General features: G+C 68.1%; 55 protein-coding genes and 4 tRNA genes (2 of these 59 only partly in view). All 59 read right to left on the minus strand.

Annotated elements, in window-relative coordinates; translation table 11 throughout:
- Positions 1-994: the 5' portion of a Sapep family Mn(2+)-dependent dipeptidase gene (locus FS885_RS00280; protein WP_144742963.1), read on the minus strand. 416 nt of this gene lie to the left of the window's left edge; 994 of the gene's 1410 nt are visible here — the first part of the coding sequence; it begins with the start codon at positions 992-994; the stop codon falls past the left edge of the window.
- Positions 995-1232: 238 nt separating this feature from the next.
- Entirely contained in the window at positions 1233-2366 is a 1134-nt protein-coding gene (locus FS885_RS00285) for a C40 family peptidase (RefSeq protein WP_144742964.1), read from the minus strand.
- A gap of 176 nt (positions 2367-2542) precedes the next feature.
- The gene (locus FS885_RS00290; RefSeq protein WP_144742965.1) at positions 2543-3076 is read right to left on the minus strand and encodes an adenine phosphoribosyltransferase; all 534 of its coding nucleotides are present in this window, start codon (positions 3074-3076) and stop codon (positions 2543-2545) included.
- Between the two features lie 11 nt (positions 3077-3087).
- Positions 3088-3960, minus strand: a complete 873-nt coding sequence (gene ftsR / locus FS885_RS00295; protein ID WP_144743211.1) for a transcriptional regulator FtsR — start codon at positions 3958-3960, stop codon at positions 3088-3090.
- Positions 3961-3962: 2 nt separating this feature from the next.
- A complete protein-coding gene (locus FS885_RS00300; protein ID WP_144742966.1) occupies positions 3963-4370 on the minus strand; it encodes an FHA domain-containing protein in 408 nt (135 codons plus the stop codon).
- An 84-nt stretch (positions 4371-4454) separates the two neighbouring features.
- On the minus strand, positions 4455-5180 hold the full coding sequence (locus FS885_RS00305) for a CDP-alcohol phosphatidyltransferase family protein (protein WP_144742967.1): 726 nt from the start codon (positions 5178-5180) through the stop codon (positions 4455-4457).
- Positions 5181-5306: 126 nt separating this feature from the next.
- Positions 5307-5383, minus strand: a tRNA-Pro gene (locus FS885_RS00310).
- A 69-nt stretch (positions 5384-5452) separates the two neighbouring features.
- On the minus strand, positions 5453-6691 hold the full coding sequence (gene coaBC / locus FS885_RS00315; protein WP_144742968.1) for a bifunctional phosphopantothenoylcysteine decarboxylase/phosphopantothenate--cysteine ligase CoaBC: 1239 nt from the start codon (positions 6689-6691) through the stop codon (positions 5453-5455).
- A gap of 2 nt (positions 6692-6693) precedes the next feature.
- A complete protein-coding gene (locus FS885_RS00320; protein ID WP_144742969.1) occupies positions 6694-7404 on the minus strand; it encodes a zinc ribbon domain-containing protein in 711 nt (236 codons plus the stop codon).
- Complete coding sequence (locus FS885_RS00325; RefSeq protein WP_144742970.1) at positions 7405-8208, minus strand: Nif3-like dinuclear metal center hexameric protein; 804 nt, start codon at positions 8206-8208, stop codon at positions 7405-7407.
- On the minus strand, positions 8205-9386 hold the full coding sequence (locus FS885_RS00330; protein WP_144742971.1) for a cysteine desulfurase family protein: 1182 nt from the start codon (positions 9384-9386) through the stop codon (positions 8205-8207). Before FS885_RS00330 ends, FS885_RS00325 begins: the two co-directional genes overlap by 4 nt.
- A complete protein-coding gene (rpe, locus tag FS885_RS00335; protein WP_144742972.1) occupies positions 9383-10066 on the minus strand; it encodes a ribulose-phosphate 3-epimerase in 684 nt (227 codons plus the stop codon). Before rpe ends, FS885_RS00330 begins: the two co-directional genes overlap by 4 nt.
- Before the next feature lie 14 nt (positions 10067-10080).
- Entirely contained in the window at positions 10081-11097 is a 1017-nt protein-coding gene (locus FS885_RS00340; RefSeq protein ID WP_144742973.1) for an NAD(P)H-dependent glycerol-3-phosphate dehydrogenase, read from the minus strand.
- Positions 11098-11760 carry a glycerol-3-phosphate 1-O-acyltransferase PlsY gene (gene plsY, locus FS885_RS00345; protein ID WP_144742974.1) on the minus strand — a complete coding sequence of 221 codons (663 nt, stop codon included), beginning with the start codon at positions 11758-11760 and terminating at the stop codon, positions 11098-11100.
- A gap of 1 nt (position 11761) precedes the next feature.
- Positions 11762-13096: a ribosome biogenesis GTPase Der gene (gene der / locus FS885_RS00350; protein ID WP_144742975.1), complete on the minus strand. Its 1335-nt coding sequence runs from the start codon at positions 13094-13096 to the stop codon at positions 11762-11764.
- A 22-nt stretch (positions 13097-13118) separates the two neighbouring features.
- Entirely contained in the window at positions 13119-14534 is a 1416-nt protein-coding gene (locus FS885_RS00355) for a DUF512 domain-containing protein (RefSeq protein WP_144742976.1), read from the minus strand.
- A complete protein-coding gene (gene ispH, locus FS885_RS00360; protein WP_144742977.1) occupies positions 14531-15376 on the minus strand; it encodes a 4-hydroxy-3-methylbut-2-enyl diphosphate reductase in 846 nt (281 codons plus the stop codon). The genes FS885_RS00355 and ispH overlap by 4 nt, the downstream gene beginning before the upstream one ends.
- 4 nt (positions 15377-15380) lie before the next feature.
- Complete coding sequence (locus FS885_RS00365) at positions 15381-16106, minus strand: lysophospholipid acyltransferase family protein (protein ID WP_144742978.1); 726 nt, start codon at positions 16104-16106, stop codon at positions 15381-15383.
- Positions 16103-16789 (minus strand): (d)CMP kinase, encoded by a 687-nt coding sequence (gene cmk, locus FS885_RS00370; RefSeq protein WP_144742979.1) that lies wholly within the window; start codon positions 16787-16789, stop codon positions 16103-16105. The genes FS885_RS00365 and cmk overlap by 4 nt, the downstream gene beginning before the upstream one ends.
- Entirely contained in the window at positions 16786-17655 is an 870-nt protein-coding gene (locus tag FS885_RS00375; RefSeq protein WP_246060660.1) for a pseudouridine synthase, read from the minus strand. The genes cmk and FS885_RS00375 overlap by 4 nt, the downstream gene beginning before the upstream one ends.
- The gene (gene scpB / locus FS885_RS00380) at positions 17648-18358 is read right to left on the minus strand and encodes an SMC-Scp complex subunit ScpB (protein WP_144742981.1); all 711 of its coding nucleotides are present in this window, start codon (positions 18356-18358) and stop codon (positions 17648-17650) included. Before scpB ends, FS885_RS00375 begins: the two co-directional genes overlap by 8 nt.
- A 46-nt stretch (positions 18359-18404) precedes the next feature.
- Positions 18405-19214, minus strand: a complete 810-nt coding sequence (locus tag FS885_RS00385; RefSeq protein ID WP_144742982.1) for a segregation and condensation protein A — start codon at positions 19212-19214, stop codon at positions 18405-18407.
- 71 nt (positions 19215-19285) lie between these two features.
- A complete protein-coding gene (locus FS885_RS00390; protein ID WP_144742983.1) occupies positions 19286-19957 on the minus strand; it encodes a site-2 protease family protein in 672 nt (223 codons plus the stop codon).
- A gap of 8 nt (positions 19958-19965) precedes the next feature.
- Positions 19966-20262, minus strand: a complete 297-nt coding sequence (locus tag FS885_RS00395; RefSeq protein ID WP_144742984.1) for a hypothetical protein — start codon at positions 20260-20262, stop codon at positions 19966-19968.
- The gene (locus FS885_RS00400) at positions 20255-22282 is read right to left on the minus strand and encodes an ABC-F family ATP-binding cassette domain-containing protein (RefSeq protein WP_144742985.1); all 2028 of its coding nucleotides are present in this window, start codon (positions 22280-22282) and stop codon (positions 20255-20257) included. The genes FS885_RS00395 and FS885_RS00400 overlap by 8 nt, the downstream gene beginning before the upstream one ends.
- Positions 22283-22378: 96 nt before the next feature.
- Positions 22379-22453: transfer RNA gene (locus tag FS885_RS00405), tRNA-Val, on the minus strand.
- Between the two features lie 115 nt (positions 22454-22568).
- The gene (locus FS885_RS00410; protein WP_144742986.1) at positions 22569-23816 is read right to left on the minus strand and encodes a type II toxin-antitoxin system HipA family toxin; all 1248 of its coding nucleotides are present in this window, start codon (positions 23814-23816) and stop codon (positions 22569-22571) included.
- Positions 23813-24118, minus strand: a complete 306-nt coding sequence (locus FS885_RS00415) for a helix-turn-helix domain-containing protein (protein WP_144742987.1) — start codon at positions 24116-24118, stop codon at positions 23813-23815. The genes FS885_RS00410 and FS885_RS00415 overlap by 4 nt, the downstream gene beginning before the upstream one ends.
- Positions 24119-24211: 93 nt before the next feature.
- Positions 24212-26104 carry an Ig-like domain-containing protein gene (locus FS885_RS00420; RefSeq protein WP_144742988.1) on the minus strand — a complete coding sequence of 631 codons (1893 nt, stop codon included), beginning with the start codon at positions 26102-26104 and terminating at the stop codon, positions 24212-24214.
- A gap of 163 nt (positions 26105-26267) precedes the next feature.
- Complete coding sequence (locus FS885_RS00425) at positions 26268-27476, minus strand: helix-turn-helix domain-containing protein (RefSeq protein ID WP_144742989.1); 1209 nt, start codon at positions 27474-27476, stop codon at positions 26268-26270.
- A gap of 114 nt (positions 27477-27590) precedes the next feature.
- Positions 27591-27666: transfer RNA gene (locus tag FS885_RS00430), tRNA-Ile, on the minus strand.
- Between the two features lie 49 nt (positions 27667-27715).
- Positions 27716-27788 (minus strand) — tRNA-Ala (locus FS885_RS00435).
- Positions 27789-28275: 487 nt separating this feature from the next.
- Positions 28276-29979 (minus strand): proline--tRNA ligase, encoded by a 1704-nt coding sequence (locus FS885_RS00440; protein WP_144743212.1) that lies wholly within the window; start codon positions 29977-29979, stop codon positions 28276-28278.
- Positions 29980-30094: 115 nt separating this feature from the next.
- Positions 30095-31177 carry a flavodoxin-dependent (E)-4-hydroxy-3-methylbut-2-enyl-diphosphate synthase gene (ispG, locus tag FS885_RS00445; protein ID WP_144742990.1) on the minus strand — a complete coding sequence of 361 codons (1083 nt, stop codon included), beginning with the start codon at positions 31175-31177 and terminating at the stop codon, positions 30095-30097.
- A gap of 13 nt (positions 31178-31190) precedes the next feature.
- Complete coding sequence (locus FS885_RS00450) at positions 31191-32552, minus strand: M50 family metallopeptidase (protein ID WP_144742991.1); 1362 nt, start codon at positions 32550-32552, stop codon at positions 31191-31193.
- Between the two features lie 67 nt (positions 32553-32619).
- Positions 32620-33780 carry a 1-deoxy-D-xylulose-5-phosphate reductoisomerase gene (gene dxr, locus FS885_RS00455; protein ID WP_144742992.1) on the minus strand — a complete coding sequence of 387 codons (1161 nt, stop codon included), beginning with the start codon at positions 33778-33780 and terminating at the stop codon, positions 32620-32622.
- Positions 33777-34682, minus strand: coding sequence for a phosphatidate cytidylyltransferase (locus FS885_RS00460; RefSeq protein ID WP_144742993.1), 906 nt, complete (start codon positions 34680-34682; stop codon positions 33777-33779). The genes dxr and FS885_RS00460 overlap by 4 nt, the downstream gene beginning before the upstream one ends.
- Entirely contained in the window at positions 34683-35489 is an 807-nt protein-coding gene (locus FS885_RS00465; protein WP_144742994.1) for an undecaprenyl pyrophosphate synthase, read from the minus strand. It lies immediately after the preceding gene.
- 1 nt (position 35490) lies between these two features.
- Complete coding sequence (gene frr, locus FS885_RS00470; protein WP_425458918.1) at positions 35491-36003, minus strand: ribosome recycling factor; 513 nt, start codon at positions 36001-36003, stop codon at positions 35491-35493.
- A 23-nt stretch (positions 36004-36026) separates the two neighbouring features.
- Positions 36027-36746 (minus strand): UMP kinase, encoded by a 720-nt coding sequence (pyrH, locus tag FS885_RS00475; RefSeq protein ID WP_144742996.1) that lies wholly within the window; start codon positions 36744-36746, stop codon positions 36027-36029.
- A 181-nt stretch (positions 36747-36927) separates the two neighbouring features.
- Positions 36928-38088 (minus strand): N-acetylglucosamine-6-phosphate deacetylase, encoded by a 1161-nt coding sequence (gene nagA, locus FS885_RS00480; RefSeq protein WP_144742997.1) that lies wholly within the window; start codon positions 38086-38088, stop codon positions 36928-36930.
- A gap of 72 nt (positions 38089-38160) precedes the next feature.
- Positions 38161-39033, minus strand: a complete 873-nt coding sequence (tsf, locus tag FS885_RS00485) for a translation elongation factor Ts (RefSeq protein WP_144742998.1) — start codon at positions 39031-39033, stop codon at positions 38161-38163.
- Positions 39034-39110: 77 nt separating this feature from the next.
- The gene (rpsB, locus tag FS885_RS00490; RefSeq protein WP_144742999.1) at positions 39111-39899 is read right to left on the minus strand and encodes a 30S ribosomal protein S2; all 789 of its coding nucleotides are present in this window, start codon (positions 39897-39899) and stop codon (positions 39111-39113) included.
- A 288-nt stretch (positions 39900-40187) separates the two neighbouring features.
- Positions 40188-41123 (minus strand): tyrosine recombinase XerC, encoded by a 936-nt coding sequence (locus FS885_RS00495; RefSeq protein ID WP_144743000.1) that lies wholly within the window; start codon positions 41121-41123, stop codon positions 40188-40190.
- Positions 41116-42459 carry a methylenetetrahydrofolate--tRNA-(uracil(54)-C(5))-methyltransferase (FADH(2)-oxidizing) TrmFO gene (trmFO, locus tag FS885_RS00500; RefSeq protein WP_144743001.1) on the minus strand — a complete coding sequence of 448 codons (1344 nt, stop codon included), beginning with the start codon at positions 42457-42459 and terminating at the stop codon, positions 41116-41118. The genes FS885_RS00495 and trmFO overlap by 8 nt, the downstream gene beginning before the upstream one ends.
- Before the next feature lie 12 nt (positions 42460-42471).
- Positions 42472-43416 (minus strand): DNA-processing protein DprA, encoded by a 945-nt coding sequence (locus FS885_RS00505; RefSeq protein ID WP_144743002.1) that lies wholly within the window; start codon positions 43414-43416, stop codon positions 42472-42474.
- Positions 43413-44921, minus strand: coding sequence for a YifB family Mg chelatase-like AAA ATPase (locus tag FS885_RS00510; protein ID WP_186365726.1), 1509 nt, complete (start codon positions 44919-44921; stop codon positions 43413-43415). Before FS885_RS00510 ends, FS885_RS00505 begins: the two co-directional genes overlap by 4 nt.
- Positions 44921-45376: a YraN family protein gene (locus tag FS885_RS00515; protein ID WP_144743004.1), complete on the minus strand. Its 456-nt coding sequence runs from the start codon at positions 45374-45376 to the stop codon at positions 44921-44923. The genes FS885_RS00510 and FS885_RS00515 overlap by 1 nt, the downstream gene beginning before the upstream one ends.
- Positions 45377-45539: 163 nt before the next feature.
- Positions 45540-46328 (minus strand): ribonuclease HII, encoded by a 789-nt coding sequence (locus FS885_RS00520; RefSeq protein WP_144743005.1) that lies wholly within the window; start codon positions 46326-46328, stop codon positions 45540-45542.
- 66 nt (positions 46329-46394) lie between these two features.
- Positions 46395-46736: a 50S ribosomal protein L19 gene (rplS, locus tag FS885_RS00525; protein WP_102372096.1), complete on the minus strand. Its 342-nt coding sequence runs from the start codon at positions 46734-46736 to the stop codon at positions 46395-46397.
- Between the two features lie 490 nt (positions 46737-47226).
- Complete coding sequence (gene ppdK / locus FS885_RS00530) at positions 47227-49971, minus strand: pyruvate, phosphate dikinase (RefSeq protein WP_144743006.1); 2745 nt, start codon at positions 49969-49971, stop codon at positions 47227-47229.
- A gap of 268 nt (positions 49972-50239) precedes the next feature.
- Entirely contained in the window at positions 50240-51085 is an 846-nt protein-coding gene (locus tag FS885_RS00535) for a pyruvate, water dikinase regulatory protein (RefSeq protein WP_144743007.1), read from the minus strand.
- A gap of 109 nt (positions 51086-51194) precedes the next feature.
- The gene (gene glyS / locus FS885_RS00540; protein ID WP_144743008.1) at positions 51195-53291 is read right to left on the minus strand and encodes a glycine--tRNA ligase subunit beta; all 2097 of its coding nucleotides are present in this window, start codon (positions 53289-53291) and stop codon (positions 51195-51197) included.
- A 1-nt stretch (position 53292) separates the two neighbouring features.
- Positions 53293-54201 carry a glycine--tRNA ligase subunit alpha gene (locus FS885_RS00545; protein WP_144743009.1) on the minus strand — a complete coding sequence of 303 codons (909 nt, stop codon included), beginning with the start codon at positions 54199-54201 and terminating at the stop codon, positions 53293-53295.
- Positions 54202-54294: 93 nt separating this feature from the next.
- A complete protein-coding gene (lepB, locus tag FS885_RS00550; protein ID WP_144743010.1) occupies positions 54295-54855 on the minus strand; it encodes a signal peptidase I in 561 nt (186 codons plus the stop codon).
- Between the two features lie 9 nt (positions 54856-54864).
- A complete protein-coding gene (gene trmD, locus FS885_RS00555) occupies positions 54865-55626 on the minus strand; it encodes a tRNA (guanosine(37)-N1)-methyltransferase TrmD (protein ID WP_144743011.1) in 762 nt (253 codons plus the stop codon).
- The gene (locus tag FS885_RS00560; protein WP_342777719.1) at positions 55627-56079 is read right to left on the minus strand and encodes a ribosome maturation factor RimM; all 453 of its coding nucleotides are present in this window, start codon (positions 56077-56079) and stop codon (positions 55627-55629) included. It abuts the gene before it with no gap.
- Between the two features lie 100 nt (positions 56080-56179).
- Entirely contained in the window at positions 56180-56464 is a 285-nt protein-coding gene (locus FS885_RS00565; protein ID WP_144743013.1) for a KH domain-containing protein, read from the minus strand.
- Positions 56465-56469: 5 nt separating this feature from the next.
- Positions 56470-56708 carry the 3' portion of a 30S ribosomal protein S16 gene (gene rpsP, locus FS885_RS00570; protein ID WP_144743014.1) on the minus strand. Its footprint extends 109 nt past the window's final position, so 239 of the gene's 348 nt are visible here — the last part of the coding sequence; its start codon lies beyond the right edge, outside the window — the gene reads right to left on this strand; the stop codon is at positions 56470-56472.

Genomic DNA, 56708 nt, shown 5'->3' on the forward strand with positions numbered 1-56708 from the left:
CCTTCCAGCAGGTGCCGCCGATGATGGTGAGCGGCCCGAAGATCTCGTCCTCGGCCTTGACGCCCACGGCCTCGCCCGTGTAGTCATCGATGAGGGTCTTCTGGAGGTCCAGGAACCGGCGCTCGGAATCGGACACGAGGTCGTTGTCGAGCATGTAGTCGACGAGCATGCCGATGGCGTTCATCGTGCCCTCGGGCTTGGCGGCATGCCCGCCCTTGCCCTTGGCGGTGATGCGGACACAGCCGTCGCCCTCATCGGAGAGCGTGATGCCGTCGCGCGCGGGAAGCGCGGCCAGGTCGGCCTTCACGACGACGTGCGCATCCGAGGGGATGGCGTTCGGCGCCTCGCCGGCGTTCCAGGAGACGATCTTGCCGTCGGTGATGGGGCCGGAGGTGAAGATGCCCTCGTAGATGCCCTTCTCGCCTGCGGAGACCGGGAACTCGGCGTCAGGACTCAGGATGAACGCCGGCTGCTCGAAGTGCTCGTTGTAGTAGTACACGTCCTGGAAGCCGGTCTCCTCGTTGCACCCCAGGATAAGGCGGAGCGTATAGGGGAACTGGTAGCCCGCATCGTGCCAGTACTTCGCGGCGTAGGCGGAGACAACGAAGGGGCCCTTGTCATCGAGGGTGCCGCGGCCGATGAGGTAGCCCTCGCGGCGCGTCATCTTGTGCGGGTCCTGGGACCAGCCGGGGCCGCAGGGCACAGTGTCGAGATGCCCGATGATGGCGATCTTCTTCTCGTCGTTGTCGCCGACGTAGTCGGCGGTGCCGACGTAGCCCTCATGGTTCTCGGCCTTCATGCCCATGCGCTCGCACATGCTAAGACCGGCCTCGAGCGCCTCGGCGGGCCCGGGACCGTAGGGCTTGCCCTCGGTCGCGTGGTCGAGGTCCTCCTGGCTCGGGATGTTGACGAGCGTCTCGATGTCGGCGATGACATCCTCCCAGTGGTCCTCGACCCACTGGTCGATCTGCTCCAGGGTCTTCGCGTCTGCCATGGTGTTCCTTTCCTCGAAGGTGCACTTCCCTACTGGATAGTACTACCCAGTTTATGCAGAGGAAACCCGGGCTCATGCAGACGGCCATCCACGGTTGAAAACCGACCGTTTAGCGAACGTGATTAGTTTATTCAGGTAATCGTGGTCTACGCAGCGTGTTTGTCTATCTGCACGGGATAGGAATACAAAAATGGAGCCCATTTACCATGGGCTCCACAACGAACTACTATGCAGAAGATCAGATATTGCCGCCGCCGTAGGGGGTGCCGCATTCATAGACGCCACCGTAGCCGGCGGGTCGACCCTGGCGCCAGGCGCCGAAGACTTGGCCGTTGCCGACGTAGAACGCGACATGGCCGCTATAGAAGACGAGGTCACCGTACTGGAGCTCACTCACGTTCGTCGTCCAGCGCCCATGGCTCCTGATGTAGGAGGCCTGAGCGCCAGCGGTACGCGGCAAGTCGGTGACGCCGATCTGCCGGTAGGCCCAGTAGACAAGACCGGAGCAGTCAAACCCGGCAGACGGGCTCGAGCCGCCGTAGACGTAGGGCTTCCCCTCCTGGCCGAGAGCGTATGCGAGCGCGCTGCCCCCGACGTTCGAGGTGCCGGAGGAACCCTGGTTCTGGTTGTCGTCGGCGGGCTGCTGCGGCGTGGAGGGAGCGCTGGGGGTCTCCTCCTCTTCCTCCTCCTCGTGCTGCGCGTTGCCGTTCTCGACGATCTGGTCGCGCAGGGAGTTCTCGTCCTCGGCGTCCTCGGCGGACTGGATGCCCGCGGCGAGCGCGGCGTTCTGCGCGGCCTCGGCCTCAAGCTGCGCGCGCACCTCGGCGGAGAGCGAGTTCACGAGCGCCTGCGCCGAGCTCTGGTTGTCGGCTGCCGCGTCGACCTGGCCCTGCAGGTCGTCGATCATCTGCTGCTCGTCGGTCTGCTGTTCGATGAGCTGGTCCTGGAGCGTGCGGACGTCCTCGATCGCCTCGGCCTGGGCCTCGGAGACCTTGTCCATGTAGAAGACGCGCGAGATGAGGTCGTCGAAGTCGTTGGAACCCAGGATGACCTCGAGGATCTGGTCGCCGCCGTTCTTGTAGTCGTTGGCGACGTTCTCGGCGAGGATGGCCTGGGCCTGCTCGAGTTCGATCTGGGTCTCCTCGATCTCGCCCTTGGTCACCTCGAGGTCGTTGGACGCGTTCTGGAGCGCATCCTGGAGGCTCTGGTACTCCTGACCGAGCCGCTCGAGCTCAGCCTTGGCTTCGGCGAGCTCGGACTCGAGATCGGCATATGCGGGAACGGCCGGGACGGCCGCGAGAACGATCGAACCGGAAAGAGCTGCCACGAGCGAGAACCGTGCGCACGCGCGTCCGAATTCCCTGATCTGCATGGAAGAACCTCCAAACGGTCTGAACAAACAGTAGCCATTATAGACGCTCGGCCCTAACGCCCTGCCCCCGCGACGCCGATTCGGGCGAACCTTCAGAAGCCGTCCATCAGCCTTTCATAAGAAGGGCGGTCCCGGATGCCCGGAACCGCCCGAATGCGCATGGCTGTGCGGTGCGCTTACGCGACCTGGATAAGGCTGAAGACGTCGTGGTCACCCTGCGCGGCGAGCTTCTTGCGCGGCTCCAGGAACGCGAGCTCCATGATGCAGCCAAAGCCCACGAGCGTCGCGCCCATCTGCTCGACGAGCGAGCCCGTGGCGGCGATGGTGCCGCCGGTTGCGATGAGGTCGTCGATTACGATGACGCGGTCGCCGGGCTCGAGCGCATCGGCGTGGATCTCGAGCGTGTCGCTGCCGTACTCGAGGTCGTAGCTGATCGAGACGGTCTCGCGCGGGAGCTTGCCGGGCTTGCGGGCAGGGATGAAGCCGGCGCCGAGCTCCAGGGCGACCGGGACGCCCACCATGAAGCCGCGGGCCTCGGGCCCGATGACCTTGGTGATGCCCTGGCCGCGGAAATGCCCCGCGATGGTGTCGATGGCCGCGCGCATGGCATGTGCGTCGGCGAAGAGCGGCGTGATGTCCTTGAAGACCACACCCGGCTCCGGATAGTCCGGGATGTCGGCTATGTAAGAGCTGAAATCGATATCGGCCATAGGTCCCTCCCCTAGTTCCGGCCGGTCCTTCTGGTGGCTCGTCGCGCCGCAGCGGGCGCGTTGCCCGAGGGCTTCTGGGCGGGCTCGTCGTCCCCATCGCGGCGTGCGCGCTCGCGCTCTGCCTCGGCACGGGTGATCTCGTCGTCGATCGAGTCGACGTCGGCGTCCTTCACGACGGCGTTCAGCGACTCGAAGACGCGGTTCTTGAGAAGCGCCGTGTGCACGCCGTCGGTGAGGTCGTGCAGCTTGTTGAAGGCGCGCTCGAGCTTGGCGTTGCGGTCCTCGTCGCTGTCGTCCATGCCGAGCATGCCGACGAGCACCTGCTCGAACATGGTGGACTCGCGGTTCGCGGAGAGCGCGTACTGGCGGAGGTTGCGCGGCTCGATATGGAAGCGAGAGAGCTCGGAGCAGTAGCGGATGATCTCGAACTCGCTGCCGTCCACGAGCTCGCGGTTCTTGGGGCTCTTGATGATGTGGACGAGGTCGTTCTGGGCGAGCTGCCGCACGAACGAGATGCTCACGCCCAGAAGGTCCGGGATGTCCTCGAGCGGATGGAGCTTCTGCTTGGTCTCCTTGGGCTGCGTCTTCATGGGTACGTCGGAGAGCAGGCCAACCTCGTAGGCGAGCGTGCGCAGGTCGTCGGCGCCCTCCAGGCGCTGCTTGATGACGTTCAGCGGCATGTAGCGGGTCTTCTGCAGGTGCAGGATGACCTCGAGGCGCTCCACGTCATCCATCGAGTACTGACGATAGCCCTTGGGCGTGCGGTGGGGCGTGATGAGCCCCTCGTCCTCGAGGAAGCGGATCTTCGAGTTGGATAGATCGGGATACGTGCCGCGGAGAAGGTTGACGACCTGGCCGATACTCAGATAGCTGCGCTCGGCCAAGCTCACTCACCAGTCTCTATGCGCTCCGGCTGGCTCTCATGGTAGACGAGCGTGAACGTGCCGATCTGCACCGACGAGCCGTCGTGCAGGGGCGCTGAGTTGACGATGGCGCCGTCGACCCAGGTGCCGTTGAGCGAGCCGAGGTCCTCGATGACGACGTTGGCCCCGTCGCGCAGGATCTTGGCGTGCGCGCGCGAGACGGTCATGTCGTTCAGGAAGATCGTGTTCGCCGGGTCGCGGCCGATCGTGGTCTCGGCACCGTCGATCTGGAAGGTGTTGCCCGTCTGGGGCCCCTTGATGATCGAGAGCACCGGGTTGGAGATGCGCGCGCTCTTCATGAGGTCGGGCGCCGTCGCGTCATCGGACGGCATACGGAACACGCGCGTGGAATCGATCGTCGGGTCGGACATGGGAACCCCAATCAGTCATACGTAAAGGCAGCGCCCGGGGACGCTTCTGTGGCCTATTCTACCGCAGGAACGAAAAGCGTGCGTCTAGAGCGCCGCGGCATCGTCACAATCCACGATTTCGGGGTTGAGGAAGTCCTCATCCTCCTCCTCGGGATGCTCGATGGCCCGCTTGCCCGCCCGGTAGCCCTTGACCGTGTAGACGACCGCGGTGATGAGCGAGAACACTACGCCGAGGTACACGAGCAGGATCCCCATGGGCACCGTGCGGCCGTCGAGCCCCGGGAAGGGCTCGCAGACCTCGCCGAGCCAGCCCAGGCCGTGCATGGTGGGAAGGCCGAGCAGCATGAACGAGAACCCGGTCATGAGCAGCGCCGTGGCGGCCTTGCCGGTGAGCACGACGTCGATCGGCCGCTTGTGGTAGCGGCGCACGATGGAGTTGCCGATGGCGAGGTAGACGTCGCGGCAGATGATGACCACGCAGACCCACACGGGCAGCTCGGCGCGAGCGACGAGCCCGATCACGCCGGTGAAGAGCAGGGCGCGGTCGACCACCGGGTCCATCATCTTGCCGAGCCAGCTCACGGTGTGCGTACGGCGCGCGATCTGGCCGTCGAGCCAGTCGGTGCTCGCCGCGACGGCGTAGATGACGAGAGCGACATAGCGGTTGACGTCGGCGACGAACAGGTACAGGAAGACGAACGTCAGCACGAGGCGCAGGACCGTGATGAAGTTCGATATGGTGAAGATTTGGTTCGAGGGGTAATCGGGGGTGCCGATGAGGTCTTTGGTCACCCTCTTCTTACGTCTCACGATGCAAACCTACGCTTCCTAACGAGTACACGCACGTTCTGCATGATACCCATCATCGGGAAGTCTAGCCAACGGCCGGACCAGATATGAAAAAAGGCACCGGTGTAACCGGTGCCCAGGCTGCTCTGGTCGGGACGACTGGATTCGAACCAGCGACCCCTTGACCCCCAGTCAAGTGCGCTACCAAGCTGCGCCACGTCCCGAAGCAATGCCGTCTCATCTGACAGCAAAAGATACTTTACTCAACTCTTCCGCGTTGCGCAAGGCCCAATCTAGAAAAAGCTGACGTCCGCTGTCACGGCCGCGGTGACGGGGCCGCGGAGGGCCTTCGCGCGCAGCAGGATCTCGCGGGCGAGCTCGCCCTTGGTGAGCAGCGGCAGCTCCTCGACGCCTCCGGCGGTGACCCACCAGGCCTTGTCCGTGTCGCTCCCGAAGCCCGAGTCGGCGCGCGAGACGTCGTTCGCCACGATGGCGTCGCATCCCTTGCGCGCGAGCTTCGCCTGCGCGTAGGCCACGGCCTCGTCCGTCTCGGCGGCGAACCCCACCACGACGCGCTCCCCCTTCGCGGCCGCGAGGTCGGCGAGGATATCGGCGGTCTGGGTGAGCTCGAGCGTATCGAGGACATCGATGCCCTTCTTGAGCTTGCGCTCGGCGGGGTGCGCCGGCGTGTAGTCCGCGACAGCGGCGGCGCAGACGGCCATGGTCGCGCCCTCGAAGGCGGCGAGCGCGGCGTCGTGCATCTCGCGCGCCGTCTCGACGCGCACCACGGCCATGCCGGCGGGAGCGCTCGCCTCAACAGGGCCGAGCACGAGCGTGACCTCGGCACCCATGCGCCGGGCGGCACGCGCGAGCGCGCACCCCATCTTGCCTGAGGAGCGGTTGGCGATGTAGCGCACGCTGTCGATGGGCTCGTGGGTGGGACCCGCCGTGATGACGATATGCTCGCCCGTGAGCTCATCGGTCGACTCAAGCACGTCGAGCGCCCGGGCGGCGATGTCCTCCGGGTCCGCGAGGCGCCCCTCGGCGACGTCACCGCAGGCGAGGTAGCCCACGCCGGGGGCGACGACCTCGACGCCGCGGCGCACGAGCACGGCGAGGTTCTCCTGGGTGGCCGCCGCGCGCCACATGTTCACGTTCATCGCGGGCGCGACGAGGATGGGCGCCGTCGTGGCGAGGAGCGTCGTCGAGAGCAGGTCGTCGGCGATGCCGTGGGCCATCTTGGCGATGACGTTCGCCGTCGCGGGCGCCACGAGCACGATATCGGCCTCCTGCGCGAGCGAGATGTGGTGGATGGGGTCGCTCGGGTCGTCGAAGAGGCCCACCGCCACGGGCTCGTGCGTGAGCGCCCGGAACGTGAGCGGGTCGACGAAGTGCGTCGCGTGCTCGCTCATGAGCACCTTCACGCGCAGCCCCGCCTTCTGGAGGAGCCGCACGAGCTCGCAGGACTTGTACGCCGCGATGCAGCCCGTCACGCAGACGAGCGCCGTGCGGCTCGCGGTTGGCTCCCCCATCGTCAGTCCTCCTCGAGGATCAGGATGCGGTGGCAGTAGGGGCACTCGGTGATGGCGCCCGCGCCCTTGAGGTCGTTCATCGAGGACTCGGTGAGCGTCATGCGGCAGATCGAGGGGATCGAGCCCGCGAGCCGCTCGACCGCGAGGCCCTTGTGGCGCTCGAAGGCGCGCTCGTAGCGCTCCTTAAGATCTTGGGACAGCTCGGCCATGAGCTTCTGGCGCAGGCCCTCGCAGCGCTCGATATCGGCTTGGATGCCCGCGGCGTGGTCGCGCGCGGCCTGCGCGTCGGCGAGAATCGCCTTCTCGAGCCGCGCGATGAACGAGGTGCCCTTGGCCTCGCGCTCCGATACCTGGGCGAGCTCGGTCTGGTAGTCGTTGCGCTCGAAGGCGATCTTGTCGAGCTCCTTGGCGAGCTGCGAGAGCTCGTACTCGAGGTCCTGCACGTCGGCGTAGTCCTTCGCGGACGCGGCGTGCTCCTGCGCCGCCTCGATGTCCTTGAGGCAGAGCGACTCCTCCTCGTCGAGCTCGCCGAGGTAGGTCTCGAGGTCCTTACGGCGGCCCGTCACGCGGCGGAGCTCCTCCTTCGCCGCGGCGAGCGACTTGCGCTTCTGCGCGAGCGCCTTGATCTCGGGCAGGTCGGCGAGCTCGGAGCGGTGGCGCACGAGCTCAAGGTCGGTCTCCTGCAGTTTGAGCAGCATCTGTCCTTCGCCCATTCAGCGAACTCCTTCCATAGCGGTCCACCACGCACGGGGCGGATCGAATATCTCCACATCGGTCGCGGGGCCCGCAGCCGCGCGCACGGCGTCGGCGAGCACGCCGCAGAAGGGCCGCTCCGAGGCATCGTGGCCCAGGAGCACGACGCCCACGTCGCGCCCCGCGAGGTCCTGGCAGACATGATAGCCCGCCTCGCCGCATATGACGGCATCGGCGCCGGCGGCGCGCGCCTGCTCACCGAAACCCCCGAGCGAGCCGCCGAGCACGGCGAGGCGGCGGACGGGCATCCCGGGCTCGCCCCATACGCGCGGCTCGGTCGAGAAGGCCCGCGCGGAGGCCGCCGCAAGCTCGCCGAGGGTGGTCTCAAGCGGGGCGGAGAGCATGCCGTACCCGATGGCCTCGGCATCGTCCGGGCACTCGATCGAGCCCGTGGCGACGGTGCCGGTGAGGCGGGCCATGACCTCGCGTACCTCAAGCGATCGGTCGAGATTCGTGTGGAGGGAGATCACGCTCACGCCGTGCCTAACGGCGCTGAAGACCGCCTCGGAGGCGACGGGGTGCTCGCCCGCCGCGGGCACGAAGGCGCCTGGCGCCTTGAGGTAGACGGGATGGTGCGTGACGAGCACATTGGCGCCGGAGCGGGCCGTGGCCTCGATCGAGGCGGGCGTCACGTCGAGCGCGACGAGCACGCCCCGCACCTCGTCGGCGGGGTCGCCCACGGAAAGGCCCACATGGTCCCAGTCCTCGGCATGCTCGGCAGGAAAGCGCGCGAGCAGCGCGTCCAGAAGCTCGCGGACCGTCATGATTCCCTCCCCTCGACGAGCTCGATCAGTGCGCGCGCGAAGCGCTTGAGGTCGCCTGCGTCGACGCGGTCGTCGAAGGAGATGCGCAGCGACCCGCCCGCCTCGGCATCGGAGAGCCCCATGGCGGTGAGTACGTGGCTCGCCTTGGTGGAGCCGCTCGAGCAGGCGGAGCCGGCCGAGACGCAGAACCCCCGGCTGTCGAGCCTCAAAATGAGGTCCTCGGACTCCATCCCGTCGACGTAGACGGAGACGATCCCCGGCAGGCGCTCGACCGCGCCGGGGTCCCCCATCGTCGCATGGATGCGGCCGCAGGCGAGAAGCTCGCGGTAGAGCCCGTCTGCGAGCGCCTGGAGCCGCGCGCGCTCGCCCGCGACCCCGGGATGCAAGGCGCGCGCGACCGCGGCCTGCGCGAGGGCGCTGCGCACGTCCTGCGTGCCGGGGCGGCGGCCAGCCTCCTGCCCGCCCCCGTGCGAGACGGCGGCAAACGGCGTGCCCTGCCTGAGGTAGAGGGCGCTCGAGGCGACGGGCCCGCCGACCTTGTGGCCGGCGAGCGAGAGCGCGTCGACGCCGAGCTCGTCGACGTCGAAGGGGATGTGCAGATAGCCCTGGATGGCGTCGGTATGGAAGCAGGCGCCGGCCGCATGCGCAACGCGGGCTAGCTCGGGGAGGGGCTGCACGACCCCCGTCTCGTTATTGGCGAGCATGATGGAGACGAGTGCGACGTCGTCACCGAGCAGCGGCTCGAGCGCGGAGGGCAGGACTTTGCCCTGGCGGTCGGGCTTGACGGTATCGACGCTGAACCCGCGCCGCCTGAGCTCAGCCGCGTTGTCCAGGATCGAATCGTGCTCGATGGCGCTCACGACCACGCGGCAGCGCCCGTGGTCGCGCAGGCGCGCCCCCTCGGCGATGCCCAGAAGCGCGCGGACGTTAGCCTCGGTCCCGCCGGCGGTGAGCACCACCTCGTGCGGGCGCACGCGCCGACCGAGCGAGGCCGCGAGCGCGCGACGCGCCCCCTCGAGTTCGCGCGCGGCGCGGCGACCGAGCGAGTGCAGCGAGTTGGGGTTCGCGCCGGCGATGTCGGATGCGTCGTAGGCGGCCATGGCCCCGAGCGCCTCGGGACGAAGCGGCGTCGAGGCGGCGTAATCGAGGTTCACGGGCACCGGGGCGGCAGCCGTCATCGGTCGGCACCGGGATTCTTGGCGGCGCAGGCGAGCTCGCGCAGGCGCGCGATCTCGGCCGCGGGGTCGTCCGCGCCGAAGACCGCGGAGCCGGCCACGAAGGTGTCGGCCCCGAGCGAGGCGACGCGCTCGATGTTCTTGGCGGAGATGCCGCCGTCGACCTCGATGCTCGGGTGGGCGCCCACGCGCGCGCAGAGCTCCGTCAGGCGCTCGAGCTTCGCGTAGGTGCCCTCGATGAACGACTGCCCGCCGAAGCCCGGGTTCACGCTCATGACGAGCACCATGTCGAGCTCGGGCAGGATGTCCTCGAGGACCGAGACCGGGGTCGCGGGGTTGAGCACCGCACCCGCCTGGGCGCCGCGGTCCTTGATGTGCGTGACGGTGCGGTGGAGGTGCGTCGAGGCCTCGGCGTGCACGGTGATGACGTCCGCGCCCGCATCGAGGTACCAGTCGATGGTCTCGTCGGGGTTCGTGACCATCATGTGCACGTCGAGCGGCACGTCGCATACACGCTTGCAGGCGGCGACCACGCCGGCGCCGAACGTGAGGTTGCCGGTGAAGTGGCCGTCCATCACGTCGATGTGGATGAGGTCGGCGGTGGCGATGCGCTCGAGGTCGCGGGCGAGATGCGCCATGTCCGCGGAGAGGATGGAGGGTGCGATGCGCACGTCATGGGCCATGGGGCTACCTTTCTCTAGGCGGTCTCGATATCGAGGCCGTAGAACTCCTCGGTGGGGAACCGGTCGATGAGCATGTGGAGCGCCTCGTCCATCGAGGCGTCGCCGTAGAGGGCCGCCTCGAGCGCGAAGGTGATGGGCGCGTCGACCCCGAGCGAGCGGGCGAGCTGCGCGGTGCTTCTGGCCGCGACGGCGCCCTCGACGATCATGTGGGTGCGCGCCTGGTACTCGTCGAGGCTCTCGCCGTGCGCGAACGACAGGCCGAAGGTGCGGTTGCGCGAGTGCGGCGAGGTGCAGGTGGCGATGAGGTCGCCCATACCGGCGAGCCCCATGCACGTCATGGGCCGCCCGCCGCGCGCGTAGACGATGCGGCTGATCTCGGCCAGGCCGCGCGTCATGATGAGCGCGAGCGTGTTGTCGCCGTAGCCAACACCCGCCGCGATGCCGCAGACGATGGCGATGACGTTCTTCACGGCGCCGCAGGTCTCGATGCCGCACATGTCGTCTGAGGTGTAGATGCGGAAGCTCGGCGAGATGAGCAGGTCCTTGAAGAACTCGGCGACCGCCGGGTCGGCGGCGGCGATGACCGCGGCCGAGAGGCTGCCCTTGCAGATCTCCTCGGCGTGGTTGGGGCCCGAGAGCGCCGCGACGCGCTCCTCCCCGCCCAGCTCCTCGATCACCACATCGCTCATGAGCTTGCCGGTATCGGCCTCGATGCCCTTGGTGAGCGTGAGCACGGGAACGTGCGCGGGCACCTCGGACGCGGCCGCCCGCAGCGTCGAGCGGATGAAGGGGGACGGCACGACGACGATGATGCCGTCCGTGCCGGCGAGCGCTGCGGCGAAGTCGCCGGTGCAGGTGACGTTCTCGGGCAGCGTGTAGTAGGTGAGGTAGAGCGGGTTTCGGTGCTCGCGGTTGATGCCGTCGGGCACCGGCGCGTCATGCGACCAGAGCACCACCTCGTCCGCCTTGGCGGCGGCCACACCGGATATGGCGGTACCCCACGACCCGGCACCGATGACCGTGACCTTCATCTAGGCCTCCTTCTTGGACCCGAACGAGAGCTTGGACTCCGTGCCCGCGCGCAGCCGGCCGATGTTGGCGCGGTGCGCCCAGACCACCGACCAGCCGAGCAGCGCCCACACGGCGATGGCCGCGGGCGCGAGATGCGGGAACGCGACGAACACCGTCACCGGCACGACGGCCGCGGTGACGATGGAGCCCACCGAGACGTAGCGCGTGATGGCCACGAGCACGATGAAGATGGCGAGGTGCACGATGGCGAGCGGCCAGAAGAAGCCGAAGAGGATGCCCACGCCCGTGGCGATGCCCTTGCCACCGTGGAAGTGCAGGTAGGGCGAGAAGATGTGGCCGTAGAGGCACGCGAGCGCCACGAGGGCGACCATGAGGTCGACGGGGACCCCGGCGTCCCAGGAGCCGCCAAGCAGCACCTGCTTGGCCGCGACCATGCAGACCGTGCCCTTGAGCAGGTCGAACGCGAGCGTGATGGCCGCGACCTTGGGGCCCGCGACGCGCAGCGCGTTGGTGGTGCCGATGTTGCCCGAGCCCTCCTGCTGGAGGTCCTTGTGCGCGAAGCGCTTGGCGAGGATCTTGCCGAAGGGGATCCCGCAGATGAGGTACGAGACGAGCATGAGCCCGAGCTCGAGGTAGATGGCAGTGTCGAGGCCGTGTCCCATGCTACTCCCCTGCCTTCCCGTCGTTCTTGCGCTGGAACCTCAGGCGGATGGGCGTGCCGGCGAAATCGAACTTCTCGCGCATGCGGTTCTCGATGTAGCGGCGGTACGTGGGGTCCACCAGGTCGGGATGGTTCACGAAGAAGGTGAACGTGGGCGGGTTCACCCCCGTCTGGGTCACGTAGTGCATGCGCAGGCGCCGCTTGCCGTCGACGACCGTGTGGCCGAACTCGCGGAGCTCGGTGAGGAAGCGGTTCAGGGCCGACGTGGTGAACTTCTGGGAGCGGGCGGCGGCCGCCTTGTCGACGAGGCTCCAGATCTTCTCGACCGAGCGGCCGGTGAGCGCGGAGATGCGCAGGTACGGGGCCCACGGCGCGAGCGTCATGCGACGGTCGACGGTCTCCATGACCTGGGCGCGCCGCTCGTCGTCGGCGAGCAGGTCCCACTTGTTGAGCAGGATCACGAGCGCGCAGCCGCGCTCGATGGCGAGGTTCGCGACCTTCTGGTCCTGCTCGGTCATGCCGATGCTCGCGTCGACCACAAGCAGCGCCACGTCGGCGCGGTCGATGGCGCGCAGACCGCGGACCATTGAGTAGTACTCGACGTTCTCGTAGACGGTGCTCTTCTTGCGGATGCCCGCGGTGTCCACGAGCCGGTAGCGCTTGCCGCCGCGCTCCACGTAGGTGTCGATGGCGTCGCGCGTGGTGCCCGCCACGTCGGAGACGATGGAGCGGTCGGAGCCCAGGATCTTGTTGAAGAGCGACGACTTGCCGGCGTTGGGGCGCCCGATGATGGCCACGCCGAGCGCATCGGGGAACGGCTCCTCGTCCTCGCGCTCGGGCGGCAGCGCGGCGACGACCTCGTCGAGCAGGTCCCCGGTGCCGTGCCCGTGGTGGGCCGAGATGGGCCGCGGGTCGCCGATGCCGAGCGAGTAGAACTCCCAGAGGCGCTCCTCCTCGCGGTCGGGGTTGTCGAGCTTGTTCACGAGCAGGAAGATGGGCTTCTTCACGCGCTTGAGCATGCGCGCGACCGACTCGTCCTCCTCGGTGACGCCAACCGACCCGTCCACGACGAAGAGCACGACGTCCGCCTCCTCGGCGGCGGCGAGCGCCTGGTCGCGGATCGAGGCGGAGAAGACGTCCTCGCTCTTGAGCGGCTCGATGCCGCCCGTGTCGACGAGGATGAAGTCGCGGCCGTTCCAGTCCGCGTCATGGTACGAGCGGTCGCGCGTGACGCCGCGGCTCTCGTGCACGATGGCGTCCTGGGTGCGCGCGAGGCGGTTCACAAGCGTCGACTTGCCGACGTTCGGCCTGCCTACGACGGCTACGATGGGTTTCATAGAGGCTCCTTGAGCAGATGGGCTATACGGTTGTGGCGGCCAGACCGCGCTCGATGGCGTCCGCGAGCTCGCGCGGCGTCGTGGGGGCGACCCACGCCTGCGCACCCCTGCGGCTAAGCTCGGCCAGAAGCTCATCTTGATGATAACCGTCGAGCGTGAGGCCGTCGGCGTTGAACATGACGTCCGGCACAAAGAGCATAACCCCGGAGAGGTCCTCCGGGAGCTGCTCCAGAAGGTCGCATCCGCAGATGAGGCCGGTCACGTCGACGTTGCCGCCGAAGTAGCGGTTCTCGATGGCCTCGGCGCGGCCGGGAAGGCCCGCGAGCTCGATGAGGCGCGCGACGGTCGCGCGGGCTGCCGCACCCGTGACGACGAGCAGGCTGAGCTTCCGGGCCGCGAGCGCGCGGGAGAGGCCCTGCAGCCGCACGGCGTCCCCGGCGACGAGCGCATCCGTCTCGTCGAGGTAGCTCCGCACCATGCCGATGCCGTCGTAGTACTGCGGGTAGCCGTCGTAGAGCTCAGCTGTCGGCACCTCGACGCCCGCATCGAGGTAGAACTCGTCGCCGAGCTGGATGACGGTCCTCCCCCGCTCCAAGCGCATGCGCTCCTGGAAGGGCCGCACCTGCTCGATGACGGCGCGTGCCGCCGCGGGGTCGTCCGAGAACGACGAGGCGAAGCGCTTCTGGAACCGCGTGTAGCCGAGCGGCACGATCCCGAGGCTCGTCACCGCGGGGCGCTCGGCGCACCAGGCGAGGGTGCGGTCGAGCTCGGCGCCGTCGTTCTCGCCGGGCAGGAGCACGATCTGCGCGTGGATCTCGATCCCCTCATCGATCAGGCGCTCAAGGACCTCCATGCCCCGCGCGGCGTTGCGCCCCATGAGGCGGCGGCGCACCTCGGGCGTGACGGCGTGGAGCGACACGTTCATGGGACTCAGCCGGCACGTGACGATGCGCTCGACCTCGGCGTCCGAGAGGTTGGTGAGGGTCACGAAGTTGCCCTGCAGAAAGCTCAGGCGGTAGTCGTCGTCGCGGATGTAGAGCGTACGGCGCATGCGAGGCGGCAGCATGTGCATGAAGCAGAACGTGCAGGCGTTCACGCAGGTGCGCATGCCGTCGAAGACGGCGCCCTCGAAGGTGAGGCCCCAGTCCTCGCCCGGCAGGCGCTCGAGCGTGCAGCTCTCGCAGGCGCCGTCTGTGGGGTCATGCACCTCGAGCTCCACCTCATCGTCCGAGGCCTCCCAGAGCCAGGTCACCATGTCGGCGAGGGGCTCGCCGTTCACGCGCGCGATGCGCATGCCCGGCTCGATTCCCGCGTCATAGGCCGGGGAGCCCTCGCGCACCGCGGTGACGAGCGCCCCTCCCGCGTCCTCGGGCGCGCGCGTGGGCGCGTAGTCGGCGCGACCCTGCGCGTAGGGCGCTTGTGGAGCAGCCGCGCTCATGGCCTGAGCTCCCCGATGCGCGCGAGCGCGCGCTCGATATGGCTCTGGGGCGTGGAGGCGCCCGCCGTGATCCCGCAGAGGCCCACGCCGTCGAACCAGGCGGCGTCGAGCTCCGCCGCGTCCTCGATGTGGTGGGTGTTCGCGCAGCGGGCGCGGCAGATCTCGGCCAGACGGCGGGTGTTGCCGGAGTTCTTGCCGCCGATGACGAGCATGCAGCCCGCGCGCTCGGCGAGCTCGGCAGCAGCGCGCTGCCGCTCGCTCGTGGCCTCGCAGATGGTGTTCACGAGCTTGAGCTCCTGCACGCGGCGGGAGAGCGCGGACACGACCGCGGCCAGACGGTCGGCGGTCTGGGTGGTCTGCACCACGACGCCCACGCGCTTGGCGAGCTCGATGCCGTCGAGGTCGGAAGCGTCGCCCACGACCCAGGCCTCGCCGCCCGCGTGGCCCAGGATGCCCTCGACCTCGGGGTGACCGGCCTCGCCCACGACGATGAGCTGATAGCCCTCCTCGATGAGGCGGGCGGCCGCGTGATGGACCTTCTTCACGTACGGGCAGGTGGCGTCGACGACCTCGAGGCCGCGCGCGCGGGCGCCCTCGATCACCTGGGGCACGACGCCGTGCGTGCGCACGATGAGCGTGCCCTCCTGTACATCCTCCAGCCGCTCGGCGAGGCCCACGCTCGCGCCGGCGAGCTCGTCGACCACGAGCGGGTTGTGGATGAGCGGCCCCAGCGTGTGCACCGGGCCCTGTGCCCCCTCGGCGGTGGCGGCGGCCAGCTTGAGCGCGCGCTCCACGCCGTAGCAGGCGCCAGCGTGCTCGGCGACGACGACCTTCATGGACATGCGATCACCTTCTGCCCGGGTGCTCGGCGCGCAGCTCGTCGCGGACGGCGTACATGCGGCGGATGGCCTCGTCCTCGAACCACTGCATGCGGTCGCGGCGCGAGAGGCCCTCGGGCGCATCGGCGAGCGAGAGCCGCTCCCCCACCCGCATCCACGTCTTCATGGGCCGCATGAGGTGCTTGCCGGCGGGCGTGATGTCGCGGAAGCCGCACACGGCCATGGGGGCGATATCCGCCTTGGCCATCTGGGCGATGAGGGCGAAGCCGCCGTGGACCTCGACCGGCTGGTCGTCCGTGCGGATGCGCGTGCCCTCGGGGTAGATGAGCACGTCCTCGCCGCGCTGGAGCGCGTGCTGGGCGCGGCGGAGCGCCTTCATGTCGGCGGTGCCGCGGTCGACGGGGATGCCGCCCACGCGCCCGAAGAACCACTTCACGATAGGGTTCCTGTTGAACTCCGACTTCATGATGGGCCGGACGCGTCGCCCTGTGCGCACGATGTGCGGCACGAGCGCCACCACCTCGGCCATCGAGGTGTGGTTGCAGATGATGACCGTGCCGGTCTTGCCGGGCGCGATGAGGGCCTCGGCGTTCTCGACCTTCCAGCGCCACATGAGCTTGGTGAACGCGTAGAGGATCGCGATCACGACATAGTAGAAGACGCGCAGCGCCACCGGGTAGTCGCGCATGCCGTTGTCGTAGTAGTCCTCGATGCCGTAGCGAAAGAGCTTCATCGCGCGCGCCTCCCATCGATGAGCTGGGCGATCTTCTGCACGACCTCGTCGATCGTGTAGGCGGTGCTGTCGATCACGACGGCGTCTGGGGCAGCCGCGAGCGGCGCCACGTCGCGCGAGGAGTCGAGCTCGTCGCGGCGCTCGAGCGCCTTAAGCGTGCGGGCGACCTCGTCCTCGAGGTCCTTTGCCGCCACGTCCTCCCCCGCATGGCGCTGGAGCACGCGGCGCCGGGCGCGCTCCCGCGGGTCGGCGGTGAGGAAGACCTTGACCTCGGCCGCGGGGAACACCACGGTGCCGATGTCGCGGCCCTCGGCCACGACGTCGTGGTCGTCGGCCGCGGTGCGCTGGTGCGCGAGGAGCGCGCGGCGCACGCCCGGGTAGGCCGAGACCTTCGACACGGTCGCGTCGACCGCCGGCGTGCGGATCTCGCGGGTGACGTCCTCGCCGTCGACGGCGATGCGCTGGCCGCAGTCGGCGTCGGCCGTGAAGGTGATGACGATATGGCGCGCGAGCTCGCTCACCGCCTCCTCGTCATCGAGGTCGACGTGGCGCGCGCCGGCCGTGAAGGCGACGGCGCGATACATTGCGCCCGTGTCGAGCTTCTGGAAGCCGAAGCGGCGCGCGACCTCGCGGGCGATGGTCGACTTGCCGGAGCCGGCGGGTCCGTCGATGGCTATGATCATGAACGCGTTCCTTTCCGAATTGCGTCGTCAGAGCGGGTGGGGCTCACGGTACGGGCGGCTCCCCCGTCGCCGCCGACCGCGCGCCGCATGGCGTCGAGCTCAGCTGCGGTGAGCGCGCGCCATGAGCCGGCGCCGACGCCCGTAAGGGCAAGCGGCCCGAAGGTGGGCCGGTGCAGCGCGAGGACCGGGTGGTGGATGGCGCCGAGCATGCGCTTCACCTGGTTCTTGCGGCCCTCGTGGATGGTCACCTCGACCAAAGTCGCGCCGCGACGGCACCCGAAGGGGCAGACGGAGCCGCGCGGCGGAGCGTCGAGGATCCGGCAGCGCGCCGGCTGGCACGGCCCGTCGTCGAGCACGATGCCCGCGCGCAGCGGCTCGAGCTCGGCGTCGCGCACCGTGCCGTCCACAAGCGCTAGGTAGGTCTTGTCGATATGGCGCGAGGGGTGCAGGAGCGCCTGCCCCAGGTCGCCGTCGGTGGTGAAGAGCAGAAGCCCCGTCGTGTCCATGTCGAGCCGCCCCACCGGGAAGAGCCCCGGGTAGCGCTCGGTGGGCACGAGCTCGGCGACGGTGGGCCGGCCGTGCGGGTCGCTCATCGTGGTGAGGTAGCCCGCCGGCTTGTTGAGCATGAGGTAGGCGGCCTCGCCGGGCCACGCCACGCGCGCGCCGTCGACCTCCACCACGTCGCGGTTCACATCGACCTTGAAGCCCAGCTCGCGTGCGACCTCGCCGTTCACGCGCACGCGCCCGGCCGTCATGAGGCTCTCCGAGCCACGGCGGCTCGCCACGCCGGCGCGCGCCAGGAAGCGCTGCAGGCGCATGGTGTGCGGCCACGCGCCCCCGTCCATGTCGCGGCTCGCGTCAGTCATCGAATTCCTCATCCGTCGCGTTGCCCACGATCATGAGGTCGTCGTCCTCGTCGTAGGCATCGTCTATGAGCTCGCGCTCCTCCTCGAGGTCCTGCTCGGTCTCCTCGAGAGTGGACTGGATGCTCCTGCCCGAGAGGCGCTCGCGTATGAACTGGCGCGCCTGCTCGTCGGGGGCGAACTGCTCGAGGTCGGGCAGGTCGCGGGTGGAGCGCAGGCCGAACTTCTCCAGGAAGGCGTTGGTGGTGCCGTAGAGGATGGCCTGGCCGCGCTCGGCGTCGCGGCCCACCTCGCGGACGAGTCCCTTGTCGACGAGCGACGAGATGACGCCGTCGGAGTTGACACCGCGGATGCCCTTCACGGCCTCGCGCGTCACCGGCTGGTGGTAGGCGATCACGGCGAGCGTCTCGAGCGCCGCCTGCGAGAGCTTCTGGGTGTCCCACGAGAGCACGAAGGCCTCGACCTGGTCGTGGTAGGCGGGATGCGTGAAGAGGCGCCAGCCGCCGGCGACCTCGCGCAGCTGGAAGCCGCGCTCGGCCTCCTCGTACTCGACCTTGAGCTCGGCCAGAAGCGAGGCGCACTCGCCGGGCGTGATGTCGATGGCCTGCGCCAGCGCGCTCGCGCTCACCGGGTCGCTCGACACGAGGAGCAGGGCCTCGAGCGCCGCCTTGGGCGAGAGCGGGTTCAGCTTGTCCAGGTCCCTCATCGAGGGCCTCCCTTGCACGTGGCGACGGATGCGAAAGCGGGGGTCATCACAGCTCGACCTCCTCGATGGCGAGGGCATCGCCGGGATGGTAGGCAGGAGCCCCCTCAACGCGGTCGATCGTGATCTCGCCGAAGTTCTCGTCCTGGGCGAGCTTGACCGAGCCGCGCTTGGCGAGCTCCAGGATGGCGAGGAACGTCGCGACGAGCTGCTCGGTCGTGGCACCCTCGTCGAGGAGCTCGCGGAAGGTGGTATGCGCCCGCGCCATGGTGAAGCGGTCGACCGAGGCCACCGTGAGCTCGAGCGGCAGGCGCTTGGGCGCCACGTGCTCCGCCTCGAGCAGGAACGTCTCGCGCCTGCTGTCCAGGTCGGCGCAGATCACGGCGAGCCCGCGCAGCGTGATGCCGGCAAGGTAGTCGGGCATGAGGCCCAGAAACTCGGGGTCCGGCCCCGCGACGCGCGGGTGCATGCGCCGCGTCGCGTCCATGCGGGCGCCGAGCGCCGCGGCGGCGCCCTTGAACTGCTTGTAGGCTATGAGCCGCTGGATGAGGACCTCGCGGAGCGCGTCGCCGTCGAGCCCGTCGAACTCGTCGTCGGCGTCCTCGTCGTCATCGGCGGCACGGTGCCCGTCATCGGGCACGAGCGATGCGGCCTTGATGTCGAGGAGCGTCGCCGCGACGAGCAGGAAGTCGCTCGCCACGTCGAGGTCGAGCGCCTCGATGCGCTCCACCTCCTCGAGGTACTGCTCGGTGACCTCCGAGATGGAGATGGCGCCGATATCGACCTTCTGGCGCGACACCAGCTGGAGCAGCAGGTCGAACGGACCGGAATAGACCTGCGTGGTGACCCGGTACGACATGCCCCTCCCTTGCGTGCGCTCGCCCTGGCGCCGGTCGGCGCCCCAACTGGTTTAGTTTAGCGTATCGGTCGCTAGAGTACGAAGGAGAGCATCCAGTTGGCGAGCGGATACACGGTGAAATCGAAATAGACCCCTATGAGGTTGATCCCCGTGAAGGACGGCAGCAGGTAGAGCACGACGATGAGGATGGGCATCGCGTACGCCTGGATGCGCCGGTAGGCGCGGAGCGCCTCGCCCTTGAGGAAGGGCACGATGATGGTCGAGCCGTCGAGCGGCGGCAAGGGGATGAGGTTGAAGAAGGCGAGGGAGAGGTTGGTCACGAGCGCCGTGATGAGGAAGCCCGAGAGCGCGTAGGCGACCTCGAGCGGGAGCGCGCCCGCGATGACGGCGGCGCGCAGCGCCCCGTAGAGGGCGGCGAAGACCGCGGCGAGGAGCACGTTCGAGACGGGGCCGGCGAGCGCCACGAGCACCTCGTCGCGCTCGGGGTGCTTGAGGTTGCCCAGATAGACCGGCACCGGCTTGGCGTAGGCGAAGACCGGTCCGCCGGCGAGCATGAGCAGAAGCGGCAGGAGCACCGTGCCGAAGGGGTCGATGTGGTTCAGGGGGTTCAGCGAGAAGCGCCCCCGCGAGCGCGCCGTGGGGTCGCCGAGCGCGTAGGCAGCGAGCGCATGGGCGCTCTCGTGCACGACGATACCCAAGATCACCGCGACGGCGGAGAGGAGAAGCGAGATGATGCGGTCCATGGCGCCCCCTAGCGGACCATGCGCGAGACGCGCTGGCAGACGTAGTCGAGCACGAAGCACGTAAGCGCGACGAGGGCGAAGTCGAACCTGAACACGCCACCGAAGGGCGAGGCGATGACGCCCCAGCCCGCGATGGCCGCGGGCAGCGCGCGCGACAGGTCGACCACGAGCCCGACGATGTTGAGCTTGGCCACGAGCCCCGAGAAGCACAGCACGATGACGATGATGCTGAGCGCGATGGCGACGAGCCTGAAGGCCCAGGACAGAACCGAGAGGGTCACCGCCGCTGCGTTGCGACTATCCACGTGCCGTCTCCTCCTCGATCGTGGCGGAAAGCTCGAGCCATTCGTCCTCGAGCGCGGGAAGCGCCTGCTTCAGGCCGTTATATTCCCCAAGCGCCTCGTTGAAGCGCGCCTGGTCGGCATAGAGCTCCTCGGAGGCCATGAGCTCCATGAGCTCATCATATCGGGCGCGCTTGCGCTCGAGCTCGGATTCGACCTTCTTCAGGCGGTCGCGGGTCGACTTGAGGCGCTTGTTCAGGGCCGCGCGCGCCTCGGCCTCGGCCCGGCGCTGCTCCTTGGTCTTCTTGCCCTCGCGCGCGGGCGCCTCTCCCCCCTCGTGGTGGCGCCTGAGCGTGCGGGAGCCCTCGGCGGGCGCGGGCGTGGGCGCGGCGGGCTTGGCCTCCTGCTCCGCCGCGAGGGCGCGCTGCGCCAGGTCCTCGCGTTTGAAGAGGTAGTAGTCGTAGTCGCCGTCGATGACGGTCATCTTGCCGTCGCGGATATCGATCACGCGGTTCGCCACGGCGCGCACAAGGTGCTCGTCATGGGAGATGAGGACGAGCGTGCCAGGGAAGTTCTTGAGCGCGTTCTCGAGCATGTCCACCGAGTCGATATCGAGATGATTCGTGGGCTCGTCGAGGCAGAGCAGCGCCTCGGGCGCCACGAGCATCTTGGCGAGCGCCAGACGCGCACGCTCGCCGCCCGAGAGCACGCCCACCCGCTTGTCGACGTCGTCGCCTGAGAACAGGAACGCGCCGAGCAAGCTCCGCTGCTGGGGCACCGTCCAGGTGGGCGCCACGGAGTCGATCTCCTGAAGGACGGTATTCGCCTCTTTAAGCCCTTCGAGCTGGTGCTGCGCGTAGTAGGCCACGCCCACGTTCACCCCGAGGTCGCGCGTGCCCGAACTCGGCGCTTCGATGCCGGCGAGCATCTTCAGGAGCGTCGACTTGCCCGCGCCGTTGGGGCCCACGAGCGCCACGTGGTCGCCGCGGTAGAGGGTGAGGTCGATGCCGCTGTAGACGTGCTTGTCCGCATAGGACTTCGACACGCCCTCGAGCTTCACCACCATGTCGCCTGAGCGCGGCGGGTCGGGGAACTTGAAGTCCACGTGCTTGTGGCCTTCAGGCAGGATCACGAGCTCGCTCTTGATCTGCTCGATGCGGCGCATGCGCTCCTGCGCCTGCGCGGCCTTGGTGGGCTTGTAGCGGAACTTGTCGACGAAGACCTGCATGTGCGCGATCTCGCGCTCCTGCGCGGCGCGTTTGGCGCGCATCTGCTCGAGGTTGTCCTCGCGCTGCTTGAGATACGAGCTGTAGTTGCCCGTATAGACCGTGATGCGGCGGTTCTCGAGCGCCGCCACGTGGTCCACGCAGGCATCCATGAAGGCACGGTCGTGGCTGACGATGAGCACGGCTCCCTCATAGCTCGAGATAAACGAGCGCAGCCACTGGACGCTTTCGAGGTCGAGGTGGTTCGTGGGCTCGTCGAGAAGCAGCAGGTCGGGGTGGCGCAGGAACAGCTTCGCGAGCGCGATGCGCATCTGCCAGCCGCCCGAGAACTCGGCGCAGGGCTTGTTGAAGTCCTCCACCGGAAAGCCCAGGCCAGCTAGGATCTGGCGGGCGTTGCTCTCGAGCTCGTAGCCGCCGAGCCCCTCGAAGCGGTCCTGCACGCGGCCGTATTCATCGAGGAGCGCACTCGGCATCTCGCCCGTCTCCCCCGCCTCGGCGATCTTGAGCTGCAGGGCCTCCGCGCGCTCGCCGAGCTCGCGGATCTCGTGTGCGGCAGCCATGACCTCGTCGATCACGGGCACGTCGCTCGCGAGCTTCGTCTCCTGCTCGAGGTAACCCACGTTCACGTCCTTCGCGAACGTGATGGAGCCGCCGTCGGCGGTGTCGAGCCCCATGATGATCTTCAGAAGCGTGGTCTTGCCGGCGCCGTTGGGTCCCACGAGGGCGAATCGGTCGCCTGGATTCACCTGGAAGGACGCGCCGGAAAAGAGCGTGCGCGCACCGAAGCTCTTCTCGATCTTGTCTACGTTGAGGATCATCTGCTCACCCCGCACACAACGCGCAGCGCATACCGCACTGTGGACCGTTCGATAAGAAAAAGGGCCGGCGATTGCTCCCCGGCCCCGTTCATGTACTGGTGGGCGTTACAAGATTTGAACTTGTGACCCCTTCCGTGTGAAGGAAGTGCTCTACCCCTGAGCCAAACGCCCTTGTGCTTTTCAGCGAACGCTATAGTACCACGCCACTCCCCCGCTGCCAAGCCTGAATTTTAGATTCGAGATAATCCGCCATCTTCGTAAACCTTCAAGATAGATCACGGCGCGTTTAGCAAAACGCCGCCGCAAGCGCAGAACAACGGTTTTCGAAGACTGGGGCGAACAAACTAATCTCTGATTTCTGACACCCTGCCTTCCTTGCGACCAGCTGCCAGGATCTCATCGCTGTGACGACTCGGCTCACGATGCGACGCGCATCTCCATCCGAGATGCCGCACAATGAAGCGAGAGCGCGAAGCCCTTCAATCTCTCCATCAGCTGTCTCCCCATATATCCCCGTAACCCGCGGTTCCGAAAGATCAAGGTTCGGGTTCACGTCGAAACATGGAGACAGCTTCCAAGCTTGTCCGGATCGTATGAAACCGATGTTGCGCAGGTGGTCATCGGTATTGTGCAGGGCAACATAGAGAACCACACGGGTGAATAGGTCGCATAGCGCAGCTTCGGCATCGTTCACCGCGTCGACAAGCGCTTCGGCGAGCTCAGCATAATCACGGAAATCACCATCTTGAGCTTGAAGCAAGGTCATTGCGCTCATGTAAGGCAGACGTCTCCCCTGGAGCAGGCTATCAGCGCGATCGAAGCGCTCAAGCAGCAATACATCATCGGATCCAATGGAAACAAGATGGCTCACAGGAACGGACAAACCAACCTTGGCGGCCATGGAAAGGGCAAAATGCTCCCAACGCATGGTATGTACCTCATCGCCTGGATGTGAGAACTTGGCCAGCAGAAGCCGCGCGCCATCGACCACCGATGCCTTTGGACGAGCTCCACCAAGCGAGCCGGATCCCGCATCAAGCAGAGTCTTGATATCTTCAACGTCACCAAGTTCAGTAGCTATTCGATTACTCGCCACTAGAAGACGCGGCAACTCGATGCGCGGGGGAACATCCGACTCTGCGGCTAATCGAAGACTCGTCCCCGTTTGAGCATAGCGGAGCGCGCCTTGACGGGCGGCATCATGCACGCCAAGGAGATAATCAACGTCATCCAACGTCCGAACGGCTTCGCGTTCCTCGCGTTGCGAGCGAAGTCTCCTAGAGATGAGGTGCCTCCCCCAACGATCGGGAGCGGAATCGCGAAATACCCCAGGGAGTCCGTCCGTATAGCTTGCGCTTGCCTGCAAAGGAAGTCCAGGATCGATGCTAAATGCGTCATTAGAGTCAAGATACGCCTCATCGTAGATAAACGAAGTCGACACACGCCCTTTCCTCAAATTGAAGCGGGCGCGCCCCACGAGGGCATCCTGGCCGTTTTCACCCGTGGAGAGATAGACGTCTACTGAGGGGATCACACCTGCCTCCTTACGCGTTGGGGAAGCTCATGGTCTGCACGAATGCGCCCAATCTCGGTCTCATAGGGGTCGGTCGCCTCGATCACGCGGTCGAGAATGCCGAGTGTGCGACAGATGTTCAGCACGGTGGCGAAGCTTACCGTGGGGTCGCCGTTCTCGATGCGCGAAAGCGTGCTGCGGGAAACGGCGGCTTTTGCAGCAACCTGTTCAGAGGTGAGCTTGTGCATCTTCCGCCACGTGGCAAGGTTCTCCCCCACCTGTTTGGCGGCAAGTTTGGTGCGTATGGGGATCGGTCGCTTCATGAACGATAGCCTAACGTCTGGTATTTAAGACACTATTCTAGATAGTGTAGCATATTCCAGACGTTAGGCATATCAAGTGTTGTACGAATAGCTCTATCGGCAAGTCCTCTTGCGGAGACCAGCAGCGACGAGTGCTATGCCGAAGATCCCGGCCAGCGCGCAGGCCATAGGCGCCACGTCGCCCGTGGCAGGGATGGAATCCTCGTTCTTGGCAGGCTCTTCTTCGCCGCAGAGCGTGCAGACGCCGTCGACGAAATCATGACCGGTAGCGGGGATCGCCTTGCCCTTTGCGATCACGTAGCCGCAGACGGAGCAGACCGCGTCGCCCGTGTAGCCGTCCTCGGTGCAGGTCGCGCTCTGCGCACCCTCGACCTTGGGCGCGTGCGCGGCGTGATCGAGCTTGTCGTGGCAGGCCTCGCACGCGTGCCAGTGGCCGCCCGCGTCTCTCGACCAGACGCCGGCGGGGTCGTGCTCGACCGTCACCGTGCAGGTCGCGGTCTTGTAACCGTCCTCCGTGGTGACGGTGATGGTGGCGGTGCCCGCGCCCTCGGCGGTAACGTTGCCGTTCGCGTCCACCGTGGCGACACCGGGGGCGCTGCTGCTCCACGTCACCTTCTGGTTGGTGGCGTCGGTTGGCTCCACCGTGGCGGTGAGGGTGGTCGTCTCCTTCTCCGTCAGGGTCAGGCTGGTTGCGCTCAGCGTCACGCCGGTGACGGAGACCGTCTGCTTGGGGTCGATGATCAGGGTGTATTTCCTGCTGTCGCTGCCGCAGCTGTTTTCAGCCTTCACGGTGAAGGTGCTTGTGCCCGCCGTGATGGGGGTACCGGTAATAGTGTTTCCGTTCAGGCTCAACCCCGTAGGCAGAGAACCGCTGGTGACGCTCCATGTGATCGGTGAGGTGCCGTCGGCCGCAAGGGTCTGACTGTATTCTTCGTTTACCGTGCCGTTTGGCAGGCTTTCGGTGGTGATGGTGGGGGCATATTTCACTGTACCCGTTATCTTATCTCCACCGGTGAGGGTGCCGCCATTTACAATTACCTCATGGCTACCCGTGTTCAGGCTTGCCCCGTCCCCGATGGTCAGGCTCTCGCCCTCGCCGATCTCCAAATCCTCCTGCAAGGTCACCTCGCCGTACACAGTGCCTTCCGTTCCGTCAAAAACGATGCCAGCGCCTGATGGTGTAGGTTTATCGACACGCTCAGCTTCGATTCCGTTTTTCGCCCGCACGATGGCATTATCGGTGACGGTCAGGCTGGTGGTGGCACCGGTGGCTTGAGATGATCCCACATAAAGCAGTATCCCATCACTGTTTCCAGTGCCGCTGGCGGTCAGGCTGCCGCCGTCGACGGAAAGAGAGATATTCGGGTAGTTGGTAGCGTACGTGCTGGACATCACATAGACGCCGGCGGCATAATTGACATTGGTGCTGCTTGTGACAGCGACATTCTTGATGTTCAGGGAGGCGTTGCCTGTTCCGCTTTTGACAAATATGCCGTGGCTATTTGTGCCGGTAACTATGAGACTGCCGTTACCAGTGATATTTAGGGAGGCATCTGTACCGTAGCTATTAGCTGACATCTCAGCATTCACATAGATTCCAAAGTTGCCTGTGATGGTATTTTCGCCAATCAGTTCGATGGTCAGGGTAACTGGTTGACCGCTGTTGCACTGAGCATAGATCCCGGCGCCATAAGGAACTGATGAAATACTGTCGTTTCCCGTGATCGTCGCCCCATTTAAGGTCAGGGTTGCGGTGCTGGGGTCGTATTTGACAGTCCAATCGTTTTCACTGCCATCTACCAGACTACCTTGTGTTGAACCTGCTTTTAAGTAGGTTGTCGCATTACCGATTGTAATCTGGTAATTGCCCACATACAGTGTTGTAGGGGCATATTCCGCTACCGCCAGCGCCGTGGCGGGGAGCGCAACTAAACAGAGCAGTGCCGCAACGAACACGGTCGCAATCGTTCTTTTCAGCATCTTCATCCTCCACCCAGCGTGTACGCAGTTGACGCAACAGGTCTTGAACCCATTGTTGAGGAGGACGCGCCCTCTTCCCCTACCCGACAAGCGGGGCAATATGGGGAGAGCGGAGACGCAGCGGACACAAATTGCCTCGCAAAACTTGCTAAAGCGCCCGAAAGCCTGCCTACGCCAACATGAATTGCGCCAGATCCTTGCGGCTCGATACCCCGAGCTTACGGAACGCGTTGGACAGGCACTCCTTCACACGATTCACCGAAAAGCCCATATGCTCGGCAATCTCGGCGTTCGACCAGTTGCGCGAAGCGAGCATGCAGACCGCGAACTCGGTGGTGGTGAGGTTGTCCGCCACGTCGTCGGCCGTCGAGGGGTTGTGGACGCGCCGCCAGCCGGCGCTGAAGCGGTACGTGATGTCGATCATGCGCTTGAAGTCGTCCGGCCACGCGGGTTTGATCGCGGCTTCGAGCATGCCACCAAGAAGGCCGTGATGCTCGCCAAAGGGCTGGATGAGGCCGTCCGGGCGCGCGATGTCCCAGGCGGCGAGGACGTGCTGGCGCGCCTCGTCGGTGCGGCGAAGCGCCATGAGGCTCATGACGGCCGCGAGGTGCAGGTAGATGGCCGGTATGGGATAGAGCGTATCTGCCATGGCAAAGGCGCCCAGCACGATGCCGTAGCTCTGCTCGTAGGCGCCCTCGAGGTATAGGCGGTGCGCCTTGACGTAACAGGCGAAGAGCCTAAGGCCGGGCGGCAAGAGCGGGAGCAGGTCGGGTGCGGGTTGTGCGGGCTTAGGTGCAGGCAGATGCAACAGGGCGCTCGCGGCGTTGCCGATGAAGGCCGCCATGGCCGTTACCTCAGGAGGCGTACCCCCCCCCATTTCGGAATTCAGGTTGCCGAGGGCGCCGTCGAGCGCGAAGCGGGCATCGTTGATGCGGCCGAGGGTGAGGTTCGAGAACGCGCAGATGAAGCAGGCGGAGAGGCGCGCCTCGGCGTCGGCACTCTTGAGGAGCGGGGCGGCAAGGTCGCGCGCACGCTCCGCGTCGCCGGAGAAGTAGGCGAGCTCGGCCTGCGCGACGGACGCGCGCGTACCGTTCGCGAGTGAGGCAACAAATGCCTTCGCAGTTCCCGGAGTATAGGCAGTACCCATAAGCGGCATGAGGTTCTGGAAGGAGGATGTGGGACGTGGGGTTGGTACCTGCGGCGTGGAAGTACGCTCTCCCCTGCGCGGGTCGTCGGGCTTGACCGTGCCCTCGGGGATGCGCCAGCTGCCGCCGAGCTTCTCGGCACCCGCGATGCGCCCCTGCTTGCAGTAGCGCTGCACGAGGCGCGTCGTCACGCCCCAGCGACGCGCCGCCTCCTCTGCCGTGATGTAGCGCATGCGCTCCCCTTCCGTGCAATTAGATGCCCTGTGCTTGGAAGCAGCATAGCAGAACGAACGGTTCGTCAAAACGAACAGAAAAAGGCCAGGCATCGAGTCTGGCCTTGAAATACTTGGTGGGCCCTGGGGGATTCGAACCCTCAACCCAGGGATTATGAGTCCCCTGCGCTAACCGTTGCGCCAAGAGCCCGTATAGCAAAACGCCCTCCGATTGCTCGGAGGGCGGCTGTTCACTTGGGTGGAGACGAGGGGGATCGAACCCCTGACCTCTTGACTGCCAGTCAAGCGCTCTCCCAGCTGAGCTACGCCCCCAAGCGGTGCGGGAAATAATATACGGGAACTGTCCGGTCATTGCAAGCGGAAATCCCAACTTTTTTGGAATTGTGCGCAACATAGAGACCCCGGCTTTCTCTATCATACGTTCTAACAGGGATTATCATGTGATATCTCTCTAGACTCGAATAAATCTCAAGCGGTTATCGAATTTCCGCAGTCTGCCGACCTCATATCGACCCAACGAAATACTAGTGACAGATCAGCGTCTCTGCCTCTAGGGCCGCCACGAATACCCTCCCCGGTGCGGACCCCCTGGAGAGCATCCTGTGTATGGCTTTTACATCCTGTTGGAGCCATATGCACATCTATCGGCCACCGAGATGTGCAAATAGCTCCAACAGGATCGAGGTTGCATACGCAGGATGCGTTCGGGGGCTACAGGGCGCGTGCCTACACAAGAAAGCGCGCCGGACCCTGAGGGCTCCGGCGCGCGCTCGCGGTTGGGTGGCTGTGCGCGTCAGGGTTACGCGCGGGCAGCCTCGATACGGGAGGCGACGTAGGCGACGACCTCGTCTGCGGGCACGTCCGCGCGCTCGGCCGTGGCGCGGTCCTTGACCTCGACCGTGCCGTTGGCAAGGCCGCGCTTGCCGACGATGACCTGGTACGGGAAGCCGATGAGGTCGTTGTCGGCGAACTTCACACCCGGGCGCTCGGCGCGGTCGTCGAAGACGACCTCGACGCCGTTTTCGGCAAGCTCCTCGGCGAGGCGCTCGGCGGCGTCGAAGGCGTCGCCTTTCTTGTCAAGCGCGATGACGGCGACCTCGTAGGGCGCGACCGAGACGGGCCAGATGATGCCCTGCTCGTCGTGGTGCTGCTCCACGACCGCGGCGAGCGTGCGCGAGATGCCGATGCCGTAGCACCCCATGTAGAAGGGCTGCTCGCGACCGTTCTCGTCCGCGAAGGTGGCGCCCATCTTGGCGGCGTACTTCTCGGTGCCGATCTGGAACACCTGGCCGCACTCGATGCCGCGACCGCCCTTGAGCGGCTCGCCGCAGTGCGGGCAGGGGTCTCCCTCGCGCACCGTGACGAGGTCCTCCCAGGCGTCGACCGTGAAGTCGCGGCCGGGGCAGGCGCCCGTGAAGTGGTAGTCGACCTCGTTGGCGCCGCAGGTCCACGACTTCGAGGCCTGAAGCGACACGTCGCACACGAGCCGGATGCCCTCGGGCAGGTTCACGGGCCCGATGAAGCCCTTGAAGAGGCCGTGCTGCTCGAGCTCCTCGTCGGTCATGAGGTGGTAGTCGCCGAAGAGCTTGGCGGCCTTGATCTCGTTGAGCTCGTGGTCGCCGGGAACGATCGCCACGACGGGGTTGCCCTCGCCGTCAATCAAGGCGAGCGACTTGCGCGTGCCGTTCTCGGGGAAGCCGAAGAACGCGGCCACGGCCTCGATGGTGCCGAGGCCCGGCGTCTCGACCTTCTGGAGGGTACCGTCACCCGGCCCCTCGCTGACGGCGACCGTGGTCGAGGCGGCCTCGTCGTCAGCCGCGAACCCGCAGTCGCACCACACGAGCGACGCCTCGCCGGCGTCGGCGAGCGCCATGTACTCGATCGAGGAGTCGCCGCCGATCTCGCCCGAGTCGGCCGCCACGGGCAGCGCCTTGAGTCCGCAGCGCTCGCAGTAGCGCGCGTAGGCGCCCTTCATGTCCTCGTAGACCTCCTGCAGCGACTCCTGCGTGGCCGAGAAGCTGTAGGCGTCCTTCATGATGAACTCGCGACCGCGCATGAGGCCGAAGCGCGGGCGCAGCTCGTCGCGGAACTTGTCCTGGATCTGGTAGAGCGTGACGGGCAGCTCCTTGTAGCTCCGAAGCTCGTTGCGCACGAGGTCGGTGAAGGTCTCCTCGTGCGTGGGGCCCAGGCAGAACGTGCGGTCGTGGCGGTCCTGCATGCGCATGAGCTCGGGGCCGTAGGCGCCGATGCGGTCGGACTCCTCCCAGAGCTCGGCGGGCGTGAGGATGGGCGCGAGCATCTCCTGGGCGCCGATGGCGTCCATCTCCTCGCGGCAGATGTCCTCGATCTTCCTGATCGAGCGCCACGCGAGCGGCAGGTAGCTGTAGAGGCCGGCGGCCACCTTGCGGATGAGGCCGGCGCGGAGCATGAGCTTGTGGCTCGCGAGCTCGGCCTCGGCCGGCTCCTCCTTGAGCGTGGGGGCGTAGAGCCTGGACATCTTCATGACGTGTGCATGCTTTGCCACGGGTGTTCCTCCTTGTTGATCGGTTCGAAAGGCGCGGTATGCGCAGATGTGCTCACGGGACAGCATGATACCGCAGGCGGGAAGAAGGCGCGCGCTAGAGGGCGTCGATCTCTGCCATGAGGGCGTCGACGATGTCCTCCTCGGCCACCTTGCGGATGACCTCGCCGTGCTTGAAGAGCAGCGCGCTCCCCCGCCCGCAGGCCACGCCCACGTCGGCGTCGGACGCCTCGCCGGGGCCGTTCACCACGCAGCCCATGACGGCGACCGAGATGGGCTTGGCGACGTCGCGCAGCCGCCGCTCGACCTCCTGCGCGATGGGGATGAGGTCGACCTGCGTGCGCCCGCACGTGGGGCACGACACCAGCTCGGGGCCCCTGCGGCGGAGACCTAAGCACTGGAGGATCCCCCAGGCCACGGGCGGCTCCTCGACGGGGTCCGCCGTGAGCGAGACGCGCAGGGTGTCGCCGATGCCCTCGGCGAGCAGCACGCCGAGTCCCACCGAGCTCTTGATGGTGCCCGCGAGCGCGGTGCCCGCCTCGGTCACGCCGAGGTGGAGCGGCACGTGCGGCAGCTCGCGCGAGAGCGCGCGGTAGGTCTCTATCGTGGTGGGGACGCTGTGGGCCTTCGCGGAGAGCACGATGTTCGTGAAGCCGCGTTCCTCGAAGTGCCCCACGAAGCGCAGCGACGAGGCGACGAGCTTCTCCGGCTGGGTGAGGTCGTCGCGCGCGGCGATGTCCTCCTCGAGAGAGCCGGCGTTCACGCCGATGCGGATGGCGGCGCCGGCCTCCCCCGCCGCGTCGATGACCTCGTCGACCTTCTCCCACGAGCCGATGTTGCCCGGGTTGATGCGGAGCTTCGCCGCGCCGGCGTCGAGCGCCGCGAGGGCGAGCCTGTGGTCGAAGTGGATGTCGGCCACGATGGGCACGGGCGAGGCCTCGCAGACGGCACGGAAGCCATCGATGGCGTCGCGGTTGGGCAGCGTCACGCGCACGATGTCGCAGCCGCCCCGGGCGAGGGCGCGCACCTGGGCGAGCGTGGCCTCGGCGTCGGCGGTGGGCGTGCAGGTCATCGACTGCACCACCACGGGCGCTCCCCCGCCGATCGTGACCGACCCCACCTGCACGGGCCTGGTGAGCGCGCGTGCCGGGACCGCCGTTCCGGAAGCGATATCAGCCATGGTCGTTGCCCCCTCACATGATGAAGCGGATTACGTCGTTGCGCAGGACGTAGACGAAGAGCATCATGAACAGCGCGATGCCCACGTAGGACACGGCGTTTTGCACCTTGAGCGGCAGCTCGCGCCCGATCAGAGCCTGGATGACCTCGATGACGAGCTTGCCGCCGTCGAGCGGCGGGATGGGCAGCAGGTTCATGAGGCCGAGCGAGAACGAGATGAGCGCGGCGAGCGTGAGGAAGGTGGTGGGCCCGGCCGCGGCGGCCTGCGCCGACATCACCGAGATGCCCACGATGGAGGTCGAGCTGTCGAGCATCTCCATGGTGTGCTGCGGGTTGAAGAGTGAGAGGATCGACGCGGCGGTCTGGCCGATGTAGTCGATCGACATCCGGGCGGACTCGATCGGGTCGAGCCGCACGACCTCGGTGGAGATGCCGATGCCTAAAAGCTCGTCGGGGCCGAGCTCGGCGGTGGCGGCGCGCTCCTCGCCCTCGTGCTCGAAGACGATCTCGAAGGGCTCGCCGTCGCTCGCGGCGTCGAGTGCGTAGACGATGTCCATCCAGCTCTCCGTGGGCGCGCCGTCGACCGAGAGGATCCGGTCGCCGGCCGCGAGCCCCAGCCCGGCCGCCTGCGACCCCGCCTCGACCGTGCCGACCTCGTTCACGTCGAGCGAGACCTCCACGCCCACGATGGAGTAGATGCTCATGAGCAGGAGCAGGCCCGTGAGGAGGTTCACGAGGATGCCGGCGACGAGCATGAACGCGCGGGCGAAAAAGCCCTTGCCAAGGTAGGTGCGGGAGCGCTCGAGCTCGAGGAAGGCCCCATCGTCCATGGGCGGCACCCAGGGGCTCCCGGCCTCGCTCGCGTGGCCGCGCTCGAACCGGCGCCCGTCGAGCAGCGTGTTGCCGGCGCGGTCGCGCGCGGGCGCGGCGTAGGTCGAGGGATAGGTTGAGCCGCCGGGGACCTCGCCTCTCGAGGCGTCGTAGACCCCGTCGATGGAGCCCCAGCCCATGAGCTGGATGCAGGCCGCGAAGACCTCGTCCTCGTCGAGGGAGAGCTCCTCGGCGAGCTCCTCGACCGAGACCGTGCCCCTGCGGTGCACTGCACCGAGCACGGCGGCCGCGTGCGGGCTCGTCTCGGGGTCCATGCCGCAGATCATGGCGTAGCCGCCAAGCAGCAGCGGCGTGACGCCGAAGGTGGTCCCGTTGCGCTTCGAGGTGTGGGCGAGCCGCCAGCGGCAGGGCAGGCCCAGGAAGTACTCGGTCACGCGCACCCCGCAGGCGCGGGCGGCGAGGTAGTGCCCTCCCTCGTGGAGGAACACCAAACACGAGAGGAGCAGGATGCCCCAGAAGGCGGTCGTGAGTGCGGAGGCGAGCAAAGGCTTACCTTTCTCGAGGGATCAGGGGGCGGGCCCGGCGCGCGGGCACGGGGGGGCCGCGGGGCCGCTAGCCGGCGATGAGCGAGCGCGCCCGCTCGCGCGCCCAGGCGTCGACCTCGAGCAGCTGGGCGATCGAGTCGACGGCGACGGCGTCGTGCGCGTCGAGCGTGCGCTCCACGATGTCGGCGATCGCGGTGAACGTGCAGCGGCGCTCCAGGAAGGCCTCCACCGCGACCTCGTTGGCGGCGTTGAGCACGCACGGCGCGGTACCGCCGGTGCGCCCGGCCCGCTCGGCGAGGGCGAGGCAGCGGAAGGTCCCGCAGTCGGGCTTGTCGAAGGTGAGGCCCCCGAGCTCGCGGTAGTCGAGGCGCGGCGCGGGCGTCTCCCAGCGCTCGGGGTAGGAGAAGGCGTACTGGATGGGGATGCGCATGTCCGAGGCGCCCAGGTGCGCGATGGTGGAGCCGTCGGCGAACTCGACCATCGAGTGGATCTTGGACTCGCGCTGGATGAGGACGACGATGCGGTCGAGGTCGCACCCGAAGAGGTGCATGGCCTCGAGCCGCTCCAGGCCCTTGTTCATGAGGGTGGCGGAGTCGATGGTGATCTTGGCGCCCATGGCCCAGTTGGGGTGCCTGAGCGCGTCCTCGACCGTGACGCGCTCGAGCTCGAGCGCGGACCAGCCGAAGAATGGCCCGCCCGAGCAGGTGAGCCAGATCGCATGGACCTCGTCTTTGCGCTCGCCCTCCAGGCACTGATAGATGGCGTTGTGCTCGGAGTCGACGGGCAGCATCTGCCCGGGTGCCGCGAGCGGCATCAAAAGGTCGCCGCCCACCACGAGCGACTCCTTGTTGGCGAGTGCGAGGCGCTTGCCGGCTTGTAAGGTAGCGTAGCTCGCCTCGAGGCCCGCGGCCCCCATGACGGAGTTCAGGACGCAGTCGACGTCGTCGCGCGCGACGAGCTCGGCCAAGGCGCCGTGCCCATCGAGGAGCTCGCAGCCGGAGGGCAGCTCCCCCAGCACGGCATCGTGCGCATGCGCGGGCGCCGTGACGGCTACCGCCCGCGTACCGAACTCGCGGGCCGCGTCCACGAGGGCCTCGGTCCCGGTGTGCGCCGTGAGCGCGACCACCTCGAGGCGGTCGGCATGCTGGCGGCAGACGTCGAGGGCCTGCCGGCCGATGGACCCCGTGCAGCCCAGGATGGCGACGCGGAGCCGAGGGGTCTGGATCATAGGATGCCTCCGATGGAGAGGAGCAGCTCGGCGGTGATGCAGCCGAAGATGAGCGAGTCGCAGCGGTCGAGCATGCCGCCGTGGCCGGGCATGAGCGAGCCGGAGTCCTTGACGCCCACGCCGCGCTTGATGCGCGACTCGATGAGGTCGCCGAAGACGCCGAGCACAGCCACGACCACGCCGCAGAACACGGCGAAGACGGCGTCGAAGCGGAACATGCCCGTGGCGAGGAGGATGAGCCACACGATGACGGCGCCCACAACGCCGCCCGCGAAGCCCTCCCAGGTCTTCTTGGGGCTGATGCGCGGGGCCATCTTGTGCCGGCCGATGGCGCGGCCCACGAGGTAGGCGAAGGAGTCCGAGACCCACAGCGACGCGCAGACGCCCACCGTGAGCACGGCGCCCGGAAGCCCGGGGATCGCGTCGCGCAGAAGCACGATGGCCGAGAGCATGAAGCCGGTGTAGAGCGGGCCCATGAGGGTCACCGCCACGTCGGCGATGCGCGTTCGCGGCGAGTAGACGTACCAGAGCCCCACCGAGAGGATGAGGATGAAGAGCAGAGCCGAGAGCAGCACGCCGTCGCCAAGCGCGGCGAGCGGGAAGAGCACCGCGGCGGCGAGGCCCAAGGAGTCGTTGGTGACCTTGCCGTCGCGCTTGGTCATCTGGAAGAACTCGTGGCAGCACAGCCCGCTCATCACCGAGACGAGGAGCGCCGTCGGGATCGTGCCGAACATGATGCAGCCGATGAAGACGACGACGTAGATGAGGCCCGAGGCCACGCGCGCGAGGAACCCGCCCGGAGCCGACGGCGCCGGAGGCAGGTCGGTGCGGGCGCCCTCCTCGGGCTCGGCGACCGCGACCGCCGTCTCTTCCCTAAGCTCCTCTTCTGTATGCTCGCTCATCTAGGACACCTCGTGCTCGTGGACCCCTCCGAATCGACGGTCGCGGCCCTGGAACGCGAGGATCGCGTCGACGAGCTCCCATCGGTTGAAATCCGGCCAGTAGGTCCTCGTGATATAGAACTCTGAATACGCGGCCTGCCACAGCAGGTAGTTCGACAGCCTGAGCTCGCCCGACGTGCGGATGATGAGCTCGGGGTCGGGCAGGCCGGCGGTGTAGAGGCGCGCCGCGACGGCGTCCTCGTCGATGGATGCGGGATCGATCCTGCCCGCGGCGGCGTCCTCGGCGAGCTGCCGCGCGGCCCGGGCGATCTCGGCGCGGGCGCCGTAGTTCACGGCGAGCGCGAGCACCATGCCCGTGTGGCCCGCGGTCTCGGAGAGGCCGTACTCGAACACCTCGCGCGTGCGCTTGGGCAGCGCCGAGACATCACCCAGAAAGACCACGCGCACGTTCTCGCGCTTGAGCAGCGGCAGCTCCTCCACGAAGGTCTGGGCGAACAGGTGCATGAGCAGGTTCACCTCGGCCGCGGGGCGCTTCCAGTTCTCGGTCGAGAACGCGTAGGCCGAGAGCACCTCGACGCCGAGGCGCACGCAGGCGGTGATGATCTCGCGCAGCGACACGATGCCGGCCTTGTGGCCCTCGCCGCGCTTCATGCCGCGCGCCGTGGCCCAGCGGCCGTTGCCGTCCATGATGCACGAGATGTGCCGGGGTATGCGCGCGCGGTCGAGGGCGTCCATCTCGAGCCCCTCCGGGGGGTCGGCGAAGAACGTCTCGAACGTGGAGTCGTCGTAGATGTGGTCCGCCCTCACGCTAGATCTCCATGACCTCGGCCTCTTTGGCCTTGAGCATATCGTCGATCTTCTTGATGTAGGCGTCGGTGTGCTTCTGCACCGCGGCCTGCTCGCGGCGGACGTCGTCCTCGGAGAGGTCCTCGTCGCGCTCGATCTTGCCGTTCTCGTCGCGGCGGATGTTGCGGATGGAGACGCGGGCGTGCTCGGCGATCTCGCGGCACTCCTTCACCAGGTCGCGGCGGCGCTCCTCGGTGGGCGCCGGGAACGGCAGGCGCACGATGGTGCCGTCGCTCGACGGGGTGATGCCCAGGTCGGAGGCGTTGATGGCGTGCACGATGGCGCTCAGGAGCGACTTGTCCCAGGGCTCCACCACGAGCATGTGCGCCTCGGGCACCTTGACGGCGGCGACCTGCGTGATGGGGGTCGCGACACCGTAGTAGTCGACGGTGATGTCCGAGAGGATGTTCGCGTTGGCGCGCCCGGTACGGACCTTGGCGAACTCGTGCGAGAGGCTCTCGAGGGTCTTGTCCATGCGGTCGGTGATCTTAGACACGGTTAGTCCTCCTTGACGACGGTACCGACGGATTCGCCCTTGAGGGCGCGCTTGATGCTGTCCTCGCCCTCGATGCTGAGGACGATGATGGGCATATGGTTGTCCTGACAGAGTGCCGCGGCCGTGGAGTCCATGACCTGCAGGCCGCGCACGAGCACCTCGTGGTAGGAGATGGAGTCGAAGCGTACCGCGTCGTCGTTGGCCACGGGGTCCTTGTCGTAGATGCCGTTGACCTTGGTGGCCTTGATGAGGCAGTCCGCGTCGATCTCGCAGGCGCGCAGAGCCGCGGCGGTGTCGGTCGTGAAGTAGGGGTTGCCCGAGCCCGCGGCGAAGATGACGACGTCGCCCTTCTCGAGGTGGCGCATCGCGCGGCGGCGGATGTAGGGCTCGCAGACCTCGTTCATCTGGATGGCGCTCATGACGCGGCACTCGCAACCGGCGCGCTCGAAGGCGTCCTGCAACGCGAGCGCGTTCATGATGGTGGCGAGCATGCCCATGTAGTCGGCCTGGGCGCGGTCCATGCCCTTGGCGGCACCGGCCATGCCGCGGAAGATGTTGCCCCCGCCCACCACGACACCGACCTCGATGCCGTCGTCATGGAGCTCGGCCACCTGGTGCGCCAAGCGGTCGGTCACGCTCGGGTCGATGCCGTAGCCGCCATCGCCCATGAGCGCCTCGCCGGAGAGCTTCAGCAGCACGCGCTTGTATCGATATTCGGACAAGGGAATCCTCCTTATGGTCGTACCTTACGCCATTCTAACAAAGCCGACGTAGACCGCCGGGATAATTACGGCTATCGCACAAAGCGACGGGATGAGCGTGCGCCTGCGCGGCGGCGGGCCCAGTGCGTTTGGGCACATAGGCTTCCCGGCACGCCGGGCAGCAGTCGGAAGCGCGGGGCCCTCACGCGCAGGCGCCCTCCCGGTCATAGACGCACCTGCCGCCCACGTAGGTCGCCTCGAGGTCGAGACCATCGTCCAGAACGAGCATGTCGGCGAGCTTGCCGGCAGCAATCGAACCCACCTCGCCGTCGATACCGAGCAGGCGCGCCGGGTTGAGCGAGGCCATGCGCGCGAGCTCGGGCAGGCCGCAGCCCGTGAAGGCCCGCACGTTCCTGATGGCGTCGAGCTGCGAGATGGCGCTGCCCGAGATGCGCCCGGTCTCGACCACGCGCACGGTGTTGCCGCGCTTGCGGCACCTGAGGTTCGAGAACACGTACTCGCCGTCGGGCATGCCGCGGCCGAGCATCGCGTCGGTGATGAGAATGATGCCCTCGCTGCCGCGGGCGCGGTAGGTGGCGAGGATAACGTCCGGGTCGATGTGGAAGCCGTCGCAGATAAGCTCGGCGTACTCGCCGAGTCCGAGGAGCGCCGCCGTCACGATGCCGGGGTCGCGGTGCGTGTGCTGGCTCATCGCGTTGTAGAGGTGCGTGAAGCCGCGCGCGCCGTGCTCGAGGGCGAAGCGCGCCTCGCGGCAGCGCGCGTCGGAGTGCCCGATCATGAGCACCACGCCCGCCCGCTCGGCCTCGCGGGCGACCTCGAGGTAGCCCGCGCGCTCGGGGGCGGCCGTCATCATCTTGAGCGCTCCGTGCGCCGCCTCGACCATCTCGGCGAACTCGCGGGCGTCGAAGTCCCTGAGATAGCGCTCGTCCATGAGGGCCTTGTAGGCCGGCGAGAGGAAGGGCCCCTCGGAGTGGACGCCCCAGAAGCGTGCGCCGGCGGTGCGGTAGGGATCGGGGAAGTCGGCGAGCAGTTCCAGGAGCTCCGCGTGGCTCACGACAGTCAGGCTCGCGAGGAACGAGGTCGTTCCCTCGGCCGCGAGCCGCTCCCCCACCGCCTCGACGCTCACCTTGGGCTCGCGGATGAAGTCATGGCCCCAGCCGCCGTGGATGTGGATGTCGACCATGCCGCTCATGAGCAGAAGGCCCGCCAGGTCCACGGCCTCGAGCTCCCCCGCGTAGCGGCCCTCGCCCACCTCGGCGATGCGCTCGCCGTCGACGACGACGTGGCCCGCAAACACCCCGCGCGCGGCATCGACGATGCGCGCGTTATCCAACACGAACATGGCGCCCTCCCCCGGCACATAGCAAAGGGGCAGCCCCGAAGGACTGCCCCCAAAAGACGGACTCGCTTGGCTCTAGGCCTCGCCGCGGGCGAGACGGTCGAAGCCGGCGACCTTGACGGTGTCGCCGAGCTCCTTGCTGACCTGCTCGGCGTACTTGGCGATGGTCAGGCTGGAGTCCTTGATGAACTCCTGCTCGTTCAGGACGACGCCCTTGTAGAACTTCTCGAGGCGGCCGATCGCCATCTTCTCCTGGATGGCCTCGGGCTTGCCGGACTCGGCGGCCTGAGCCATGTAGATGGACTTCTCGTGCTCGACGGTCTCGGCGGGCACGTCCTCGCGCACGGCGCAGATGGGCGCGGTCGCGGCGACCTGCATGGCCACGTCATGGGCGAAGGCCTTGAAGGCGTCGGCGCCGGCGGTCTCGGGCTTCTCGAAGGAGAACTCGACGATGACGCCGATCTTGCCGCCCATGTGGATGTAGGTGGACACGCCGCCGTGGGCGGGCTTGCGCACCGCGAAGCGGGTGATCTTCATGTTCTCGCCGATGATGTGGATGAGCTCGGTGAGCGCGGCCTCGACGGTCTCGCCCTCCATCTCGGAGGCGAGGAGCTCCTCGACCGAGGCGGGCTCGGTCTCGGCGACGTGCTGGGCGAGCTTGGCGGCGAAGCCGGTGAAGGTGGGGTTGGAGCCCACGAAGTCGGTCTCGCAGGCGACCTCGACGATGGCGCCGAGCGTGCCGTCCTCGGAGACGTAGGCGCCGATGGCACCCTCGTTGGTGGCGCGGCCGGCCTTCTTGGCGGCGGCGGCCAGGCCGTTCTTGCGGAGGATGTCGACGGCGAGGTCCATATCGCCCTCGGCCTCGACGAGCGCCTTCTTGCACTCCATCATGGGCGAGTCGGTCATGTCGCGGAGCTGCTTGACCTGGGCGGCGGTGATGTTGGCCATGGATGTTCCCTTCTTGGACATCGGTTACCTATAGGGGGACCCGCCCCCGGCACGGGGACGGGAAGCGTTGCGTGGCGCTACTCGGCGACCTCGGCCTCGGCGGCCTCGGCCTTCTCGACGGGGGCCTCCTCGGCGGGGAGCTCCTCGCCGGCCATCTCGGCGGCGGTGACCTCGGGCTTGTCGCTACCGGCGATGCAGGCGTCGGCCATGAGCTCGCACATGAGGGTCACGGCGCTGATGGCGTCGTCGTTGCAGGGGATGCCGATGCCGTTCTCGAAGACCTCGTCGGGATCGGAGTTGGTGTCGATGAGGGCGATCACCGGGATGTTGAGGCGGCGGGCCTCCTTGATCGCGTTCTCCTCGCGCTTGGTGTCGATGACGAACAGCGCCGCCGGCAGGCCCTTGAGGTCGCGGGCGCCACCGAGGTTGGCCTGGAGCTTGGCGAGCTCCTTACCGAGCACGGACTGCTCCTTCTTGCCGCGCAGCGCCATGGAGCCGTCGGCGATCATGCCCTCGAGCTCCTCCATGCGGTTGATGCGCGAGCGGATGGTCACGAAGTTGGTGAGCATGCCGCCGAGCCAGCGCTGGTTGATGTAGGGCATGCCGCAGCGCTCGGCAGCGGCCTTGACGGGCTCCTGGGCCTGCTTCTTGGTGCCCACGAACAGCACCTTGCCGCCCTTGGCGGCGTTGCGCAGGAAGGTGTAGGCCTGGTCGGCGTTGATGATGGTCTGCTTGAGGTCGAGGATGTAGATGCCGTTGCGCTCGCCGAAGATGAACGGCTTCATCTTGGGGTTCCAGCGGCGGGTCTGGTGGCCGAAGTGGCAGCCAGCCTCGAGCAGGGTGCGGATGTTGATCTTGGTAGCCATGTGAAACCTCCTGTGGTTCGCCTCCGTGCGGGGTCTTCCCTGCGCGCCAACCTGGATATGTGCTACCGAAACCCAGGCACCACGGCGCGAAAGTAGCCGCACGTGTGTGATGGAACGTGCCGCTTGTGCGGCAACGGTCGACATGATAGCAGAACCGCGGCGCCCACGCAGGGAAAGTTGCGGAACTCACGCATTTGCGCACAAGCCGCCCCGCTCCCCCGTCCGGCGGCGCGCCGCCGGGCACGCATGCGCTCCCGTGCGCCGGGCGGACGCCCCTCGAATTCCGCCTCACCCGCGGGGATGGGCGCCCTTCACGGCCGACTTCAGGCGCTCGGGCGTGAGGTGGGTGTAGAGCGTCGTCGTGGAGAGGCTCGCGTGCCCGAGGAGCTCCTGCACGCTCCGGAGGTCCGCCCCGCCCGCGAGCAGGTCGGTCGCGAAGGTGTGGCGCATCACGTGCGGCGTCACGTCGGCGGGGAGGCCCGCGCGCCGGCAGAGCACCCGGAAGCGGTACCTGAGGGCGTTGGCGTCCATGCGGTTGCCCCGGGCGGAGATGAAGAGGGCGTGCCTGCCGGACGGGTCCTCGCGCCTGCCCGCCTGGGCGAGGAGCTCCCCGCGCGGCCCCGCGAGGTAGGCGCGGACGGCATCCGCGGCCGCGCGGTAGATGGGCACGATGCGCTCCTTCGACCCCTTGCCGAAGAGCCGCACCGTGCGGGCGCTCAGGTCGACCGACTCGATGTCGAGGTGTGAGAGCTCGGATATGCGGGCTCCCGTCGCGTAGAAGAGCTCAAGCATCGCCCGGTCGCGGGCCCCCTCGGGACCTGCGGGGTCGGGCGCGTCGAGGAGCGCGCGCATGTCCCGCGCCCCGACGGTCTTGGGCAGCGACTTGGGCACCTTGGGCATCTGCACGGCCTCGGCGGGGTTCAGGGACACCGCACCGGCGAGGACCGCCCACGAGAAGAAGGAGCGGATCGCCGAAAGGTGGGCAGAGACCGTCCGCGGCGCGTAGCGCGCCGCCTTGAGCTCCGCGAGGTAGCGCCTGAGGCCGCGCACTCCCGGGTCGAGGGCGTCCGTGCCCGTGCGCTCCGCCCAGGCAAGGTAGGCGTCGAGATGCCCCTGGTAGGCGCGGACCGTCTCGGGCGAGAAGCCCTCGAAGCCCGCTATGTGGGCGATGAAGTCGTCGACCGCCTCGAACGCGCGGGCGTCCCGCGCATCCGCCTCAGCCATCGCGGCGGCACCCGTCGAAGAGCTCGGGCCGCGTCGAGAGATAGGCCTCGAGGTCGCGCTCGGCGCGCTCGGCATAGGCGGCGTAGCGCTCGCGCTTGCCGCGGCGGCGCCCGTCTTCAAGCGGCGGCACCAGCCCGAAGTTCACATGCATGGGCTGGTACCCCTCGGTCGCGGGGTCGGTGGCGTAGGCCATAAGCGACCCCAGGGCGCCCGTCGCGGGAAGGCTCACGGGCTCGGCGCCCGTGAGCTCCGCGTAGGTGTTCAGCGCGGCGAGCAGGCCCGAGGCGATGGCCTCGGTGTAGCCCTCGGTGCCCGTGATCTGGCCCGCCAGGCGCACGCGGGTGCCGGGGACCGCGAAGGTGCGGTCGAGCACATGGGGGCTGTCGAGGAAGGTGTTGCGGTGCATGACGCCGAAGCGGAAGAACTCCGCCCCCTCGAGCCCCGGGATCATCCTGAAGACGCGCTTCTGCTCGCCGAAGGTGAGGTTCGTCTGGAAGCCCACCAGGTTGTAGGCCGTGCCGTCAGCGTTCTCGGCGCGCAGCTGCAGCGCAGCCCACGGCCTTCTGCCCGTCCGCGGGTCGGTGAGCCCCACGGGCTTCATCGCGCCGAAGCGCAGCGCGTCGCGCCCCGTGCGCGCGACCTCCTCCGCCGGCTGGCAGGCCTGGAAGAGCCCGCCCTTGTCGAAGCCGTGCTGGACCACGCGCTCGGCCGTGACGAGGGCGTCGATGAAGGCCTCGTACTCGTCGCGGTCCATGGGCGCGTTCAGGTAGTCGCCACGGCCGGCCTCGTCGTAGCGCGACTGCCTGAAGAGCACGTCCATGTCGAGCGTGGCGGCATCCACGATGGGTGCGGCGGCGTCGTAGAACGAGAGCGCCTCGCCGCCCACGAGATCGAGCAGCCGGTCGCTGAGCGCCGGCGAGCAGAGCGGGCCGGCCGCGATGACGACCGGGCCCTCGGGGATCTCCGTGACCTCCTCGCGCACAACCTCGATGAGGGGCTCCGCGGCGATGCGCTCCCCCACGAGCGCCGAGAAGCGGTCGCGGTCGACAGCGAGCGCGCCGCCCGCGGGGACGGCCGCCTCGTCCGCGCACGAGAGCAGGACCGACCCCATGCGCCTGAGCTCGGCCTTGAGCAGGCCGGCCGCGCTGTCGGGGCGCGTGGACTTGAGCGAGTTCGAGCAGACGAGCTCCGCGAAGCCGCCCGTGCTGTGCGCGGGCGACATCGTCTGGGGCCGCATCTCGAAGAGCCGCACGGGGACGCCCCGCGCCGCGAGCTGGAGCGCGCACTCGCTGCCCGCGAGCCCGCCCCCTACGACCGTCACCGTATCCGTTGCCATCGAACAGCCTCCTCATCGTCGCTGCACCCCATTGTGACCCAAGGCCGTCCGCGCGTGAAGTGATGCTTTCGTGGCGATGTAGCGCCCGTCGATCCCCTGCTCGATGGCGCCCACCGCGGTCATGTCGCCCAGAAGCTCGAGCGCGGCGCGGATGTCGCAGCCCAAGAGCGCCGCCACGTCATCTGACCTTAACGGGCTCGCCACGACCGCGTCGAGCACGCGGTCCCACCTGCGGTCCCGGTGGCGTGCGGGCGACGCCGTCCCGTGCGGCCTGCGCAGCCGCCCGTAGATACGCGAGATCGCCATCTCGAGGGCCTCCTCGTCGGCGATGCAGCAGGCGCCGATGCCTATGAGGTAGTTCGCGCCGCGCGACTGGGACGAGAAGATGGACCCGGGCACGACCAGGACCTCGTGGCCGAGCTCGATGGCGGCCTCGGCGGTCGAGAACGTGCCGGAGGGCAGCCCCGCCTCGCCGATGAAGGTCGCCTGCGAGAGCGCCGCGATCACCCGGTTGCGCTTGGGGAAGAGGAACCGCTGCGGCTGCGTGCCCCAGGGCGCCACCGAGACCACGGCGCCGCCCGCCGCGAGCGTCCGCTCGATGAGGGCCTCGCTCGACCGCGGGTAGACGACATCGGCGCCCGTGCCCAGAACGATCACGTGACTGCCCCCGGCATCGAGCGCCGCCATGCCGGCGGCGCAGTCGCAGCCGCGCGCCCCGCCCGAGACCACCTGCAGGCCCGCCTCGACCGCGAGGCGCGCCGCGAGCTCGGTCGTCGCGAGCCCGTAGGGCGTGGGCATGCGCGAGCCCACGACGGAGAGCGAGGGCACGGCGAGCGCGTTCGGGTCGCCGCGGACGAAAAGGACGCGGGGCGCGTCCGCGAGCGCCGCGACGGAGCGGGGGTAGCGCGCGTCCCCATACCGGATCTCCAAGCCGTCTGACGGCACCTCGCTGCTCATGTGGGCCTCCTTCCCTGAAAGACGCCGGCCTCGAGCACGTGCGCCTCCCCCACTTCCTCGCACTCGTCGATATCCGCGATGGCGCGGGCGATACGGCAGAGCCTCGCGACGCCGCGCCCCGTGAGGCTCCCCCGCCGCGCGAGGCCGAGGATCGCCGCCTCAGCCTTACGGTCGAGCGCGCAGCCGCGAAGCGCCCGCGAGCCGCTCCGGCTGTCCTCGGCGGACGCCCCGTCCCCGGCGCGCGCCCGCCTCCATGCCCTGAAGGCGCGCCCGCCCGCGACGGCCCGCTTGAGGTCCGCGGTCGAGAGGCCCTCGGCGCCCTGCACGATCAGCTCAGGGTCGGGCCGTGCGACATCGACGATGAGGTCGATGCGGTCGATGAGCGGCCCCGCGAGCCGCGCGCGATAGCGCTCGATCGCCGCCGCGGAGCACGTGCAGGCGATGGCCCGGTCGCCCAGATACCCGCAGGGACAGGGGTTGCTCGCCGCGAGGAGCTGGAAGCGCGCCGGGAAGCGGTACATCCCGTCCGCGCGCACGATGCGCACGCAGCCCTCCTCGATCGGCTGGCGGAGCGCCTGGAGCACGCCAGGCGGGAACTCGCCGAGCTCGTCCAGGAAGAGCACCCCGCCGTGCGCGAGGCTGATCTCGCCCGGGCGCACCGGCCTGCCCCCGCCGATGAGGCCCGCTGAGGAGACGCTGTGGTGCGGGTTCCTGAAGGGGCGCACGCCGGCGAGGAGCGCGTCTATGGGCTCGCCCGCCACCGAGTGGATGCTCAGGGCCTCCTGCTGCTCGAGCTCGTCGAGCGCGGGCAGGATCGAGGTCATGCGCACCGCGAGCATGGTCTTGCCCGAGCCCGGGGCCCCGACCATGAGCATGCCGAGCTCCCCGGTGGCGGCGATGGCGATGGCGCGCTTCGCCGTCTCCTGGCCCACCACGTCGGCGAAATCAAGAGGAGCGCCCGTGCTGCCGGGCGCGCACGCCGCTGTGACCTCGCGCACCGCGTCCTTGACGCCCGCGGCGAGCCTACCGAGGTCGGGCAGGCAGCGATGGAGCGCCCCGGCGATGGGCACGTGCTGGCCATCTCGCGCCCCCACGAGCACGAGCTTCCTGTCGCGGGCGAGCAGCTGGTAGGCCACCTCCCCCTTCACGGGGTTCACGGTGCCGTCGAGCGCGAGCTCGCCCACGAAGAGGCAGTCATCGAGCCCGTTCAAGGGAATCTGCCCCGAGGCCGCGAGGATGGCGACCGCGATGGGGAGGTCGAGCCCCGACCCGGTCTTGCGCATGTCGCTCGGGGCGAGGTTCACGACGATGCTCCGGCGCGGGATGTCGAAGCCCGCCGACCGCAGCGCCGAGCGGACCCTCCCGCGCGACTCCTGGACCGAAATGTCGGCCATCCCCAGAATCGACATGCCGGGGAGCCCCTGGCTCATCGACACCTCGACCGTGACCGGCACGGCCTCCACGCCGCGGATGCACGCCGCGTGCACGGCGAAGACCGCTCCCATCACACGCCCTCTTCCTCGTGCAGGACGTCGTAGAAGTGGTCGACGCGCGCCTCGCCGCCGCCCACGAGCTTGATCGCGATCACGTCGAAGCGCAAATCGAGCACCGGGTAGCGGTCCATGAGATAGCACGATGCGATGCGGCGGTAGCGGAGCCGCTTGCGCTCGTCGACCCCCTCCTCGGGGAAGAGCTCGCGCCGTGCGGCCGCGCTCTCAGCGCGCCTCGTCTTGACCTCGATGAGGACCACCGCCTCCTCGACGCGGTCGTAGGCGATGAGGTCAGCCTCGCCGGCGGGGCAGCGGTAGTTGCGCTCCAGGATCTCGTAGCCGCGCTCCTCGAGGTAGCTCGAGGCGATGAGCTCGCCTATCGTTCCCACCTCGTGCGCGCTCAGGGTGTCCAGGAGGCTCTCGGGGCCCGCTTGGGGCGGACGTTCCTGCCGGTGCGATCCTTGTGCCATGGTGGCTCCTTCCCTTGGGGTGGAACCATCATCCCCGGAGCATCTGACCGCTTTCGCGCCGGATTCTCACCGCAATCAAACCGGGACCTCACGGCGACCTTCCCCCGTTCGTATCGCAGCAGCACAACGTGAGCTGGCAGACACGTCAGGTGCGCACGAACCCTTAGAAGAGGCGCTCGGTCTCCAGGAAGTTTCCACAGAAGCTCACGCGATGCTCCTCGGTGAGCCCGTGCGCCTTGATGGCGGCGATGTGCTCGGCCGATGCGTAGCCCTTCGATTCGGCGAAATGGTAGCCGGGATAGAGGGCGTCGAGCTCGACCATGTGGGCGTCGCGGGTCACCTTGGCGACGATTGAGGCGGCCGCGATGCAGGCCACGCGCGCGTCGCCGTGCACGATGTCGCGCTCGTTGGGAACCGCGCCCAGGGGGTTGCCGTCCATGAGCACGCAATCGGGCTCAAGACCGCAGTCCTCGACGGCGCCGGCGACCGCGCGCTTGAGGCAGGCGGCCATGCCCCAGCGGTCGATGTCCGCCGCCGGTATGCTGCAGATGCCGATGGCGACCGCGACCTCGGCGATGCGCGCGGCGATAAGCTCGCGGCGCGCCGGCGTGAGCTGCTTGGAGTCGTTCAGCCCCTCGATCTGGGGCTCCATGGGAAGGCAGACGGCGCAGACGGTCAGGGGCCCCGCGACCGACCCGCGGCCGACCTCGTCCACGCCCACGATCACGCCCTCGCCGCCGAGCTCGGCCATCGTGCGGTACATGGCGTCCACGCGCTCGCGCCGGGCGAGCTCGCGCCCACGCCGCCGCTCGGCGCGCTCGCAGGCCTTGCGCACCTGGATGCGCGGGTCGTCGCGGTAGCGCTCGATGAGCTGTGCGAGTTCCTCGAGCGGGGCGCTCGCCAGTTCCGCCGCGATCTCGGCCGCCTTGGCCGTGCTGTTCTGGTTCGCCATCGATACCCCCGGGGTTGAAAAAAGGGCCGCCTCGCGGCGACCCTTCGCTCATCAATGCGATGCGGCCTAGCGCTTCTCGGGGATGCGGGCGGCCTTGCCGATCTTGTCGCGCAGGTAGTAGAGCTTGGCGCGACGCACGCGGCCGTGGCGCACGACCTCGAGCTTGGCAATCTTGGGGCTGTGAAGCGGGAACGTGCGCTCGACGCCCACGCCGAAGGAGATCTTGCGGACGGTGAAGGTCTCGCGGGAGGAGCCGCCGCTCATGCGGATGACGTCGCCCTGGAAGACCTGGATGCGCTCGCGGTCGCCCTCCTTGATGCGGTAGTGCACCTTGACGTTGTCGCCGACGCGGACCTGCGGGATGTCCTCGCGGATCTGCTGACGCTCGATAGCGCGGATGTAATCCATTTCTCGTTCCTAACTCTTCTCCAGAGGTGCCGCGCGCGTACGCCGACACATGGGTTGGACAAACGGTATTAGTATACGCAAACGCCCGAGCGTGGCAAGTGCCTAATTGCAATTGCCGCCTTAGCCCGCGTTCGACCACGTCGAGACCACAACCGCGCGGGCCTCCATCGTGGCATCTTGCCCGGACCGCAACCGGCGCGACGGCCGGGTATAAGTCCATATCCATGTATCTCGAGAAGCTTTCACCCGCATCGGCTCCTCAAGGTACCGACAAATGGACGTTCCGAGCGTGAATCTCAGGATATTTATCCATTTGTATGTACCTCGATGAAATGGCCTTCACCGAGATACAGAGATATGGACATCCGTCGGGGGGCCGGGAGAGGCCCCGGGCTGCGATGCGCGGCGCCGACGGGAGCATGCTGGCGGAACATGGGAAGGCGGGGCCCGGCCGGGGCCCCGCCTCAAAGAGCAAGCCGACTATGCGCCGCTACGCGAGCTCGGCAAGCTTCGCCTGGGCGGCGGCCAGGCGCGCGATGGGCACGCGGTACGGCGAGCAGGAGACGTAGTCGACGCCGGCCACGTTGAAGAGGCCCTTGATCGACGCGGGATCGCCGCCGTGCTCGCCGCAGACGCCGCAGGTGAGCTCCGGCTTCACGGACCTCCCCTTCTCGACCGCCATCCGTACGAGCTCGAGCACCGCTTGGTCGATGGTCTCGAACGGGTTGCTCGCGAGGAGCTTCCTGTGCAGGTAGATGGGGATGAACTTGGACTCCGCGTCGTCGCGCGAGAACCCGAAGGTCGTCTGCGTGAGGTCGTTCGTGCCGAAGCAGAAGAAGTCGGCGTGCGCCGCGATGGCGTCGGCCGTGAGGCAGGCGCGCGGCAGCTCGAGCATGGTGCCCACCGGGATGTCAAGCGCGACACCGTACTCGCGGGCGACCTCCTCGATCACCTGCTCGCAGACGGCGCGCATCTGCACCTGCTCGGCCTCGAGCGAGACCAAAGGCACCATGACCTCGGGCCGGGGCGCGAGATGCTCGTCGCGGATGAGCTGCGCCGCGGCGCTCGCGATGGCGCGCACCTGCATGAGCGGGAGCTCCGGGAAGACGAAGGAGAGGCGCACGCCGCGCAGGCCGAGCATGGGGTTCATCTCGGCCATGCCGTCGATGCGGCGCAAGCGCGCCTTGAGCGCATCGAGCTCCGAGGCGGGCGCGCCCTCGTCGGCGCGGCGCTCGATGGCGACCTCGAGGGCGCGCGGGTCGTCGAGGAACTCGTGGAGCGGCGGGTCGATGAGGCGCACGACCACGTCGCGGCCGTCCATGGTCCGAAACATCTTGAGGAAGTCGTCGCGCTGCACGCCGAGGAGCTCCGAGAGCGCGCGCTCGCGCGTCTCGGCGTCGTCGGAGAGGATGAAGGACTGGATGATCTCCTTGCGCTCGCCGAGGAACATGTGCTCCGTGCGGCAGAGTCCGATGGCCTCGGCGCCGAACCCGAGCGCGAGCTCGGCGTCCTCGGGGTTGTCGGCGTTCACGCGCACGTGGAACGGGTGGCTCGCGCCCGGGCGCAGGCGGATCTCGTCGGCCCATCCGAGGATGGTCTCGAGGTCGCCTGTGAGCTCGGCGCGCTTGAGCGGCACCGCGCCCGCGACCACGATGCCCTCGGTGCCGTCGATGGAGATGGTGTCGCCCTCGTGCAGCACGAGGTCCGTCCCCTCCACGCGCACCTCCTTGGCGGCCGCGTCGATGCGGAAGGCCTCGACGCCGCAGACGCACGGGGTGCCCATGCCGCGGGCGATGACGGCGGCGTGGCTCGTCTTGCCGCCGTGGCTCGTGAGGATGCCCTCGGCCGCGACCATGCCCTTGAGGTCGTCGGGGTTGGTCTCCCAACGGACGAGCACCACGGGCACGCCCTCGGCGGCGCGGCGCACCGCGTCATCGGAGCTGAAGACGATCTCGCCCACCGCGGCGCCGGGGCTCGCATTGAGACCGCGGGCGAGCACCTCGGGCGCGGCCTCGGTGTCGAACTGGGGATGGAGCAGCTGGTCGAGCTGGGCGGGGTCGATGCGGCGCACCGCCGTCTCGCGGTCGATGAGGCCCTCCTCGACCATGTCTATGGCGATGCGCAGGGCCGCCGTCGCCGTGCGCTTGCCCACGCGGGTCTGGAGCATCCAGAGCTTGCCCTGCTCGATGGTGAACTCGATGTCGCACATGTCGCGGTAGTGGCCCTCGAGGATCTGGAAGATGCGCTCGAGGTCGCGCGCCGCCTCGGCGAGCGCGGGGTAGCTCCCCATCTCCTGGATGGGCTGCGTGTTGCGGATGCCGGCGACGACGTCCTCGCCCTGCGCGTTGATGAGGAAGTCGCCGTAGCGCACGTTGGCGCCGTTGGCGGGGTCGCGCGTGAAGGCGACGCCGGTCGCCGAGGTCTCGCCCTTGTTGCCGTAGGCCATGGCCTGCACGTTCACGGCGGTACCCAGGTCATCGGGGATGGCGTTGCGCTTGCGGTAGAGGCAGGCGCGCTCGTTCATCCAGCTGCCGAACACGGCCTCGATCGCGAGGCGGAGCTGGACGGCGGGGTCCTGGGGGAAGCGCACCGTCCCGTCCACGACGAGCTCGGGGTGCTCGGCGGCGGAAACGTTGGCGCGGAAGATCTCCTTGAACTCGCCCACGAGCTCGAAGAGGTCGTCGGCGGAGAGCTCGGCGTCGCTCTTCACGCCCGCGACGAGGCGCTTCTCGGTGAGAGCGTTCTCGAAGAGGTCGGCGTCGACGCCCATGACCACGTCGGAGAACATCTGGATGAAGCGGCGGTAGGAGTCCCAGACGAAGTGAGGGTCGCCGGTCTGCTTGATGAGGCCGGATGCCGCCTCGTCCGTGAGGCCGAGGTTCAGCACGGTGTCCATCATGCCGGGCATCGAGAACGGCGCGCCGGAGCGCACGGAGACCAGAAGCGGGTCCTCGGCGTCGCCGAGGCGCCGGCCCGCTCGGCGCTCGAGGTCGCAGGTCGCCTCCTCGATCTCGTCCAAGGCGCCCGCGGGCCAGACGTCGCCGGCACCCGAATACTCGACGCAGGTCTGGCACGTGATGGTGAAGCCGCCCGGGACGGGCAGCCCCAGACGGCACATCTCGGCGAGGTTCGCGCCCTTGCCGCCGAGCACGTAGTTCATGCGCGCCGAGCCCTCGGTCACATCCCTCCCCTCGGCATCGCATCCGAACCGGTACACCCGTTTCACATCGCTCACGATACTCCCCCTTTCGGCAGCCCCATGCTGCGATCGCTATACGATGTCCCGCCGGTCGGCGGGTATGGGGAAACTATAGGGAGCGACGGCGCCCGCGCTCCGCAGAGGATGTGTGCACCCGTCGACGGGGGATTCGGGGGCTTAAACGGTAGGATGAATGGAGTCTCCGTGTAGTTCTTTTCAGAAAGATTGCCTGCTTATGGAGGGTCTATGTAGCAGTCTGCCATATTACCTACCATTTTGGGTGGCATCAGGATACCGATACCACCTATCGGGCGGCCCTGCGGGCGCGGGCGGCGAGGATGCGCTCGAGACGGGCGGAGATCTCTGCCGCGGACTCCTCGATGGCCTTGCCGTCGGTGCGCACCACGAAGCAGCCGATCCGGCGCATGAGCGCGTGCGCGCTCTCGAGCTCGCGGGCGATATGCTCCGGGTCGGCGTAGCTCGGCGCGACGGCGCGGGCGAGCGGGCCCTCCAGCCGCTCGGTGCGGCGGCTCGCGATGACCTCGGTCGTGGAGAGCAGCCCGAAGACGCGGGCAGGGTCGACGTCGAAGAGCTCGCGCGGCGGCTCGACGCCGGGGACGAGCGGAATGTTCGCCACGCGGTAGCCCTGGAGCGCCAGATACATGGAGAGCGGGGTCTTGGACGTGCGCGACACGCCGATGAGGACGATGTCCGCCTGGGTGAGGTCCTCGGCGCCCGCGCCGTCGTCGTGCTCGAGCGTGAACTCCATGCAGGAGATGCGGTGGAAGTAGCGCTCGTCCGTCTGGTGGATGACGCCGGGGATACCGAGCGGCTCCGCGCCGCTCAGGCGCGCGAGCAGCCCGAGTGCCGGCCCCATGAGGTCGATGCCGGGAACGCCGAGCTCGTCGAGGAGCCCGCAGACGGCACCGCGGAGCTCGGGCCCCACGATCGTATGGAAGACGGCCGCGGGGCGCCCCGGGACGCCGTGGCGCGCGAGATGGGCCTCGACCTGCGAGGCCTCCTCCACCTTGGGAAGGCGCACGATCTCGAAGGTGCCGGGGGCGAACTGGCCCGCCGCCGCGAGGACGACCTCGCAGGCGGTGTCGCCGAGGGCGTCAGAGACCACGTGGATGGTGGGCCGGGCTTCCATGGGTACCTCCCTGGTCAGGACCGTGCGGTGCGGCACGGGAAACGGCAGGACGCCCCGGCCCCTGCGCAAGCGGGAACCGGGGCGTCCGAGCGGTCCATGATGGGCGCGCCTACTTCTTGCGGGCGAGCTCGCCGATGTTAGCGACCCCGTCGAAGACGGAGGCGAAGCGGTTGAGCAGGCGCAGGCGGTTGGTGCGCAGCGCCTCGTCGTCGTCCATGACGAGCACGTCGTCGAAGAAGCGGTCGATGGGCTCGCGGAGCGCCGCCAGCGCCGCGATCACGCCGGTGAAGTCCTTGGCGGCGAGCGCGTCGTCCACGCTCGCGCGGGCGGTCGCGGTCGCGTCGAGGAGCGCGCGCTCGGCGTCGCCGAGCAGCGTCTCGTCGATCGTATCGCCGAGCTCGGCGTCGGCGAGGTGGCTCGCACGGGCGTAGGCGGTGGCGAGGTTCTCGAACGCCTCGGGGTCATGCGCGCGGGCGTCCTCGAGGGCATGCGCGAGCGCGAGGTAGTCGACGGGCGTCACTACGGAGCCCTGCGAGACGGCGGACACGGTGTCAGGCGAGATGCGCTCGTCGCGGGCGATCTGCTCCATGCGGCCCTTGATGAAGGCGCACACGGCGGAGGCGACCTCGTTATGGTCGAACTCGATGCCCTGGGCGGCGTAGGCGCGAAGCGCGGCGCCGACGAGGTCCTCGTAGCCGCACTTCAGGCGGTCGCGCAGGATGTTCAGCACGCCGATGGCGCTCCGGCGCAGCGCGAAGGGGTCCTTGGAGCCGGTGGGCGGCTCGCCGATGGCGAACATGCCCGCGATGGTGTCGAGCTTGTCGGCCACGGCGACGACGCAGCCCTCGATGCCCTTGGGCAGGGAGTCGCCGGCGAAGCGCGGGCGGTAATGGTCGCGGATCGCGTGGGCCACGGCCTCGTGCTCGCCGGCGGCGAGCGCGTAGTAGCCGCCCATGACGCCCTGCTGGCTCGTGAACTCGATGACCGCGCTCGAGACGAGGTCGGCCTTGCAGAGGTGCGCCGCACGAATGGCGTCGGCGCTCACGATCGCGTCGCAGCCCGCGGCGCGGGCGATCTCGCCCGCGAGCTCCTCGATGCGCTCGCTCTTCTGGAGCACGTTGCCGAGCTTCTCCTGGAAGCCCACCTGCGCGAGGCGGCCGCGGAACTCCTCGAGCGGGACCTTCAGGTCCTCGTCGTAGAAGAACTTCGCGTCGTAGAGGCGGGCGCGGACCACGCGCTCGTTGCCGTCGACGATGCGCGCCGCGTTCTCGGGCTTGCCGTTGCCCACGACCACGAACTCGCGCGTGAGCGCGCCCGTGGCGTCGTAGATCGGGAAGTAGCGCTGGTTGGAGAGCATGGACTCGCAGATGATCTCATGCGGGACATTGAGGAACTCCTCGTCGAAGGCGCCCACGAGCACCGTCGGCCACTCGCAGAGGTTCACGACCTCGTCGAGCACCTTCTTGGGCGTGTCCACGTGCGCGCCGCCGCGCTCGGCCTCGATGCGCTCGATGCCCTCCGCGATCACGGCGCGCCGGCGCTCCTCGGAAAGGACGCCCGCGGCCTCGAGGACCTGCTCGTAGACGGCGGGCTCGGCGACCGCGTGCTCGCCGGGGCCCAGGACGCGGTGGCCGCGCGTGGTGTTGCCGGAGACCACGTCGGCATAGCGCACCGGCACGACGTCGCCGCCCAGAAGCGCGCAGATCCAGCGGATGGGGCGCACGAACGTCTCGTGCGTGGAGCCCCAGCGCTGGCTGCGGTAGTTGGGCCACTGCAGGCCGGCGATGGTCTTCTCGCAGAGAGCAGCGAGCAGCGGCGCCGCGGGCTGCGAGGGGACGCTCTTCTCGGCGAAGACGTACTCGCGGCCGTCGGTGTCCGCGCGGCGCGTGAGCTCGGCGGCGGTCATGCCGAACTTGCGGGCGAAGCCCTCGGCGGCCTTGGTGGGCGCGCCCGTGCCGTCGAAGGCGATCTCGGCGGCGGGGCCGCGGCGCACCTCGTGCACCTCATCGGTCGCGGTCGCGACGGCGTCGACGATCACGGCCAGGCGGCGCGGCGTGGAGAGCACGCGCACCTCCCCGTGGGCGAGGCCCGCCTCGTCAAGGCCGCGCTCGACCATGGGCCCGAGCTGCTTCACGGCGTTCATGAGCGGTGCCGAGGGCATCTCCTCGCACCCGATCTCGAACAGGAAATCGCGGGTATCGGCCATCTTACGCCACCTCCCCTTCGCAGGCGTCAGCGCGCTCGCCGGCGACCTCGGCGAGGTAGGCCTCGCAGCACGCTTTGGCGACCGTGCGCACGCGCAGGATGTAGTTGGCGCGCTCGACGGCGGAGAGCGCGCCGCGCGCGTCGAGGATGTTGAAGGCATGGCTGCACTTCATGACGCAGTCGTACGCCGGCAGGGGCAGGCGCGCGTCGAGGCAGGAGTGGCACTCGGCCTCGTAGTCGTCGAACTTCTGGCGCATGAGCTCGACGTCGGCCACCTCGAAGTTGTAGGCCGAGAACTCGCGCTCGTTCTCGAGGAACACGTCGCCGTAGGTCATGGGCGTGCCGTCGGGCAGATAGCTCCACACGAGGTCGTAGACGGAGCTCACGCCCTGGATGTACATCGCGAGGCGCTCGAGGCCGTAGGTGATCTCGACGGGCACGGGGTCGACCTCGATGCCGCCCACCTGCTGGAAGTAGGTGAACTGGGTGACCTCCATGCCGTTCAGCCAGACCTCCCAGCCAAGGCCCCAGGCACCGAGCGTGGGGCTCTCCCAGTCGTCCTCGACGAAGCGGATGTCGTGGTCGGCCGGGTCGAGGCCGATGGCCTTGAGCGAATCGAGGTAGAGCTCCTGGCTGTCGGCCGGGGAAGGCTTGAGCAGCACCTGGAACTGGTAGTAGTGCTGCATGCGGTTGGGGTTCTCGCCGTAGCGGCCGTCGGCCGGACGGCGGCACGGCTGCGCGTAGCAGGTGCGCCAGGCGGCGGGACCGAGCGAGCGCAGGGCCGTGGCGGTGTGGAACGTGCCGGCGCCGACCTCGGAGTCGTACGGCTGCATGATGACGCAGCCCTGGCTCCCCCAGTAGCGCTGCAATCCCAGGATGATGTCCTGGAAGGTACGCGTCGTGGCATCCATCAGATGCTCGACCTCCTCCTCATCGTGATACATATGGTGACTATGGTAGCGGATGCGCGCGGCTCTCGGCGCAAGAACCGCTCTGTTAACCGGCTAGACCGCGCCGATGCGGTTGAGCGGCCAGTAGCGGAAGACGACGACGGCGATGAGGTCGTCCTCGGACACGGCGCCGAAGTAGCGCGAGTCGGCGGAGTTCTCACGGTTGTCGCCCATGACCCACACGCAGCCCTCGGGCACGGTGAAGGGGTAGCCCACCGAAACGCCCTCGGCCTGGTTGGCGAGCGGGTAGGACGAGCCCTGCGCGTAGTCCTCGTCGAGCGGCACGCCGTCGACGACCACGCGGCCGTCCTCGAAGTCGACCGTCTGGCCCGCGGTGGCGATCACGCGCTTGACCAGAATGTCGTGGTCGGAGTCGCCGTCGGGGTTGTGGAAGACCACGATGTCGCCCGCCTGGACGCCCATGCCGGCGTTGAGCGTGACCTTCTGCGCGATCACCTGGTCGCCGACCTCGATGGTCGATTCCATGGATCCCGTGGGCACGCGGTAGGGCTCCACCACGAAGGTGCGCAGGAAGATGAAGAACGCGAGGACCAGAACGAGCGTCAGCAGCCACTCGAGCGCGCCTCGCACGATGGAATGGAGATGGGGTACCACGAATCGCTCCTACTCTGTCGGTTCCTCACCATGGTAGCGCGAGATGAGCTCCTCCGCATAGGCGCGCTCCTCGGCCGTGAGCTCGGCTGTAGCGATGAGGTCCGGGCGCCAGCGGCACGTGCGCTCGATGGCGTCGCGCCGGCGCCAGCGGGCGACCTTCGCGTGGTCGCCGGAGAGCAGCACCGGGGGCACGCCGTGGCCCTCGAAGTCGGCCGGGCGCGTGTACTGCGCGTACTCCAGAAGGCCGCCGCCCTCGCCGGTCGCGAAGGACTCGTCCACAGAGCTCAGCTCGTCGCCGAGCGCGCCAGGGAGCAGCCGCACGACGGCGTCGGTCACGACCATGGCGGCGAGCTCGCCGCCGGTGAGCACGTAGTCGCCGATGGAGAGGCGCTCGTCGGCGAGCTCGTAGGCCCGCTCGTCCATGCCCTCGTAGCGCCCGCAGACGAAGAGCAGCCGCTCGCAGCCGGCCAGCCGCTCGGCAATCCGCTGCCTGAAGGGCTCGCCGCAGGGCGTGAAGAAGACCACGTGCGGCCGCGGGCCCGCAGCCGAGATGGCGCGCACGGCCTCGAAGATCGGCGGGGCCTTCATGAGCATGCCCTGCCCGCCGCCGAACGGCGCGTCATCGACGGTGCGGTGGCGGTCGTGCGTCCAGTCGCGCAGGTCGTGGGCACGGAAGTCGAAGATGCCCGCCGCGCGCGCCCGCCCCAGGATCGAGGTGGACATGACCGGCTCGAACATCTCCGGGAAGACCGAGAGCGTCTCGATGAGCATCTAGGCCTCCCCCGCCGCACTTGCGCCGGAAGACGGCTCGGCATCGATGAGGCCGTCGAGCGCGCGGACCCGTATGGGGCCCTCCTCGGGCAGGTCGAGCACCACCTCGTCGATGACGGGCAGAAGGACCGCTCCATAGGCGCCCTCAACGGACCACACGTCGTTCGCGGGCGTCTCGATGACCTCGGCGATGGTGCCGAGCGCGCCGAAGCGCTCGTCGACGACCGCGCGGCCGATGAGGTCGTCCCACGCGACGTCGAGGGCGCCCAGGTCGAGATCGTCCTCGCAGGCGAGCAGGTAGCAGCCCACGATGCCCTCGGAGGCGTTCAGGTCGTCCACGCCCTCAAGCGCGATGCGATAGCCCGACAGCGCCTCCTCGACCGCCTCGATGACCGTGAAGCGCTCGCGGTCGAGCGCGGGCGGGGTGAGCGCGACGGCGAGGCCGGGCTCCATAAGAGGGGGAAGGCCCCGCACCGGCAGTGCGACGACCTCCCCCGCTTTCCCGTGGGTCCTGACCACACGGGCTATGTTTCGATAGCGTACCGTCAACGTGCTACCCGAGGATCTCGACCTCGACCGCGGTGCCCAGACGGGCAGCCAGGGCGCGGGCGAGCGTGCGGATAGCCTTGATGGTCCTGCCGCGACGGCCGATGACCTTGGCCACGTCGGCCTCGGCGACCGTGATCTCGATGACCGACGAGCGCTCGCCGTCGATCACCTCGAGGCTCACGGAGTCGGTATCGTCGACGATGCTCAAGACGAGGTACTCAACCAGATCGGCGATGCGATCGGAGAGCTCGGCCTCGGTTGCGGCGGAAGCCGCCAGCTCCTCGGCCACAGCGCCTACTCCTCGGTGGACTCGGCGGCCTCGACCTCAGCGGCGGCCTTGGCGGCCTCGGCTTCCTTGGCGAGCTGCTTCTTGGACTTCTTGACCTCGGTCTCGGTCTTCGGGCCCTCCTCGGCGGCCTTCATGAGCGCCTTGACGGCGTCGGTGGGCTGGGCGCCCTTGGCCTGCCACTCGGCGATCTTCTCGAGGTCGAGGCTGATCGTCTTGGGAGAGGTCAGCGGGTTGTAGCGGCCGA

It is taken from the genome of Enorma burkinafasonensis, assembly GCF_902150035.1.
Classification (GTDB): domain Bacteria; phylum Actinomycetota; class Coriobacteriia; order Coriobacteriales; family Coriobacteriaceae; genus Enorma; species Enorma burkinafasonensis.

Coding starts and splice junctions, on each gene's coding strand:
- FS885_RS00285 (WP_144742964.1), bottom strand. CDS start 2,366: ATGCAGATCAGGGAATTCGGACGCGCGTGCGCACGGTTCTCGCTCGTG.
- FS885_RS00290 (WP_144742965.1), bottom strand. CDS start 3,076: ATGGCCGATATCGATTTCAGCTCTTACATAGCCGACATCCCGGACTAT.
- FS885_RS00300 (WP_144742966.1), bottom strand. CDS start 4,370: ATGTCCGACCCGACGATCGATTCCACGCGCGTGTTCCGTATGCCGTCC.
- coaBC (WP_144742968.1), bottom strand. CDS start 6,691: ATGGGGGAGCCAACCGCGAGCCGCACGGCGCTCGTCTGCGTGACGGGC.
- FS885_RS00320 (WP_144742969.1), bottom strand. CDS start 7,404: ATGGGCGAAGGACAGATGCTGCTCAAACTGCAGGAGACCGACCTTGAG.
- FS885_RS00325 (WP_144742970.1), bottom strand. CDS start 8,208: ATGACGGTCCGCGAGCTTCTGGACGCGCTGCTCGCGCGCTTTCCTGCC.
- FS885_RS00330 (WP_144742971.1), bottom strand. CDS start 9,386: ATGACGGCTGCCGCCCCGGTGCCCGTGAACCTCGATTACGCCGCCTCG.
- rpe (WP_144742972.1), bottom strand. CDS start 10,066: ATGGCCCATGACGTGCGCATCGCACCCTCCATCCTCTCCGCGGACATG.
- FS885_RS00340 (WP_144742973.1), bottom strand. CDS start 11,097: ATGAAGGTCACGGTCATCGGTGCCGGGTCGTGGGGTACCGCCATATCC.
- plsY (WP_144742974.1), bottom strand. CDS start 11,760: ATGGGACACGGCCTCGACACTGCCATCTACCTCGAGCTCGGGCTCATG.
- der (WP_144742975.1), bottom strand. CDS start 13,096: ATGAAACCCATCGTAGCCGTCGTAGGCAGGCCGAACGTCGGCAAGTCG.
- FS885_RS00355 (WP_144742976.1), bottom strand. CDS start 14,534: ATGAGCGCGGCTGCTCCACAAGCGCCCTACGCGCAGGGTCGCGCCGAC.
- ispH (WP_144742977.1), bottom strand. CDS start 15,376: ATGTCCATGAAGGTCGTCGTCGCCGAGCACGCTGGCGCCTGCTACGGC.
- FS885_RS00365 (WP_144742978.1), bottom strand. CDS start 16,106: ATGAAGCTCTTTCGCTACGGCATCGAGGACTACTACGACAACGGCATG.
- cmk (WP_144742979.1), bottom strand. CDS start 16,789: ATGATCATAGCCATCGACGGACCCGCCGGCTCCGGCAAGTCGACCATC.
- FS885_RS00375 (WP_246060660.1), bottom strand. CDS start 17,655: ATGACTGACGCGAGCCGCGACATGGACGGGGGCGCGTGGCCGCACACC.
- scpB (WP_144742981.1), bottom strand. CDS start 18,358: ATGAGGGACCTGGACAAGCTGAACCCGCTCTCGCCCAAGGCGGCGCTC.
- FS885_RS00385 (WP_144742982.1), bottom strand. CDS start 19,214: ATGTCGTACCGGGTCACCACGCAGGTCTATTCCGGTCCGTTCGACCTG.
- FS885_RS00390 (WP_144742983.1), bottom strand. CDS start 19,957: ATGGACCGCATCATCTCGCTTCTCCTCTCCGCCGTCGCGGTGATCTTG.
- FS885_RS00400 (WP_144742985.1), bottom strand. CDS start 22,282: ATGATCCTCAACGTAGACAAGATCGAGAAGAGCTTCGGTGCGCGCACG.
- FS885_RS00415 (WP_144742987.1), bottom strand. CDS start 24,118: ATGAAGCGACCGATCCCCATACGCACCAAACTTGCCGCCAAACAGGTG.
- FS885_RS00420 (WP_144742988.1), bottom strand. CDS start 26,104: ATGAAGATGCTGAAAAGAACGATTGCGACCGTGTTCGTTGCGGCACTG.
- FS885_RS00425 (WP_144742989.1), bottom strand. CDS start 27,476: ATGCGCTACATCACGGCAGAGGAGGCGGCGCGTCGCTGGGGCGTGACG.
- FS885_RS00440 (WP_144743212.1), bottom strand. CDS start 29,979: ATGAAGATGTCCAGGCTCTACGCCCCCACGCTCAAGGAGGAGCCGGCC.
- ispG (WP_144742990.1), bottom strand. CDS start 31,177: ATGGCTGATATCGCTTCCGGAACGGCGGTCCCGGCACGCGCGCTCACC.
- dxr (WP_144742992.1), bottom strand. CDS start 33,780: ATGATCCAGACCCCTCGGCTCCGCGTCGCCATCCTGGGCTGCACGGGG.
- FS885_RS00460 (WP_144742993.1), bottom strand. CDS start 34,682: ATGAGCGAGCATACAGAAGAGGAGCTTAGGGAAGAGACGGCGGTCGCG.
- frr (WP_425458918.1), bottom strand. CDS start 36,003: ATGGACAAGACCCTCGAGAGCCTCTCGCACGAGTTCGCCAAGGTCCGT.
- nagA (WP_144742997.1), bottom strand. CDS start 38,088: ATGTTCGTGTTGGATAACGCGCGCATCGTCGATGCCGCGCGCGGGGTG.
- tsf (WP_144742998.1), bottom strand. CDS start 39,033: ATGGCCAACATCACCGCCGCCCAGGTCAAGCAGCTCCGCGACATGACC.
- rpsB (WP_144742999.1), bottom strand. CDS start 39,899: ATGGCTACCAAGATCAACATCCGCACCCTGCTCGAGGCTGGCTGCCAC.
- FS885_RS00495 (WP_144743000.1), bottom strand. CDS start 41,123: ATGGCTGAGGCGGATGCGCGGGACGCCCGCGCGTTCGAGGCGGTCGAC.
- trmFO (WP_144743001.1), bottom strand. CDS start 42,459: ATGGCAACGGATACGGTGACGGTCGTAGGGGGCGGGCTCGCGGGCAGC.
- FS885_RS00505 (WP_144743002.1), bottom strand. CDS start 43,416: ATGAGCAGCGAGGTGCCGTCAGACGGCTTGGAGATCCGGTATGGGGAC.
- FS885_RS00510 (WP_186365726.1), bottom strand. CDS start 44,921: ATGGGAGCGGTCTTCGCCGTGCACGCGGCGTGCATCCGCGGCGTGGAG.
- FS885_RS00515 (WP_144743004.1), bottom strand. CDS start 45,376: ATGGCACAAGGATCGCACCGGCAGGAACGTCCGCCCCAAGCGGGCCCC.
- FS885_RS00520 (WP_144743005.1), bottom strand. CDS start 46,328: ATGGCGAACCAGAACAGCACGGCCAAGGCGGCCGAGATCGCGGCGGAA.
- rplS (WP_102372096.1), bottom strand. CDS start 46,736: ATGGATTACATCCGCGCTATCGAGCGTCAGCAGATCCGCGAGGACATC.
- FS885_RS00535 (WP_144743007.1), bottom strand. CDS start 51,085: ATGGAAGCCCGGCCCACCATCCACGTGGTCTCTGACGCCCTCGGCGAC.
- glyS (WP_144743008.1), bottom strand. CDS start 53,291: ATGGCCGATACCCGCGATTTCCTGTTCGAGATCGGGTGCGAGGAGATG.
- FS885_RS00545 (WP_144743009.1), bottom strand. CDS start 54,201: ATGGATGCCACGACGCGTACCTTCCAGGACATCATCCTGGGATTGCAG.
- trmD (WP_144743011.1), bottom strand. CDS start 55,626: ATGCTCATCGAGACGCTCTCGGTCTTCCCGGAGATGTTCGAGCCGGTC.
- FS885_RS00560 (WP_342777719.1), bottom strand. CDS start 56,079: ATGGAGCCCGGCCTCGCCGTCGCGCTCACCCCGCCCGCGCTCGACCGC.